This is a genomic window from Streptomyces sp. NPDC003300 (assembly GCF_040610915.1).
GTDB lineage: Bacteria > Actinomycetota > Actinomycetes > Streptomycetales > Streptomycetaceae > Actinacidiphila.
On record NZ_JBEXNE010000021.1, the window covers coordinates 101,422 to 148,943 of the forward strand.

General features: G+C 72.1%; 43 protein-coding genes and 1 pseudogene. 22 read left to right on the forward strand and 22 right to left on the reverse strand.

The window, feature by feature from the left end; translation table 11 throughout:
• Nucleotides 1-508 precede the first annotated feature (508 nt).
• Entirely contained in the window at nt 509-1,162 is a 654-nt protein-coding gene (locus ABZX65_RS27255; protein ID WP_355345326.1) for a TetR family transcriptional regulator, read from the reverse strand.
• Between the two features lie 157 nt (nt 1,163-1,319).
• Between ABZX65_RS27255 and ABZX65_RS27260 the strand changes: the two genes are divergently transcribed.
• A complete protein-coding gene (locus ABZX65_RS27260) occupies nt 1,320-2,789 on the forward strand; it encodes an MFS transporter (RefSeq protein ID WP_355345329.1) in 1,470 nt (489 codons plus the stop codon).
• Nucleotides 2,790-3,206: 417 nt separating this feature from the next.
• Here ABZX65_RS27260 and ABZX65_RS27265 read toward each other — a convergent pair whose 3' ends face one another.
• The 3 genes from ABZX65_RS27265 to ABZX65_RS27275 form a co-directional block, all read right to left on the reverse strand.
• The gene (locus tag ABZX65_RS27265) at nt 3,207-4,160 is read right to left on the reverse strand and encodes a 3-oxoacyl-ACP reductase (RefSeq protein WP_355345332.1); all 954 of its coding nucleotides are present in this window, start codon (nt 4,158-4,160) and stop codon (nt 3,207-3,209) included.
• Nucleotides 4,160-5,245 (reverse strand): Zn-dependent alcohol dehydrogenase, encoded by a 1,086-nt coding sequence (locus ABZX65_RS27270; protein WP_355345335.1) that lies wholly within the window; start codon nt 5,243-5,245, stop codon nt 4,160-4,162. The genes ABZX65_RS27265 and ABZX65_RS27270 overlap by 1 nt, the downstream gene beginning before the upstream one ends.
• A 120-nt stretch (nt 5,246-5,365) precedes the next feature.
• The gene (locus ABZX65_RS27275) at nt 5,366-6,241 is read right to left on the reverse strand and encodes a MaoC/PaaZ C-terminal domain-containing protein (RefSeq protein ID WP_355345338.1); all 876 of its coding nucleotides are present in this window, start codon (nt 6,239-6,241) and stop codon (nt 5,366-5,368) included.
• A 334-nt stretch (nt 6,242-6,575) separates the two neighbouring features.
• Between ABZX65_RS27275 and ABZX65_RS27280 the strand changes: the two genes are divergently transcribed.
• Genes ABZX65_RS27280 through ABZX65_RS27290 form a run of 3 tightly spaced genes read left to right on the forward strand, consistent with a single transcriptional unit; the run spans nt 6,576 to nt 9,720 of the window.
• Nucleotides 6,576-7,607 carry an ABC transporter ATP-binding protein gene (locus tag ABZX65_RS27280; RefSeq protein WP_355345341.1) on the forward strand — a complete coding sequence of 344 codons (1,032 nt, stop codon included), beginning with the start codon at nt 6,576-6,578 and terminating at the stop codon, nt 7,605-7,607.
• The gene (locus tag ABZX65_RS27285) at nt 7,604-8,335 is read left to right on the forward strand and encodes an ABC transporter permease (protein WP_355345344.1); all 732 of its coding nucleotides are present in this window, start codon (nt 7,604-7,606) and stop codon (nt 8,333-8,335) included. Before ABZX65_RS27280 ends, ABZX65_RS27285 begins: the two co-directional genes overlap by 4 nt.
• Entirely contained in the window at nt 8,332-9,720 is a 1,389-nt protein-coding gene (locus ABZX65_RS27290) for a sensor histidine kinase (RefSeq protein ID WP_355345347.1), read from the forward strand. Before ABZX65_RS27285 ends, ABZX65_RS27290 begins: the two co-directional genes overlap by 4 nt.
• A 26-nt stretch (nt 9,721-9,746) precedes the next feature.
• On the opposite strand, the gene ABZX65_RS27295 is transcribed toward ABZX65_RS27290, so the two are convergent.
• The 3 genes from ABZX65_RS27295 to ABZX65_RS27305 all read right to left on the reverse strand — a co-directional run bounded on the left by ABZX65_RS27295 (nt 9,747) and on the right by ABZX65_RS27305 (nt 15,422).
• A complete protein-coding gene (locus tag ABZX65_RS27295; RefSeq protein WP_355345350.1) occupies nt 9,747-13,436 on the reverse strand; it encodes a LamG-like jellyroll fold domain-containing protein in 3,690 nt (1,229 codons plus the stop codon).
• A gap of 361 nt (nt 13,437-13,797) precedes the next feature.
• Nucleotides 13,798-14,466 (reverse strand): hypothetical protein, encoded by a 669-nt coding sequence (locus ABZX65_RS27300; RefSeq protein WP_355345353.1) that lies wholly within the window; start codon nt 14,464-14,466, stop codon nt 13,798-13,800.
• Between the two features lie 590 nt (nt 14,467-15,056).
• Nucleotides 15,057-15,422 carry a nuclear transport factor 2 family protein gene (locus ABZX65_RS27305; protein WP_355345356.1) on the reverse strand — a complete coding sequence of 122 codons (366 nt, stop codon included), beginning with the start codon at nt 15,420-15,422 and terminating at the stop codon, nt 15,057-15,059.
• Nucleotides 15,423-15,556: 134 nt separating this feature from the next.
• Here ABZX65_RS27305 and ABZX65_RS27310 point away from each other — a divergent pair, with 134 nt between their 5' ends.
• On the forward strand, nt 15,557-16,231 hold the full coding sequence (locus tag ABZX65_RS27310) for a response regulator transcription factor (RefSeq protein ID WP_355345359.1): 675 nt from the start codon (nt 15,557-15,559) through the stop codon (nt 16,229-16,231).
• Nucleotides 16,232-16,235: 4 nt separating this feature from the next.
• Here ABZX65_RS27310 and ABZX65_RS27315 read toward each other — a convergent pair whose 3' ends face one another.
• A complete protein-coding gene (locus tag ABZX65_RS27315; protein WP_355345362.1) occupies nt 16,236-16,796 on the reverse strand; it encodes a TetR/AcrR family transcriptional regulator in 561 nt (186 codons plus the stop codon).
• A gap of 245 nt (nt 16,797-17,041) precedes the next feature.
• On the opposite strand from ABZX65_RS27315, the gene ABZX65_RS27320 reads away from it, so the two are divergent.
• From ABZX65_RS27320 to ABZX65_RS27330, 3 genes are all read left to right on the forward strand, one after another.
• A complete protein-coding gene (locus ABZX65_RS27320; protein ID WP_355345365.1) occupies nt 17,042-18,031 on the forward strand; it encodes an SDR family oxidoreductase in 990 nt (329 codons plus the stop codon).
• 184 nt (nt 18,032-18,215) lie between these two features.
• Nucleotides 18,216-18,599, forward strand: a complete 384-nt coding sequence (locus ABZX65_RS27325) for an SRPBCC family protein (protein ID WP_355345453.1) — start codon at nt 18,216-18,218, stop codon at nt 18,597-18,599.
• A gap of 86 nt (nt 18,600-18,685) precedes the next feature.
• Nucleotides 18,686-19,246: a hypothetical protein gene (locus ABZX65_RS27330; protein ID WP_355345368.1), complete on the forward strand. Its 561-nt coding sequence runs from the start codon at nt 18,686-18,688 to the stop codon at nt 19,244-19,246.
• A gap of 254 nt (nt 19,247-19,500) precedes the next feature.
• Here the strand turns inward: ABZX65_RS27330 and ABZX65_RS27335 are convergent, their stop codons facing one another.
• The 3 genes and pseudogenes from ABZX65_RS27335 to ABZX65_RS27345 all read right to left on the reverse strand — a co-directional run.
• Nucleotides 19,501-19,854, reverse strand: coding sequence for a hypothetical protein (locus ABZX65_RS27335; RefSeq protein ID WP_355345370.1), 354 nt, complete (start codon nt 19,852-19,854; stop codon nt 19,501-19,503).
• Between the two features lie 152 nt (nt 19,855-20,006).
• A complete protein-coding gene (locus tag ABZX65_RS27340; RefSeq protein ID WP_355345373.1) occupies nt 20,007-20,660 on the reverse strand; it encodes a hypothetical protein in 654 nt (217 codons plus the stop codon).
• A 582-nt stretch (nt 20,661-21,242) separates the two neighbouring features.
• Nucleotides 21,243-21,335: pseudogene (locus tag ABZX65_RS27345) on the reverse strand (dienelactone hydrolase family protein); the annotation flags it as partial.
• A gap of 127 nt (nt 21,336-21,462) precedes the next feature.
• Between ABZX65_RS27345 and ABZX65_RS27350 the strand changes: the two are divergent.
• The gene (locus ABZX65_RS27350) at nt 21,463-22,398 is read left to right on the forward strand and encodes a helix-turn-helix transcriptional regulator (RefSeq protein ID WP_355345376.1); all 936 of its coding nucleotides are present in this window, start codon (nt 21,463-21,465) and stop codon (nt 22,396-22,398) included.
• Here the strand turns inward: ABZX65_RS27350 and ABZX65_RS27355 are convergent.
• On the reverse strand, nt 22,349-23,803 hold the full coding sequence (locus ABZX65_RS27355; protein WP_355345379.1) for an MFS transporter: 1,455 nt from the start codon (nt 23,801-23,803) through the stop codon (nt 22,349-22,351). The genes ABZX65_RS27350 and ABZX65_RS27355 overlap by 50 nt on opposite strands.
• Nucleotides 23,804-23,941: 138 nt before the next feature.
• Here ABZX65_RS27355 and ABZX65_RS27360 point away from each other — a divergent pair, with 138 nt between their 5' ends.
• From ABZX65_RS27360 to ABZX65_RS27380, 5 genes are all read left to right on the forward strand, one after another.
• On the forward strand, nt 23,942-24,529 hold the full coding sequence (locus tag ABZX65_RS27360; RefSeq protein WP_355345382.1) for a hypothetical protein: 588 nt from the start codon (nt 23,942-23,944) through the stop codon (nt 24,527-24,529).
• A 76-nt stretch (nt 24,530-24,605) separates the two neighbouring features.
• Entirely contained in the window at nt 24,606-25,256 is a 651-nt protein-coding gene (locus ABZX65_RS27365) for a class I SAM-dependent methyltransferase (protein ID WP_355345385.1), read from the forward strand.
• 189 nt (nt 25,257-25,445) lie between these two features.
• Nucleotides 25,446-26,429 carry an N-acetylmuramoyl-L-alanine amidase gene (locus ABZX65_RS27370; protein WP_355345388.1) on the forward strand — a complete coding sequence of 328 codons (984 nt, stop codon included), beginning with the start codon at nt 25,446-25,448 and terminating at the stop codon, nt 26,427-26,429.
• A 138-nt stretch (nt 26,430-26,567) separates the two neighbouring features.
• Nucleotides 26,568-27,407, forward strand: coding sequence for a hypothetical protein (locus tag ABZX65_RS27375; protein WP_355345391.1), 840 nt, complete (start codon nt 26,568-26,570; stop codon nt 27,405-27,407).
• 248 nt (nt 27,408-27,655) lie between these two features.
• Nucleotides 27,656-28,666: an LLM class F420-dependent oxidoreductase gene (locus ABZX65_RS27380; RefSeq protein ID WP_355345394.1), complete on the forward strand. Its 1,011-nt coding sequence runs from the start codon at nt 27,656-27,658 to the stop codon at nt 28,664-28,666.
• 110 nt (nt 28,667-28,776) lie between these two features.
• On the opposite strand, the gene ABZX65_RS27385 is transcribed toward ABZX65_RS27380, so the two are convergent.
• Nucleotides 28,777-29,331 carry a hypothetical protein gene (locus ABZX65_RS27385; protein WP_355345397.1) on the reverse strand — a complete coding sequence of 185 codons (555 nt, stop codon included), beginning with the start codon at nt 29,329-29,331 and terminating at the stop codon, nt 28,777-28,779.
• A gap of 184 nt (nt 29,332-29,515) precedes the next feature.
• Here ABZX65_RS27385 and ABZX65_RS27390 point away from each other — a divergent pair, with 184 nt between their 5' ends.
• Complete coding sequence (locus tag ABZX65_RS27390) at nt 29,516-29,803, forward strand: hypothetical protein (RefSeq protein WP_188285062.1); 288 nt, start codon at nt 29,516-29,518, stop codon at nt 29,801-29,803.
• A 15-nt stretch (nt 29,804-29,818) separates the two neighbouring features.
• Here ABZX65_RS27390 and ABZX65_RS27395 read toward each other — a convergent pair whose 3' ends face one another.
• The 3 genes from ABZX65_RS27395 to ABZX65_RS27405 are packed head-to-tail and all read right to left on the reverse strand — an operon-like array spanning nt 29,819 to nt 33,203.
• Entirely contained in the window at nt 29,819-30,925 is a 1,107-nt protein-coding gene (locus tag ABZX65_RS27395) for a prenyltransferase (protein ID WP_355345400.1), read from the reverse strand.
• On the reverse strand, nt 30,922-31,704 hold the full coding sequence (locus ABZX65_RS27400) for a class I SAM-dependent methyltransferase (protein ID WP_355345403.1): 783 nt from the start codon (nt 31,702-31,704) through the stop codon (nt 30,922-30,924). The genes ABZX65_RS27395 and ABZX65_RS27400 overlap by 4 nt, the downstream gene beginning before the upstream one ends.
• Entirely contained in the window at nt 31,704-33,203 is a 1,500-nt protein-coding gene (locus ABZX65_RS27405) for a glycosyltransferase (RefSeq protein ID WP_355345406.1), read from the reverse strand. Before ABZX65_RS27405 ends, ABZX65_RS27400 begins: the two co-directional genes overlap by 1 nt.
• Nucleotides 33,204-33,485: 282 nt before the next feature.
• Here ABZX65_RS27405 and ABZX65_RS27410 point away from each other — a divergent pair, with 282 nt between their 5' ends.
• From ABZX65_RS27410 to ABZX65_RS27420, 3 genes are all read left to right on the forward strand, one after another.
• Nucleotides 33,486-34,136 carry a TetR family transcriptional regulator gene (locus tag ABZX65_RS27410; RefSeq protein ID WP_188285065.1) on the forward strand — a complete coding sequence of 217 codons (651 nt, stop codon included), beginning with the start codon at nt 33,486-33,488 and terminating at the stop codon, nt 34,134-34,136.
• 381 nt (nt 34,137-34,517) lie between these two features.
• A complete protein-coding gene (locus ABZX65_RS27415; protein ID WP_188285066.1) occupies nt 34,518-35,372 on the forward strand; it encodes a helix-turn-helix transcriptional regulator in 855 nt (284 codons plus the stop codon).
• 11 nt (nt 35,373-35,383) lie between these two features.
• Complete coding sequence (locus ABZX65_RS27420) at nt 35,384-35,569, forward strand: DUF397 domain-containing protein (protein ID WP_188285067.1); 186 nt, start codon at nt 35,384-35,386, stop codon at nt 35,567-35,569.
• Between the two features lie 139 nt (nt 35,570-35,708).
• On the opposite strand, the gene ABZX65_RS27425 is transcribed toward ABZX65_RS27420, so the two are convergent.
• A complete protein-coding gene (locus tag ABZX65_RS27425; protein ID WP_355345411.1) occupies nt 35,709-35,945 on the reverse strand; it encodes a ferredoxin in 237 nt (78 codons plus the stop codon).
• A complete protein-coding gene (locus ABZX65_RS27430; protein WP_355345414.1) occupies nt 35,945-37,474 on the reverse strand; it encodes an aldehyde dehydrogenase in 1,530 nt (509 codons plus the stop codon). The genes ABZX65_RS27425 and ABZX65_RS27430 overlap by 1 nt, the downstream gene beginning before the upstream one ends.
• Before the next feature lie 132 nt (nt 37,475-37,606).
• Between ABZX65_RS27430 and ABZX65_RS27435 the strand changes: the two genes are divergently transcribed.
• On the forward strand, nt 37,607-38,647 hold the full coding sequence (locus tag ABZX65_RS27435) for an MBL fold metallo-hydrolase (protein ID WP_355345417.1): 1,041 nt from the start codon (nt 37,607-37,609) through the stop codon (nt 38,645-38,647).
• Nucleotides 38,648-38,676: 29 nt separating this feature from the next.
• Nucleotides 38,677-38,952 carry a hypothetical protein gene (locus ABZX65_RS27440; protein WP_355345420.1) on the forward strand — a complete coding sequence of 92 codons (276 nt, stop codon included), beginning with the start codon at nt 38,677-38,679 and terminating at the stop codon, nt 38,950-38,952.
• A 30-nt stretch (nt 38,953-38,982) separates the two neighbouring features.
• On the opposite strand, the gene ABZX65_RS27445 is transcribed toward ABZX65_RS27440, so the two are convergent.
• Nucleotides 38,983-40,152, reverse strand: coding sequence for a steroid 3-ketoacyl-CoA thiolase (locus tag ABZX65_RS27445; protein WP_355345423.1), 1,170 nt, complete (start codon nt 40,150-40,152; stop codon nt 38,983-38,985).
• 222 nt (nt 40,153-40,374) lie between these two features.
• Here ABZX65_RS27445 and ABZX65_RS27450 point away from each other — a divergent pair, with 222 nt between their 5' ends.
• Nucleotides 40,375-41,622, forward strand: coding sequence for a cytochrome P450 (locus ABZX65_RS27450; protein ID WP_355345426.1), 1,248 nt, complete (start codon nt 40,375-40,377; stop codon nt 41,620-41,622).
• Between the two features lie 100 nt (nt 41,623-41,722).
• On the opposite strand, the gene ABZX65_RS27455 is transcribed toward ABZX65_RS27450, so the two are convergent.
• The 3 genes from ABZX65_RS27455 to ABZX65_RS27465 form a co-directional block, all read right to left on the reverse strand.
• Entirely contained in the window at nt 41,723-42,745 is a 1,023-nt protein-coding gene (locus tag ABZX65_RS27455) for a hypothetical protein (protein WP_355345429.1), read from the reverse strand.
• 99 nt (nt 42,746-42,844) lie between these two features.
• A complete protein-coding gene (locus ABZX65_RS27460; RefSeq protein ID WP_355345432.1) occupies nt 42,845-43,597 on the reverse strand; it encodes a hypothetical protein in 753 nt (250 codons plus the stop codon).
• Between the two features lie 110 nt (nt 43,598-43,707).
• Nucleotides 43,708-45,774: an MDR family MFS transporter gene (locus ABZX65_RS27465; RefSeq protein WP_355345435.1), complete on the reverse strand. Its 2,067-nt coding sequence runs from the start codon at nt 45,772-45,774 to the stop codon at nt 43,708-43,710.
• Nucleotides 45,775-45,957: 183 nt separating this feature from the next.
• Here ABZX65_RS27465 and ABZX65_RS27470 point away from each other — a divergent pair, with 183 nt between their 5' ends.
• The gene (locus ABZX65_RS27470; protein WP_355345438.1) at nt 45,958-47,124 is read left to right on the forward strand and encodes a peptidoglycan-binding protein; all 1,167 of its coding nucleotides are present in this window, start codon (nt 45,958-45,960) and stop codon (nt 47,122-47,124) included.
• Nucleotides 47,125-47,522: the final 398 nt, after the last annotated feature.

Genomic DNA, 47,522 nt, shown 5'->3' on the forward strand with positions numbered 1-47,522 from the left:
GTTTTTTCGTCTGCGGGTGCCGCTTGTGCCTGGTCGGTGCCGGTCCGGGGTACCTCCTCGAAATCCGTCTCACCTGGTCCTGGGGATTCGGTGCCGTTCCTGTCGACGTATTTCTGCGGGGGCACCCCGGCCCGTCCCCTCCGGGTACGTCGGCGTCCGCCTGTCCGGTGGGGGTTGCCGGGAGGGGGGTGGGTGGGCTGGGGTACGGGGGCGGCCGACGGTCCGCTGCGGTACCGGGGCGGGGGTGGGTGGGCTCCGGTACGTCGGCGTCCGCCTGTCCGGTGGGGGTTGCCGGGGAGGGGGTGGGTGGGCTCCGGTACGTCGGCGGCCTGCTGTCCGGTGGGGGTGCCGGGAGGGGGGTGGGCTCCGGTCCGCCTGTCCGCCGTCGACCCGCCCGCGTAGGCGGGAGGGGGGCTCGGGTGCGTCGGCGGCCGGGGGTGGGGGCGCCGCAGGCTTATGGGAGCCCCGTCCTCGGCGCGCGGGGGCGGGGCCGACTCAGGTCGCCGACTCAGGCTTTGGCTTTGGCTTGGAGGCGGAGGCCGGTCAGGGTGAGGTCTAGGGCGGCGCGGAATTGGTCGATATCGTCGTGGCCGTCGAATTCGTCGACGATTTCGTGGACGAAGGGGAAGTCGGCGGGGTCGAGTTCGCGCCAGGTCTTGGCGAAGCGGCCGAGGAATTCGTCGCGGTTGACGGCGCCGTTGAGGACTTCCGGCGGAGGTTCCTGGCCGAGGTCGACGGCGGAGCCGACGACGACGCCGACGATCGCGGAGACGGCGTGGAAGCGCTGCCGGGCCGTGAGGTCGAGGCGGAGGGTCTGTTCGCCGAGCTTCTCGTAGACGAGCAGGGAGTTGGCCTGCACGTCGGTGTTGCGCATGAAGTAGGCGCCGAGCCAGGGCCGGCGGACGATCGCGTCGAAGAGGCGCAGGGCCATGGCGCGAAGGTCGTCGATCGGGTCGTCGCTCCGCGGAAGGGCCTCGACGTCGGCGAGGATCGCGCCCATCGCGTGATCGGTGGCGCGGTCGAGTAGTTCGTCCTTGCTCTCGACGTACCAGTAGATGCTGGCGACGCCGCCGCCGAGGCGCTGCGCGAGGGCGCGGAAGGTCAGGCCGGGCGCCCCGGCCTCGTCCAGGAGGGCCACGGCCTCCGTGAGGACGGACTCCATCGAGTGAGAAGCCCGTCGGCGTCCCTGGGTCGAGCGGTCTTGCAGGCGTGCCATGGCTCACATCCCCATCGCGATCTTGCGTCGTATCGAACGTTGTTCTATCGTAGCGGATCGTACGTTGTTCGATAACCGAATGACGTTCGATTGGAGGACTGCCATGACCACTCCCACGCTTGAGAAAACGTCACACACCTACCCGTCCCTGAGCGCGGCGTGGATTCCGCTGGCCGCCCTCTGCCTGGCCTTCTTCGTCGAGATGGTCGACAACACGCTGCTGTCGATCGCGCTGCCGACGATCGGCCGCGACCTCGGCAGCGGGACGACCGCGCTTCAGTGGGTCACCGGGGCGTACTCGTTGACCTTCGGCGGCCTGCTGCTCACGGCGGGGTCGATGGCCGACCGGCTCGGGCGCCGCCGGGTGCTGCTGGTCGGACTCGCCGTGTTCGGCTCGCTGAGCCTGTGCGTCGTCCTCGTCACCACGGCGGGCCAACTCATCGCCCTGCGGGCCGCGCTCGGCGTCGCCGCCGCGGCGATGGCGCCGATCACGAACTCACTGGTCTTCCGGCTGTTCGACGACAAGGCCCTGCGCATGCGCGCGATGACGGTGATGATCGTCGTCGGCATGTCCGGCTTCGTCCTCGGACCGCTGCTCGGCGGCACCGCGCTGGCGCATGTGCGCTGGGAATGGCTGCTGGTCGTCAACGCCCCCATCGCCGTCATCGCGTGCGTCGGCGTCCGGCTCGGCGTCCCGGCCGACCGGCCGGAGGACCTGACCCACGACAAGCTCGACCTGCCGGGCGCCGTCCTGAGCGTCGCCGCCATCGGGCTCGCCTGCTACTCCCTGACCAGCGGTGTCGAGCACAGCTGGCTCTCCGCGATCACTCTCGCGTCGATCGCGGGCGCCGTCGTGGCCGCGATCGCCTTCGTCCGCCACGAGCGCGGCACCCCGGCGCCCATGCTGGACCTCAGCCTCTTCTCCAACGGCACTGTCCGCGGCGCCGCCATCGCCCAGATCGGCACGTCCATCGCAATGGCCAGCGTGATGTTCGGGCTGATCCTCCACTTCCAGTACGCCTACGGCTGGAGCCCGGTACGCGCCGGACTCGCCAACCTGCCGATCATCGTGACCATGCTCGCCGCGACCCCCTTGTCCGAATGGCTCGCCCGCCGCTTCGGCCACCGCATCGCCTGCCTCGTCGGCGCTGCCTGCCTGGCCGGCGCCCTCGCCGGTCTCTCCTGGGGCGTCGACCACGGCTACGCCGCCATCGCCGTCTGCATGGTGATCATGACCATCGGACTGCGCACCGTCATGACGATCTGCGCCGTCGCCCTCGTCGACGCCATGCCCAGCAACCGCACCTCCATCGGCGCCGCCCTCAACGACACCGCCCAAGAAGTCGGCTCCAGCGTCGGCACCGCCATGGTCGGCACCCTCATCGCCGCCCTCGTCACCACCCAACTCCCGCCCGGCACCTGGAGCAGCGACCTCGTCGCCTCCTTCTTCCACGGCGAACGCGTCACCTACGCCCTCCTCTCCCTCCTCGTCGGCCTCATCGCCGCCGGCGGCGCCCTCACCCTCACCAACTCCCACACCCTCGAAGACCCCCCCACCGATTCCCCCGCCTGACCCCCCCCAGTCCCCCAGCCCCCTACCGGTAGCAACCGGCGGCAACCAGCACCACAGCGGCCCGTCGAACGCCGACGCACCCGAGCCGACCCCCCACCCACCCCACCGGCGGCCGGACGCCGACGACCTCACCCCCACCCACCCCCGCCCCGGCACCACAGTGGACCGTCGGCCGCCCCCGCACCTCAGCCCACCCACCCCCCTCCGCAACCCCCACCGGACAGGCGGACGCCGACGTACCCGGAGGGGACGGGCCGGGGTGCCCCCGCAGAAATACGTCAACAGGAACGGCACCGAATCCCCAGGACCAGGTGAGACGGATTTCGAGGAGGTACCCCGGACCGGCACCGACCAGGCACAAGCGGCACCCGCAGACGAAAAAACACCCGCACGGGTGGGCGGGCGGGCAAAGAAAAACTACGAGCGGCGCAGCCCCAACACCTCAACGGCAGCGAAAGACCCCCGCTCCCCCCCTTCGAAATACGGCGTCAACACCCCATCAAGCTCCCCATACGAAAACACCGACTTCGCCGTCTCGAACCGCGCCGCCACCACCGGCCGTTGCAGAACGGCCACCATCCCCCCGTGCACAACGAAAACCTGCCCGGACACCCCCGCGGCAGCGGGCCCGGCAAGGTACCCGACCAGCGGAGCGACATGCTCGGGGGCCAGCGGATCGAGCCCCCCGGGCTCGGCAGAGCCGAACACATCAAGAGTCATCCGCGTCCGCGCCCGCGGACAAATGGCGTTGGCGGTGACCCCGTACCGCCGAAGCGCCTCCGCCGTGGACGTCGTGAGCCCGACGATGCCCCCCTTGGCGGCGGCGTAATTCGGCTGTCCGGCCGACCCGGCGAGAAACGCCTCGGACGCGGTGTTGACGATGCGCCCGAAGACCGGAGCCCCGGAGGACTTGGCGCGCGAGCGCCAATGCGCGGCGGCGAACCGAATGGTGTTGAAGTGGCCTTTGAGGTGCACCCGGATGACGGAGTCCCACTCGTCCTCGGTCATGGAGAAGACCATGCGGTCGCGGAGAATCCCGGCGTTGTTGACGAGGATGTCGAGCTGCCCGTTGTGCTCGACGGCCAACTGGACGAGTTCCGACGCCTGTTCGTGGTCGGCGACATCGCCGTGGTGGGCGACGGCGCTGCCGCCGGCGGCGGCGATCTCGGCGACGACCTCCTGCGCCGGGGTGGCGGAGGAGGCGCCGGAGCCGTCACGGCCGGGCTGGCCGAAGTCGTTGACGACGACGTGCGCCCCGAGCCGGGCGAGTTCGAGCGCTTCGGCGCGCCCGAGTCCGCGCCCGGCCCCGGTGACGACGGCGGTCCGTCCGGCGAGCGGGAGTTCACCGTTCGGCATTGGCTGATCCCCCATCAGATCGTGATGCTCGTACGCAGCGCGACGCCCGTCCGCATCTGGTCGATCGCCTCGTTGATGTCCTCAAGTCGCACGCGGTGCGTGATCAGCCCTTCGAGGTCGATGCGCCCGGCGCGCCAGAGCCGGATGACGCGGTCGTAGGAGCGCAGGACGTCGCCGCCGCCGTAGAGGGACGGCAGGATGCGCTTCTCGTCGAAGAACAGCTCGAACATGTTGATCTGGAGGTTGTCGTCCATGGCGCCCGCGCCGACGATGCACAGGGTGCCGCCGCGCCGGGTGGCGTCGTACGCGGCGCGCGCGGTCGCGGACTTGCCGACCACCTCGAAGACGTAGTCGAAGCCCTCGCCCGCGGTGAGCCGGTTCTTGGCGTCGGCGAGGCCGTCGGGGTCGACGGACTCGGTGGCGCCGAAGCGGACGGCGGCCTCGCGGCGGGACTCGACCGGGTCGACGGCGACGATCTCGGCGGCGCCCGAGGCCCGCGCGCCCTGGATGACGCTGATCCCGACGCCGCCGCAGCCGATCACGGCGACCGACGAACCCGCCTCCACCTGGGCGGTGTTGAGGGCGGCGCCGATGCCGGTGGTGACCCCGCAGCCGATCAGCGCGGCGATCTCGTACGGCACATCGTCGGGGATCGGCACCGCGCACCTGGCGTCGACCACGACCTCCTCGGCGAAGGTGCCGGTCCCGGCGAAACCGAAGACGTCGGGTGAAGCGGCGCCGGGGCGGCGGTAGTTGGCGGTGCCCGCGTTGAGGAATCCGGCGATGCACAGCTCGGTCTGGCCGCGCTTGCAGGACGCGCACTCGCCGCACGCGGGCAGCCAGCAGACCAGGACGCGGTCGCCCGCCGTGACGGACGTGACGCCCTCGCCGACCTCGGCGACCTCGCCCGCGCCCTCGTGGCCCGGCACGAAGGGCGCGGGCTGCGGCAGGACGCCGCTCATCGCGGACAGGTCGGAGTGGCACAGTCCGGTGGCCTTGACGCGGATACGTACCTTGCCGGGCCCGAAGCCCGCGGTCTCGATGTCGTCGACGACTTCGAGCTTGTCCTGGCCGGTCTCCTGCTGGATGGCTGCGCGCACGGTACGGCTCCCCTCGGATGGTGCGAAGACGGTGGTCGCTACGGAGGCCCGGCCGACGACCGGGCCGAAAGCTGCTGAGCCGAGAGCCGCCGGGCGCGCGGCCCGGTGTGCCCCACGGGCTCAGGTGTGCTCGATGACGGTGTCCGCCAGGACCGGCGCCTCGTCCCGCTCCACGGCCGACACCGCGGCCACGATCCGGCCGGAACCCGCGCCGCCGCCGTCCCCGTCCGCCCACATCCGTACCCGCAGCGTCTCGCCGGGGTAGACGACGCCCGCGAAGCGCGTCGCGTACGAACGAATCCGGGCGACGTCGCCGCCGAGCAGCGTGTCGGTGACGGCCTTGAGCGTGGCGCCGTACGAGCACAGTCCGTGCAGGATCGGGCGGTCGAATCCGGCGGTGGCGGCGAATTCGGGGTCGGCGTGCAGCGGGTTCCAGTCGCCCGACAGCCGGTAGAGCAGCGCCTGGTCCTCGCGGACGGGTACGTCAACGGCCTTGTCGGGCACGCGGGTTGGCGGTTCCGGACGGCGGGAGGGACCGCGTTCGCCGCCGAAGCCGCCTTCGCCGCGGACGAAGATCTCGTTGTCGGAGGACCACAATGGCCCGTCGTCGTCGGCCACTTCGGAGCGCAGCACGATGACGGCGGCCTTGCCCTTGTCGTAGACGGCGGCGACCGATCCGGTCCGTACGGCACGGCCGCTCACCGGCAACGGCCGGTGGAGTACGAGGCGTTGGCCGCCGTGCAGGACGGCGGCGAGGTCCACGTCGATGCCGGGGCCGATCGAGCCGTCCACCGAACCGGGCCCGCCGCCCGCGACGGTGGCGAAACTCGGCAGGACGTGCAGCCGGCTCTCCAGCGTGTAGCGCAGTTCGTCCGCGTCGGTGGCCGGGCGCCCGGCGCCGATCCCCAGGTGGTAGAGGAGAACGTCCTTGTGGTTCCAGGCGATTTCGGTGCGGCGCGGCTCGGCCGCGAGGGCCTTGGCGACGTCGATGGGCATGGTCCCTCCGGGGCACTTCCGGTGGCGGCTACTTCCGGTGACGGGTACTTCCGGTGACGGGTACTTCCGGTGGCGGCTACTTCCGGTGACGGGTACTTCCGGGGCACTGGCTAGAACATGTTCTAGAGATGGCCCCTGTATAACGCAAAGCCCAGGAAGTGAGAAGAGCTGACACCTCGTCAGCTGAAGGGATTCCCGGCCCTTCCCGCCCGCCGACGCGGCGGATTCCCGGCCGCCCCGCCCGCCGGGGCACCGCACCCGTGACATTTGTCCTGCCCCCCTGCGGACATTCCCCTCTGCCCGCCGCCCCTCCCCCCTCCGTAGCGTCGTGGCCATGGAGAAAACCCCGTCCACGCCCCGGCCCGACACCCCGCCCGACACCTCGCCCGGCGCCCGGCCCGACACCTCGCCCGCCGTCCGCTTCACCGCCGTCCACAAGAGCTTCGGCCCGGTCAGGGCCGTGGCCGGGATCGACCTGGAGATTGCGCGCGGCGGCACGATGGCACTGCTCGGCCGTAACGGAGCAGGGAAGTCGACCACCATCAGCCTGCTGCTCGGCCTGGACCGGCCGGACGCGGGCGAGGTGCGGCTGTTCGGCGGCCCGCCGCAGGAGGCGGTCAGGGCCGGGCGGGTCGGCGCGATGCTTCAGGACGGCCGGCCGATCCCGCGCGCCACCGTCAAGGAACTGGTGACGTTCGTGGCGGCCACGTATCCGCGGCCGATGCCCGTCGCCGAGGCGCTGTCGCTGGCCGGGATCACGGAGCTGGCGGGCCGCCGCGTGGACAAGCTGTCCGGCGGCCAGACGCAACGGCTCCGCTTCGCTCTGGCCGTCGCGGGCAACCCCGAGCTGATCGTGCTGGACGAGCCGACGGCCGCCCTCGACGTGGAGGCGCGGCGGGTGTTCTGGCGGTCGATGCGCGGTTACGCGGCGCGCGGCAACACCGTGCTGTTCTCCACGCACTACCTGGAGGAGGCCGACGAGCACGCCGACCGCATCCTGGTGATCGACCAGGGCCGTACCGTCGCCGACGGCACCGGCGAGCAGATCAAGCAGGCCGTCGGCGGCACGCTCGTCTCGTTCGACCTCGCCGGGTCCGGCTCCGCGGGCCTGCGCACGCTGCCCGGTGTGACCGCCGTCGAGATCCGCGGCGACCGGGCCCTGCTGCGTACCTCCGACTCCGACGCCACCGTCGTCGCCCTCGCGGCGAGCGACCGCGTCCGCCGTCTGGAGGTCGTCCCGGCCAGCCTGGAGGACGCCTTCCTGACCCTGACCGCACCTCACCCGGCGACCGGGACCCCGGCCGCCGAATCCCCGGCGCCGCGCTCCACCCCCGCCCATCCCCTCCAGAAGGAAGCCGTCCGATGACCGAGTACGTGAAGCTCGAAGTCCGGCGCGCCCTGCGCGACCCCGGCTTCATCGTCATGGGCTTCGCCATGCCCGTGCTGATGTACCTGCTCTTCACCAACCTCGGGGTCGGCGGCGACGGCCAGGACAAGATCGACTACGCGCGGTACTACATGGTCGGCATGGCGGCGTACGGCGCGCTCGGCGCGTCGATGGGCATCGGGACCGGCGTCGCCGAGGACAAGGGTCTGGGCTGGCTGCGGCAGCTCCGCGTCACCCCGCTCAGCCCGTTCCGTGTGGTGGTCGGCCGGGCGCTGACCGCCGGGGTGACCGTCCTGCCCGCGATCTGCGCCGTCCTGCTGGCCGGGGCGCTGGTGAACGGCGTGCACCTGGCCGCGTGGCAGTGGGTCGCCACCGCCCTGCTGCTGTGGGTAGGCACGATCCCCTTCACCCTGCTCGGCCTCGGCAACGGCTACGGGCTGACCGCGCAGACCACCGGCGTCACGAGCATGGCCTGCATGATGGGCCTGTCGATCGTCGGCGGCCTGTGGATTCCGGTCGACGCCTTCCCGCGCTGGCTCGCCCGGATCTCCCAGTGGACGCCCGCCCAGCGCTTCGGCCAGCTCGGCTGGAGCGTGCTTGACCGGCACGCGCCCGGCGCGGGTACGGTGGCCGTGCTCGGCGGATGGCTGGTCGTCTTCGCCGGTTACGCCGTCCTCTCCTACCGGCGGGGTGCGCGGACCGCATGACGACGACGCGGCAGGCGACCTCCCGCCGGGACACGTACAGCGCGTACCGAACGGGGACGGTGACCGCCATGACGGCGAACAGCGGCATGGCCGACGGCGTGACCGACCGCCCGGCAGGCGTGACCGACCGCCCGGCCGGCGGGGCGGACCACCCGGCCGAGAGCACGGACAAGCCGTGCGGCAGGGCCTGGTGGCGGCGCGGCACACCGCACGACTTCGCCCGCGAGATCGAGCACATCAAGTCCCCCGACGGCAACGCGCTCTACCCCTGGCTGCTGATGGTCATCGGCCCCGGCACCGACATCGCCCAGGGCCAGGTCCCCGCCCCCTGGCTCGCGGGCTGCGGCCTCGCGCTGTTCTGCCTCCTGTACGTGTTCACGGTCCGTTCGGCTTTCCACGAGCGGTGGCGCGGGGGGCCGGTCCCGTACCGTCTGCTGGGTGCGCTGGCCGTCTGTACGGCCACGCTCGCCATCGCCTACGGCGGGAATTTCCTGCTGCTGTACACGCTGGTCTCGCTGAGCGTCGGGGCCGTGGCCTCCACCCGCCGCGGCCTCGGCCTGATGCTGACGCCGCTGAGCGCGACCGCCGGAGTCACCGCGAGCACGCACGGCCAGGGCTTCTGGGGCACGGCGGGCCTGGCGTACGGCACCTTCCTGTCCGGCCTGGTCGTCTCGGTGATCATCACGCTCTCCTACGCCGTCGCCCAGCTCAGGGAGACCCGGCAGGAGCTGGCGCGCAGCGCGGTCGCCCAGGAGCGGATGCGGTTCTCACGCGACCTGCACGACCTGCTCGGGCACACCCTGTCGGTGGTCGTGGTGAAGTCCGAGGCCGCGCGCCGGATCGCGCCGCGCGACATCGACGCGGCGCTCGCCCAGGTCGCCGACATCGAGGCGGTCGGCCGCCAGGCGCTCACCGAGATCCGTGAGGCCGTCACCGGCTACCGCGAGGGCAGCCTGTCCACCGAACTCGACCGGGCCCGGTCCGTCCTGACCGCCTCCGACATCGAGGTCGTCGTCCAGGAGTCGGGCCCGCCCCTGCCCCCGCAGACCGAGGCGCTGCTCGGCTGGGTCGTCCGCGAGGGCGTCACCAACGTCGTCCGGCACAGCGGCGCGACGCTGACCCGTATCGAACTCGCCACCGGGCGCGGCCGGGCCCATCTGACCATCAGCGACAACGGCCGCGGGTCCTGCCCGTCGCCGTCCGGTCAGGACGGCGACATCAGGACCCGCACCGGTACCGGCCTGCGCGGCCTGACCGAACGCCTCGCCGCCGCCGGCGGCTCCCTCACCTCGGGCCCGGCCGCCGACGGCGGCTTCCGCCTGACGGCCGCCCTCCCGGTGGAGGAGGACGCGGCCCCGGCCGGTCACGCCGTGTCGGCGCGCTGACCGGCCGGGGCCGCCGTCCGCCGGGGTCAGCCGTCGATGACCGACGTGATCTGGTCGGAGTCGGTCATCGCGCCCGACCAGACGCGGATGTCCTCGATCTGGCCCGCCAGGTAGTGCCCCCACGTCGCGCCGACGTAGGCGCGGCCGCCGGTGAAGTCGCCCGCTCCCTGGACGGCGGTGAAGGGCTGGGTGTCCTGGAGGTTGTCGCCGAGGTAGAGGCTGACCGTGCCGGACTGGGCGTCGAGGACGCCGGTGACCTGGACGGTGCCGTCGGCGCTGCCGCCGCTGGGGTCGTCGTTGGGCGAGACGGCGCCGGTGAAGGTGCCGTCGGTGGCGACCCGGCCGAAGAGCCACTGGCCCTGGGGGACGGTGATGACGTTGCCGTCGTCGTCCAGTGTGGTGGTGGTGCCGGTGTACTTGAACCACACGCCCCACGAGGAGCCGTCGGCCGAGCGCTGCCCCGCGATCTGTTCGGTGTAGCCGACGGGGTGGGTGACCAGGGCCGCCGCGTCGAGCTGGGTGCGGGTGGTGACCGTGAAGGAGCCGGTGTCGTCCACGACGGAGCCGGGCGTGGAGACCGAACCGGTGGCGCCGTCGAGGGCGATGGTGTCGCCGTCGAGGGTGGCGCCGCCCGAGGTGGTCAGGGTGCGGCCGTAACCGGAGGCGGTGTCGGCGAGGGTGGTGCCGGAGGCGCCCGACGGGTCCCAGGCCGCGGTCAGTTCGACCTGGGCCTTGCCGTCGGTGCCGAGCAGCCGCGCCTCGTCGGAGGCTTCCTGCGAGGTCAGCGTCCGCTGCCAGACCTTCACCTCATCGATGCTGCCGGGGAAGTTGTACTGGTACGTCCCCCACTTGTACCGCCCGATCTGGAACGCGCCGGTCGCCGACCACGAGCCGGTGGTGGTCGCGGTGCCCTGGAGCACGCCGTTCACGTACAGCGCGCTCTGCGAGGTCGCCGGGTCGTAGCTGCCCAGCAGGTGGGTCCACACCCCGGTCCTGGGCGGGGACTTGGCCGCCACTCCGTAGTACGCGGTGCCGGTGTTGGCGTCCTGCTGCTTGACCCCGAAGAACCAGGTGCCCAGGCCGTGGTCGTAGGCGAGGATGAACGGGCTGTACGTCACCCCGTCCTGGGAGAGCACGATGCCGTTGGGTGTGGTGGTGTCCAGCTTCACCCACGCCGAGACGGTGTATGCCGAGCGGGTCTCCAGTACGGGCCCCGCCGTCGAGGCGTACCCCGACGTCCCGTCCAGGTGCAGGCCCTTGTCCGGGGTGCTGCCGCCGTTGCCGTCCGGCAGGTCGCCGCGGCGGCCGTTGGCGTCGCGGACCGCGCCGGTGCCGGACAGTGTCGCGTTGTGCTGCTGCGCCGCCACGGTGGTCGAGGTGTCGACGGCCTGGCCGCCGCTCTCGTCGAAGCTCCACTGCCCGACCGGGCCCGCACCGGCCGCGACCAGGAAGTCCTTCACCGTCTCCGCGCCCCACCGCCCGACGACGTCCTTGGCGCGGACGTCCAGGTGGTACGTGCCGGAGGCGGGCGGGGTGATCGTCGCACTGGTGACCCCGGCCGCGAGCGCGATCCACGCGTCGGACGAGGACAGCTTGTACTCGTAGGCGGTGTTGGTGTCACCGGACGCGGGCCCGAAGACGACCTTGCCCTCCACGCCGGGACCGCCCGCCGGAACACAGGTGTTGGGCAGGCACTCGCTGTAGGTTCGCGCGAAGGTGACCGTCGGCGCCTTGGGGGCGGTGGAGTCGACCTTGAAGTAACACCAGCCGGTGGTCGAGCCGTTGGACGGTCCCGCCAGATAGCTGCTCTGGTTGTCGTAGTACGAACGGGTCCATGTGCGGTAGCGGTACAGCGTGCCGTCGGTCAGGGTCGGTGCGGTGGCGACGCCGGGTGAGACGTTGTCGCCGACGAATCCGGTCGCGGGCCGCACGATGTCGCTGAACGCGCTCGACCAGGTGGCGCTGGAGGCCGTGTACTTGTCCATGCTGAAGACCGAACGCAGCCGCGCGCCCGACTCGCCGCCCGCCGCCGTCTGCGGCACCGACGACAGCGCGGGCGTCGGGTCGGAGATCACCGACGGGTCGGCGCTCTTGGTCGAGCACACCACGCCGCTGCCCGTGACCAGACCGATCTTCGTCGGGAGCGCGGGGTTGGCCACGTAGTTGACGGACAGCGCCGCGTTGTTCTTGAACCGCTTCCACGCGGAGGTGTCGGACTCGTCGTGCGCGCGCAGTTCGAGGGTGAGCTTGGCGAATTTGCCCGCGGCGAAGTCCGCGACCGTGGGCGTCAGATTCTCATTCGTCTCGTCCGGGTTGTCGGCGAATTCGATCGGCGCGTCAGGGGAGTTGGGGTCGCAGGTCGAGCCGCGGCCGGCCGAGAAGGAGCGGTCGACCATCAGGTCGAGCTCCTTGGGGCGTGACGACCAGGTCGTGGACGACGAGAAGTTGTTCGTGCGCTCCAGGTCCGTCCAGCGCGCGTCGCACTGGAACGCCCAGGGCGAGGTGACGCGGAAGGTCGCCTTCAGGACCTTCTTGCCCTTGAGGGCGCCGGGGGTGAACTGGAAGTAGAGCCGCTGGGTGTAGCCGGGACCGCAGTAGTAGCCGTTCCAGGAGCCGCAGTGGCCGTCGCCCTCGCCGTTGGTGCCGTTGCCCCAGCCGTAGCTGCTGTAGCCGTCGCTGCGCAGGAGGGTGCGCTGCGGGGCGCCCGAGGCGAGCGACACGTCGGGGTCGATGTACAGCGGGTACGCGGCGGTGTCCTTGGCCGCGAGGAGGTGGGGGTCGGGGACGACGGCGACGGAGGTGCCGGTGACGTCCAGCGGGGTGGTGGCGGTGGTGGCGCCGGGGGCCGGGCCGTCTTCGGGGGCGAGGGCCTCGGCGGCCTCGGCGCTGGGCGCGGCCTTGGTGGTGGGCGCGGTCTTGGCGCTGGGCGCGGCCTTTGTGGTGGGCGCCGTCTTCGCCGTGGGCGCGGCCGGGTTGTCGACCGGGGCGGACGCCGTACCGAGCGAGTCCCACATCTGGGCGGCCGAGGACGTGAACAGCTCCTGCCCGTCGGGGCCGACCGCGCTCAGGCCGCCGCTCGCGGTGTCGCTGACGTCCAGGCCGGAGGCGCGCATCCCGAACTCGATCCGCTTCAGCGCCGGATTGGCCGCCGCGGTCGGCGTCTTGACCACCAGCACCTCGCGGTAGCCCTGCGTGGTCGCCGTCATGCGCAGGTCCACGCCCGGCAGCACGTCGGCGTACACGGCGCTCTCGCCGTCCAGCGTCGGGGCGGGCAGCGTGCCGGGCCAACTGAAGGCCAGCGTGCGGCCGTTGCGCCCGATCGTCACCAACGGGGCGGTGCCGCCGCCGGAGAAGGCCAGATCCACCACGGCCGCCTTCGGAGCCAGGCTCCCGTCGGCCTTCCTGGCCAGGGTCGCGTCCGGCTCGGCCCAGGAGCCGTCCGCCCGCGCGACCCGTACCGGGGCCGTGAACTGGTCGAGCCGCATGGTGATTCCGTCGGGATTCGCGTACGTCGTCGTGTTCTCCGTACGCGCCCCCACCACCTCCACCGGCTGCCCGGACGCCTGCGCCTGGTCCAGGTCCCGCTGCGCCTCGGTCTGCGGCACGGGCGCGGGGTCCGCCGTCGCGTCCAGGGGCGTCAGCCCCGCCCACGCCACCGTGGCCGCCGCCCCCACCGCGACCCCCCGCCACGCCAGCTTCCGCGCTCTGCGCCGCATACGAATATTCACAGTCCGCCCCCACCCCGTTCCACCCGAACTCCCCTATGAGCGAAGTGGATTCTGTGTCCATCTAACGAAGCGCGTCAATCCTTTCAGGAAAAAATTAAGTGGAATCCCGCCTTCTGCACCTGCCGCCACCTGCTCCGATACGTACCTCGGGGTTCACGAACCCCGAGGTACGTACAGCCTTTTCCCGCCACCCTTTGCGCCGGCCGGATTCCGGGACGAATTCCCCCCGCAGCCCCTTTATCCGCTTTTCCTCCGGTCAGTCCGCCGCCACAACCCCCGCCCAGTCCAGCCCACCCCGCGCCCCGACCCCGGACTCGTAGCCGCCGCCGGTGAAGAACGGGGTCGATCTCTAGGACCTGTCGTCGGGGGCGGGAGGGGGCGGAGGGGTGGAGGGGGTCGCCTCGGGTGTCGGGGTGGGGGGCTCGGAGGAGGCGGCGGGCTCCGCAGGGGTGGGGGGCTCGGAGGAGACGGGGGGCTCCGCAGGGGTGGGGGGCTCGGAGGGGGTGGATGCGGGTGGGGTGGTTTCGGCGGGGGTGGCCTTGCGGAGACGGGAGCGGGTGGGGGCGGGGGCCGGGTCGTCGGAGAGTTCCTGGATGTCGTCCATGCCCTCGTCGTGGCCGGTGAGGGGGGCGGTGGGGCGGTCGGCGCCCACGCCCGGGGCGCCGGACGCCTGGCCCTCCGGCGGGAGGAGCCCGTAGTGGGCGTACAACTCCTGCTCCTGGTCGAGTCCGAGGTGCTGCTCGGCGTCCTCGCGCGGCGCGGCCTTGATCGTGTCGAGGTCGTACGCCACCCGCAGCACACCGCCGCCCGTGTCGCGCCCGATCTCGTGCTCGGCGCCGGCCAAGGGGACGAACGTCTCCTCGAAGCCGTGCATCCCGGTCCTCACCGTCACCCACTGCGGCCGACGGTCCCAGTCGTCCACGTACACATGGCTGACCCGGCCGATGAATTGCCCGTGCCGGTCGTGGATCGTCAGTTCCCTCAATGCCTCGGAACTCCCGAAGACGTCATCCGTCATACGAATTCACTCCTCTACGACGTGCCTGCGGCCCAACCGGAAAAGGTGCGGCACCGTCCTCCCGCGAACCGCGTGCCCGACGAGGCCACCTTCTCCCATCCCGACCGCTACCCCGTGGCGGGACACCTAGGGCTTTTCTTTCAGATCATCGGATCTGCGCGCGAGGTCGTCCCGCTCGCCCGGGTGCGGCTGCCGCGCATTGGCTCGATCAGGCGGGAACGCCTCGCGTACCGGTTCCGGCCCGAGGTGCGGCTGCCGAACGCGTACATCCTGTGGCAAGCCCTCACCGAGCGCCCGGACCGCACGGACCCCGAGGGCGGTGTGGCCGGCTTCATCGCCGTGCACGAGCTCGCCGGAGTGTTCTCGGCGGGCTCCTGGGAGCCGGTCCGCGCGTCCGAGGCGCGGTCGGGAGTACGGCTCGCGTCCGAGGCGCGGTCGGGAGTACGGCTCTGGTCCGGGCACCCCGCCAAGGCGGCTTCCGGCGAGGCGGCTTCTTCCGGCGAGGCGGCCGATCCCGGTGCCCTCCCCTGGCACGACGTCCTCGCCGAGGTCACGTCGTGGGGAACTCGGGGGCGGCGGGGGGAATCGGCCTACTTGATCTCTCCGGCGAAGACGATGACCTGGTCGATGAGGCTCCGCCGCAGATGGACGACGTCGGTTCCCGTCAGGCGGGGGCCTCCGTCGGGAGTGGTGAAGACCCACTCGTACCGGGCCCACTCGTCGGGCATGTCCACCGCCGAGCAGCGCTCCATCGTGCCGGCCCCCGCCGGATGGCGCCGGATGTCCAGCACGAAGCGCTCGACCGCCTCGATCCCCTCGCTGCGTCCCAACGGCCCCCAGAAGAGGACATCCGAGGTCAGGGCCTGGGAGAGCAGCCCGGTCACATAAGTGTCGTCCGACGCGTTGAACGCGGAGATGAACGTGTCGATCGCGGACTGCGCGGTCTCTTCATGCATGTACCAGTAGTACCAGCCCACTCGCGGCAATAGTCGCCGTGCGAGCCATGTCCCGGACACGGCGGGCGGACCGCACGGGCGGGGGCTGCCTAGGGTGGCGGCTGCCTAGGGCTAGGGCTGTCTAGGGTGGGGGGATGACCGACGGGGAGACAGGGCAGGGCGGGGAGCGGGGCGGCGAGCACGGCGACCGGCGGGACGGGGCGCTCACGCGGGTGCTGCTCGCGGAGGACCAGGGGATGATGCGGGGCGCGCTCGCGTTGTTGCTGAATCTGGAGGACGACCTGGAGGTCGTCGCGCAGGTGGCGGCCGGGGACCGGATCGTGGCGGAGGCGCTGGAGGCGCGGCCGGACATCGCGCTGCTGGACATCGAACTGCCGGGGCGCAGCGGGCTCGACGCGGCGGCGGAGCTGCGCGAGCGGCTGCCGTCGTGCCAGGTGCTCATCCTCACCACGTTCGGACGGCCGGGGTATCTGCGGCGCGCCATGGAAGCGGGCGCGGCCGGATTCCTGGTCAAGGACGGGCCCGTCGAGGAACTGGCCCACGCCATCCGCCGTGTCCTGCGCGGCGAGCGCGTCATCGACCCGGCGCTGGCCGCGGCAGCGCTCAGCGCGGGGCCCAGCCCGCTCACCCCGCGTGAGCGCGACGTGCTCAACGCCGCCGCGGACGGCTCCACCGTCGCCGACATCGCGGCCCGCGTCTTCCTCTCCGAGTCCACCGTGCGCAATTACCTCTCCGCGGCCATCGGCAAGACCGGCACCCGTAACCGCATCGAAGCCGTACGCCACGCGCGCCAGAACGGCTGGCTCTGACCCCTCACGCCAGCGAGGCGAGGAACGCTTCGGCCGCGTCGTCGACGCGGGCGCGGTCGCCGGCGGCGAGGAGGTCGAGGAGCAGGCCGCGAACGGTGGCGATGACGAGGGTGGCCGTACGCACTGCCGACTCGGGTGATACGTCGGGCCCTTGGGCGGCACACAGGGCGTTCATCCAGTCGGTGACGACGTGGTCGAGGAAGTCGGAGAACTGCTCGGGCGCCTGGAGCGCCCGCCCGTAGACGGCGAAGAAGAGCCGGAACTCGGCGCCTTGGCGCGGGTCCGAGGCGCGTCGCCAGACGGCGCGTACGGACGTCGCCAGATCGGGCTGGTGTCCGGCCGTCTCGTTGGTGGCCTGGAAGATGCGCTCGCGCAGGCGCCCGAGGACGGCCTGGAGCATCTGCTCCTTGGTGCCGAAGCGGTGGACGAGGGTCGTGGGCGACACCCCGAGGGCGGCGGCGACCGGCCGCCACGACACCTCGGAGAAGCCGTGCTCGACCGTGTAGTCGACCACCGCGTCGAGCAGTTCCGCGCGCCGCTGGTGGTCGACGGGGCGCCCCGCCATCGCTGCCTCCGGTTGATCGTCACGGTCGTTCGTGATCGTCGCGGTCCGTCGCGACCGTCACGGTCCGTCCTGTTCGTCGCGGTCCGTCCTGTTCGTCGGGGTCCGCCGTCGTCCATCCTCCCTCGCGTACCGGCCGCCGTCACCGCTTGACTTTTCTTGCACGACCGTACAAAGAATAGAGGGTGACCGCAAGGCCGCCCGCTACGGATCCGCCGGACGGGCGCGCCCCTTTCTGGAGGTTCCCCATGCGCGTTTTCGTCACAGGAGCGTCGGGCTGGGTCGGCCGCGGGCTCGTACCCGAGCTGATCACCGCAGGTCACTCGGTCGTCGGGCTCGCCCGCTCCGATGCCGCGGCCCGGACCCTGCGGTCCGCGGGCGCCGAGGTCCTGCCGGGGTCGCTCGACGACCTCGGCACGCTGCGGGAGGCCGCCGCGTCGTCCGACGGGGTCGTCCACCTGGCGTTCAAGCACGACATCGCCTTCGCGGGCGACTTCGCCGGTGCCACCGAAGCCGACCGCGCGGCGATCGAGACCTTCGGCGAGGCCCTGACCGGTACGGACAAGCCTTTCGTCATCGCCTCCGGCATCCTCGGCGTGCTCGGGCTGGCGCCCGGCGTCGTCGCCACCGAACGCGACGGTCTCGCGCGGGCCGCGAGCACGGAGGGCGACACCGATAGCACCGACGGCGGTGACGGCACCACCGCCACTGACAGCACCGACGCCCCGATCAGCGGCTCCGGCGGCCGGATCGGCAACGCCCACTACGTCCAGGCCCTCGCCAGCCACGGCGTCCGCTCCTGCGTCGTACGCCTCCCGCCCGCCACGCACGGCACCGGCGACAACGGGTTCATGCCGGTCGCGATCGGCTTCGCGCGCGAGAAGGGCGCCGCGGCCTACGTCGGCGACGGCGCCAACCGCTGGCCGTCCGTCCACCGCGACGACGCCGCCCGGCTGTTCCGCCTCGCGCTCGAATCCGCGCCCGCCGGTTCCGTGCTGCACGCGGTCGCCGACGAGGGCGTACCGATCCGCGAGGTCGCCGAGATCTTCGCCGCGCATCTCGGCGTCCCCGCCGTCTCCGTCACGGCCGAGCAGGCCGGGGAGTACGTCGGCTGGCTCGGCCGCTTCTGGGCCGTCGACGGCCCCGCCTCCGCGCGGATCACGCGCGATCTGCTCGACTGGCGGCCGACCCGCCCCGGCCTGCTCGCGGACCTGAAGGACGGCCACTACTTCGGCTGAGCGCCGCGGGATTCCCGCGATGTCCGATTCGTTCAAGAAAACGGCGCCGGTCGGCCGTAGCGTCGCGGTCATGGACAACAGCAATGGCACGGACAGCACAGGCAGGGACGGCGCAGGCAGGGACGGCGCAGGCAGGGACGGCTCAAGCAGGAAGGGCGCAGGCGGGGAATCCCGGCACCTCGGCATCCGTATCGACCGTCCCGTCAAGGACGTCTACGACTACGCCTCGGACCCGGCGAATCTGCCGGAGTGGGCGCACGGGCTGGGCGGCTCGATCGAGGAGATCGACGGTCAATGGGTCGCGCGATCCGCCCCCTTGGGGCGGGTGACCGTCGCCTTCTCGCCCGCCAACGAGTGGGGCGTGCTCGACCACGACGTCACGTTGCCCTCCGGGCGGACCGTCTCCAACCCGGTCCGGGTGATCGCGGACGGCCCGGCCAGCGAGGTCGTCTTCACGCTTCGGCGACAGCCGGAGACGAGCGACGACGACTTCCGGCGCGACGCCGAGTCCGTCACCGCCGACCTGGCCCGGCTCAAGAGCCTGCTCGAAGCGGCCGGACGGCCGTAAGGCGCCCCCGCGGGTGTCAGTGCCGTGCGATAGACAACTCCTCACAGACTCCGGCGATAGCGGGAACGAGCGATGAGGGGGCCACCATGGCGGTCGAGGACGCGGCGGCGGATACGGAGGCCGGGCTGGCCGGGCGTACCGAGGTGGTCGGCGGGATCGAATCGCTGGTCCTCGACGGCCGCCGCCTCTGGTTCGGCTTCGACTTCACCTCCGACCAGGTGCTCTCCCCGCTGATCGACGACGCGGGAGCCATGGCGCGGTTCGCCGCGCGGCACATGCGGCAGCGCACCGGCGCCCACGACGAGGCGTACTGGGCGGAGCTGGTCGCGTCCGCCGTCGACAGCTCGGACCTGGTGTGGCGCGACGAACAGCGCGCCTTCACCACGAGCGCCTTGGAGGCCGGGGACGCGGGCCCGGCGGCCGGACACCTGCTGTACCTGCTCGACGCGGCCACCGAATGGGACGGCCACGCGCCCGCGGACCTCCCAGCAGCCGGCCTCCCGGCCGATGTCCCCGCCGACCTCCCCGCCGACGCGGAAGAGGCCGAACAGACACTGCGCGCCCACCACGCCGTGGGCAACTGGTCCCTGCTCTTCGCCCCCTACATCCGCGGCCTCCCGCACAAGACGTCCGCCCGCGGGCGGTAGCCGGGGTAGGCATCTCGCGTACACGAACGACGCCGTCGCCCGTTGCGTCAGGGCAGACAACGTCAGGGTCGAGTACGTCGTGCCGAGCCGCCGCGGGGTGGTGTCTTTGGGCCGCGGTTCGGGTTCGGGACGTGACCGTGCCCACCGGAAAGGTGAATCCGGCGGGCACGGTGACGCATATGCAGGGGCGCAAGAAGATGCTCTCCGGTGCCTCCGAACTGTGACGATCGACGGTGGCCGGGCGGGGCGCGGGTCTAGCTCTGGTCGAGCTGAGCCGGATGCGGGTCCCACCCGGCGGAGTACGACCAGGCCAGGTCGGACATGGGTGACAGCGTGAACGTGATCTGTGCCTGCTTGCTGGTGGAGGCGAACCGTATTTCGTTCACGGTCGGCGTCACCTGCGTTGGGATGCAGCGCAGGGGGAAGCTGAGCCCGGAAGGTTCGATGGCGACGGTGAGTGTCCCGGTGTCTTTGCAGTTCACGGCGATGGCCAGGGTCTTGCTCGCCCGAATGCCGCCTATGAGAGGGAACTCGGTGTCCTTGCTCAGGGAGGCCGCCGACGCCAGGGTGGGGACGTTCACCTCGCTCAGGTTGGGGGCCTTGGCCACCGACGGTGCGTGTGGGTCGACAGCGACCGGCACGGTCGGGGAGCCCGTGCGCGTCGGTGTCGGGTCAGGGGCGGAGTGGCCGGTCGTGCACCCTGCGAGCACGGCGGCAAGGGCTGCGGCCAGTGCGGCGGCGCTGATCCGGTGGGCGGGCACTAGTTCTTCGATTCGGAGATGTACCAGCCCACATGGTGCGGGGTGTAGCTGGTGACGGTGACGTGAGCCGTGGTGGCGCAGTTGGTGTAGTAGTGGTAGCTCACGCCCTGGTTGCGCAGGCGGTAGACGCCGTACGTCGCGAAGGTGGTGTAGTGCGCCGGTGTGGTGATGGACGAGGAGTTGGAGAATCCCACCGACAGTGAACTGCTGAGCGACACGTCGTACTTCGTCTCGATCTTGGCGATCAGCACACTGACGCTGGTGCTCAGTGTCCCCGACAGGGACACTCCGACCGTACCGGTCGTCGACGAGCTGAACGTCGATGTCATCGACCTGCTGGTCGCGTTCGTGTTGGCCTGCGTGGGCCCGACGGCGCGCATGTGGTAGCCGCCCTTATACGTCGGGGTATACACCGAGACCGGGTCGCAGTACTGGCCGCCGGGGTGATTGCCTCCCCCCGGAGGCGTGCTCGGGATGTCCGGCTCGGTGCCGAGCTGGCTTGCCGGAACGTCCACCGCGTCGGATTCGTCGACGTCGTCGACCGGCGTCTCGTGCACGGTCGACGAGTCGCCGACCGTGTCGCTGTCGTCAGCGAAGGCCGCCTGCATGCCGACCCCGCTAAACAGGACGAGCGCGGTTGACGTGCCCGCCACCGCTCTGACGGCACGACGGCGCAACGAGTGATCACGCATGACGATGTACCCCACCCTTTCTGGCCCGAGCCAGATTTCTGCTGGTCAAAGGCTCCCTGTGGGAGAGCTGAGCAGACCTTGCGGCATCCGCCACAAGATCGTCAAGGAACTCGGAGGCCACTTGAGCCTCCCCTGAGAAACACCAAAAGGGACATCCGGTCGGCCTGCGGCTCCCCCAACCACCCGCTCGCGCCCCGCAGTGGCCCACGCCCCGCGCGGTCGGACCGGAGAACGTCGCCGCCCACAAAGAGAATTGACGAACCGCCAGCCGGAGCGCCGCCATGGACGTCGGCGGCGGGTGGCAGTTCCGCCTCACTGGCGCCACCGCCGCGAGCATGCCAAACATTTACCTCCCGCATATGCGAGGCATACCGACGTGCGACCGCGGCTCGGGCCCGGCCTGCCACCGGTTGACGGTCGGCCAGGGCGCGGCCGGTCAGGAAGATCCGTGTGCCGCAGTTGCCGCAGGCACGGCGCGGAGCCTCTCGGCCTGCCGTGCGTGGTCAACGACGATGCCCGGAAAGGCGGTTGCTGACCGGATCGTTCCGTTACGGGTAGGCACTCGGCGAGCAGGTCGATGACGTCCCGCCAGGCGCGCTGTGCGTGGTGTGGGTGGTGGCCGACCCCGGGGACCGTGGAAGTCGACGCGGCCACCGAGTGGGCCGGCCGGGGTGCCCGCGGACCTCGGCGCAGTCGCCCGCGAGCGGTAGCCAGGGACAGGTTCTCCCTGGCTAAAAGGGCGGCGGGCTCGGAGGATGGGAGGGTGATCGACAGGACAGGGCTGGCCGACTTCCTCCGCCGGAGGCGGGAGGCGCTGCGGCCCGCGGACGTCGGCCTGGCCGAGGGGGTGCGGCGGCGGACGCCGGGGCTGCGGCGCGAGGAGGTGGCGCAGTTGGCGGGGGTGTCGACGGACCACTACACGCGGCTGGAGCAGGCGCGCGGCTCGGCGCCGTCCGAGTCCGTCGTGGCGGCGCTCGCGCGTGCGCTGCGCTGCGACCCGGACGAGCGGGACCACCTGTTCCACCTCGTCGGGCTGTCGGCGCCGCCGCGCCTGGCCGGGAACCGGATCCGTCCGGGGCTGATCAGCCTCGCGAGCCGTCTGGTGGACGTGCCGGTGTGCATCTACACCGACCTCGGCGAGGTGGTGTGGACGAACGCGCTCCAGGACGCGCTCACCGGCCGGGACATCACGGGCCCCGGCCGCGAGAACAACATCTTCTGGCAGTGGTTCACCGATCCGGCCTGGCGCGCGCGGGTGCCGGAGGAGGACTGGCCGCGGATGTCGGCGGCGCACGTCGGCGACCTCCGCTCGACGTACTCCCGCCGCGCCGGGCACCGGGGCCTCGCCGACCTGGTGCGGGATCTGCTCGACAGCAGCGCCGAATTCCGCGCGCTGTGGGAGCGGCACGAGGTCGCGGTGCGCCGCGCGGACCGCAAGAACGTGCTGCACCCGCGGGTCGGGCTGGTCCGGCTGCGCTGCGAGGTGCTGCTCACACCCGAGGACGACGTACGGATGCTGGCGTCGTTCCCGGTCGAGGGCACCGACGCCGCGGAGAAGCTCGCGCTGCTCCGCGACGACGCGACGGCGGCCCCGACCGCGACCACAGGCCCGGCACCGGCACCGGCACCGGCTACGGCTACGGCTACGGCTACGACACCGGAACGATCTTCGGAGTCGGCTTCGGCAACAGCGCCGTGAGCGCGGTGCCCACGACCAGGAAGGCCGCGCTGATCAGGAAGGCCAGGGAGTAACCCGAGGTCAGCGCGCGGGCCGCCGACGCTCCCGCGTGACCGCGGGAGGAGATACGGCTGGCGGCGGCGGTCGCGAGGATCGTGAGCCCGAGTGCCCCGCCGAGCTGGCGGGAGGTGTTGAGGAGGCCGGAGACGAGCCCCTGTTCGCTCATGCCGACACCGGAGGTGGCCGCCGCCGCGATGGGGGTCATCATCAGGCCCGCGCCGAACATGGTGAGGACGCCGGGCCCGAGGATCGAGGTGAGGAAGGCCCCGTCCACGGTGAGCCGGCTCTGCCAGGCCAGGCCCGCCGCCGAGATGAGCCCGCCCGCCGCGCCGACGATCCGGCTGTCCACGTAACTCATCAGCCGGGGCGCCAGCTTGGAGCCGACGATGATGCTGACGGTGTGCGGCAGGAAGGACAGACCGGCCCGCACCGGGCTGTAGTGCAGCACATTCTGCATGTACAGCGACAGGAAGTACCAGGTGGCGAAGGTCGCGGCCCCGGCCGCGAGCAGGACGGTGTTGGCCGCGGACACCGAACGGATACGGAACAGGCGCAGCGGCATCAGCGGCTGGGCGGTCCTGGCCTCGACGGCGACGAAGCCGCCGAGCAGGACGGCGCCCCCGACGATCGGCAGCAGCGTGGTGGCGGACGTCCAGCCGTGCGACTCGCTCTCGGCGATGCCGTACGCGAGGGCGGCGACACCGCCGGTGACCAGGACGGCGCCGGGTACGTCGAGACGGCGGCTCGTACCGCCGCGGCTCTCGGTGAGCCACAGCGCGGCGCCGACGATCACCAGCGCGCCGATCGGCACGTTGACCAGCAGCACCCAGCGCCACGACAGGTAGTCGGTCAGCAGGCCGCCGACCAGGCCGCCCGCCGCGCCGCCGCCCGCGCCGACCGCCGTCCAGGTGCCGATCGCCCTCGTCCGCTCGGGGCCCTCGGGGAAGGACGTGGTGAGAATGGCGAGTGTGGTGGGCGCCAGTACGGCGGCGCCGATGCCCTGGAGGGTGCGGGCGGCGATCAGCAGCCCCGAGGACTGCGCGAGGCCGCCCGCGAGGCTCGCGGCCGTGAACAGGCCGAGGCCGACGAGGAAGACGCGCTTGCGGCCGAAGAGGTCGGCGGCCCGGCCGCCGAGCATCAGCAGGCCGGCGAACGTGATCGCGTACGCGTTCACCACCCACTGCTGACCGGCCTGGCTCAGCGCCAGGTCCGTACGCATCGACGGCAGCGCCACGTTCACGACGGACACGTCGAGCACCACGAGGAACTGGCCCGCGCACACCGCGACCAGCACCGCCCATGCGGGCGGCGCCGGGCGCCCGGTACGGCGGGGGGTTCGTTCGCGCTGTCCGAGGAGATCGCTCATGGGGACCATGCTGCCGTCCCGACTGTCACGAAAGCATCGGGATTTTGGCCTACGTCCACCCCCGCCGGGGCCTAGGACATCTTCCGGGGGGCACGTGCTTCGGGACCGGTCCCGGGACAGGTGGGTTTGGCTGTACGCATGAACCATCAGCCTTCCGCGGGCCCGGCCCGTTTCCGTCCGCTCGTCCGTGCCGTGGTGTTCGCGGCCGTGGCCGCCGTCCTCGTATCGTGCGGCGACGGCGGCGCGGGCGGCTCCGGCCGCTCCGACGGCGCGGGCCGTGCCGTACCGGCGTCCCGCACACCGACGACCGCCACGACATCCCCGAGTCCCACGACCGCCAGCCCGTCGCCCGCCCCGACGCTGCCCGTGCCGTCGGACGGCACGGACACGGAGCTGTGCAGGGACGGGCGCTGCGAGGTCCGGGTGACCGAGGGCGACACGATTCCGGTGCCCGCGCGGTCCGGTGTCGGACGGCTCACGGTGACCTCGGTCGGGGGTCACACGGTCATGCTGACCGCACCGCTGATCCAGTCGCAGTTCGACTCCGACGGCGGCTGCCAGATGAGCGTCACCGGCCCGTCGGACGAGGACTCCGGCTCCACCGACCTGACCTGCGAGGCGGGCACCAAGGGGAGGGTGAACAAGCTGAGTCTCCAGCTGCTCGGCGTCGTGGGCAGGGCCGCCGTGCTGCGCATCGGCCTCGCGGCCTCGGGCACCGGCGCATAAGGCCCCGGCCCGGCCCCCATCCCCGCGTCCCGGCCCAGGTCCCGGCCCGCGTCCGGGCGGAAATAAGGTGAACCCCATGACGGATGTGGTGGCGGCGTTCGAGGCCGCGAAGGGGTTCATGCCACGGGACGAGGGCCTGGCCCTGTACGCGGCGGCGAAGGAGGCCGCGGCCGGACTCGGGCTGCCGCTGCTGGAGGTGGGCACGTACTGCGGGCGGTCGACGATCCTGCTGGCGGACGCGGCCCGGGGCGCGGGCACGGTGGCGGTGACCGTCGACCACCACCGGGGCAGCGAGGAGCAGCAGCGGAACTGGGGCAACGGCGAGTACCACGACCCGGAACTGGTGGTGGAGGAGGCGACGGGGCTGATGGACACGCTCCCGGCCTTCCGCAGGACGCTGTACGAGGCGGGCCTCGAAGAGCACGTGATCGCGGTGGTCGGGAGGTCACCGCAGGTCGCGAAGGTGTGGCGGCAGCCGCTCGGGCTGGTGTTCATCGACGGTGGGCACACCGACGAGCACGCGGGCGGCGACTACGAGGGGTGGGGGCCGCTGGTCGCCGAGGGCGGGCTGCTGGTGATCCACGACGTGTTCGCGGACCCGGCCGACGGCGGGCAGGCGCCGTACCGGGTGTACCGGCGCGCGCTGGACTCCGGCGCCTTCGCCGAGGTCTCGGCGACGGGGTCACTGCATGTGCTGCGCAGGCTGCCGGGCCCGTTCGAACCGTAGCCCGCGCGTCCTACGGCCGGGCAGCCGCACGAACCGCGGCCCCGCCCCGCCCCGCACGCCCCGCGCGGCATACGGCCGAGCGGCCCACGCCACCCGTCGCCGTCACGACCACCTCGCCCTCCGTAGCTCCCCGGCCGCGCCGCGCGACCGCCCTTCAGGGATGTCCGCGAGGCCGATAGAGTCGCTGGCGTGTTCAGGAACGAGTCGTACGGGGGCGGCAAGCGCCGCTCTCTGATCATCGCCGTCGCCGTGGTCGTACCGGCGTGCCTGGCAGGTGGTCTGGTGTACCACGCGGTGGGCGATTCCGGGGGCTCGGAGCAGGACAGCGCGGTCCGGGCCGCGCCGACGTCCTCGCCGTCGGCCTCACCGACCTCGGCGGGTACCGGCGACGACGGACAGAAGGGCTCGGCGCCGCAGGCGGACCTGGCGGGCACGGCCCCGACCGCGCAGGCGACGGCCTCCCCCCGACCGCTCAACACCGCGGGCGCGATGAGGCCGTTGGCGGGAAAGGTCGTCGTCCTCGACCCCGGCCACAATCTCAACAACGCCAAGCACACGGCGGAGATCAACAAGCTGGTGAACATCGGCACCGCCCGCAAGGAGTGCGACACCACGGGGACGGAGACCAACTCCGGTTACGCGGAGGCGACGTACACCCTGGACGTCGCGCACCGGGTGCGGGCGATCCTGCTGGCGCGCGGCGCGCAGGTGAAGCTGACGTACGACGGCGACCGGGCGTTCGGCCCGTGCGTGGACGAGCGGGCCCGGATCGGGAACGCGGCGCACGCGGACGCGGCCCTGTCGATCCACGCGGACGGCGCGCCCGCGTCGGCGTCCGGCTTCCATGTGATCGCGCCCACGTCGGTGCACGTGGGCATCGCGGACACCCGTAAGATCGCGGCGCCCTCGTATCTGCTGGCCACGACGCTGCGTTCGCGTTTCGCCGCGGCGACCGGCGAGCACTTCGCCGACTACCTGGGCGGCGGTACGGGGATGACGGTCCGCGACGACCTCGGCGGGCTCAACCTGTCCACCGTTCCGAAGGTGTTCATCGAGTGCGGGAACATGCGCAACGCTCATGACGCCAAGTCGTTGACGGACTCCGCGTGGCGGCAGCACGCTGCCCAGGGGATCGCCGACGGCCTCACCGCCTTCCTCGAAGGGAAGAGGTGACAGGGCTGTAGCAGTCCGGTATGGATCGTGCACCAATGGTCATACCTGGCTGTCCGGACATGATCACACCCGTACGATGGGGCACCGCCCGATTGAGTACGGCCGAGTTAACCGAACTGACAAAGGACAGGACCTGACGTGAACATCCGCTCCCTGACCCGAGGAGACGGCGCGGTGATCGGAGCAGCGGTGCTGCTGCTGATCGCCTCGTTCCTGCCGTTCTTCAGCTTCAAGTCGCCGTTCAACGGCGCGGAAAGTTCGCGGAACCTGTGGCACTCGGACTACTTCCCGATCCTGCCTTCGGTGACGCTGGCCGCGCTGATCGCCGCCGCCGCGGTGGTGCTGGCGCGTACCGGTCCGCTCGTCGGGCGGCAGATCCTCGGGCTCTCGCTTGAGCAGTGGGCCGTCGCGATCTCCCTGTTCGTGGGCTGGACCGCCCTGTGGGCGACGCTGTTCGACAACCCGGACGGCGTCGACAAGGGCGCGGGCAACTGGCTGACGCTGCTGTTCGGCGTCGTCATCGCGGTGGCGGCCCCGCTGTCCAACCGTCTTCCCGCGCTCAAGGCCCCGCTGCTCGGCGCCCCGCGGCCCGCGGCCCAGCCGTACGGTGTCGGCCCCGGCCAGCAGCCGTACGCGGCGGGTCCGCCGCAGGCCGGTTACGGGTACCCGGGCGGCGCGCAGTCCGTCGAGACGCCGTACGGTCAGCCGCAGCAGGCCCAGCAGCCGTACGGTGCGCAGCAGTCGGCGCCGCAGCCGGCCGCCGCGCAGGGTCCGTCGTCGGACTTCACCGCTTTCTGGTTCGCGGTGCCGGTCCCGCGCCCGTTGTTCGCGGAGGACAACCCGGGTGCGCAGATCGCCGAACTGACGCCGGGTACCTGGTACTTGGCCGTGGACCAGCGCGGCTCCGCGCTGATCGCGCAGACCCAGGACGGGCGGCGCGGTGTGCTCCAGGACAGCAGCGGCATCCAGCGCGGCTGATCGTTTCTCCTTCCGGTACGCGACAGCGGCCGGTCCCGCTCCGGACCTCCGGACGCCGGGACCGGCCGCTGTTCTTTTCCGCCCGCCCGCCTGCCCGCCCCCCCCCCAGCCCGTCACCCGGCCCCCAGCCGCCCGCTGCCTGTGTACGGCCCCGCGCCCGGCCGCCGGTCTTCCGGCCCGCGGCGGGCGCGCGTACCCTCCCACTATTCCTGACGCACCGTCAGATCACTTGCCCCCAGGAGGCGTTCATGCGGCTCGGACTCGCGCTCGGTTACTGGGGCCGCGGCCCGGACCCCGGCCATGTGGGGCTGGCACAGGAGGCGGAACGGCTGGGCTACGACTCGGTGTGGACCGCGGAGGCGTGGGGCTCGGACGCCTTCACCCCGCTCACCTGGATCGCCGCGCACACCAGCCGGATCAGGCTGGGCACGGGTATCGCGCAGATGGCGGCCCGCTCCCCCGCCGCCACCGCGATGCAGGCGCTCACCCTTGACCACCTCTCCGGCGGGCGGATGCTGCTCGGCCTCGGCCTGTCGGGACCGCAGGTGGTGGAGGGCTGGTACGGCCGCCCGTTCCCGAGCAGCCCGCTGACCGCGACCCGCGAGTACGTGGACGTGATCCGCCAGGTGCTGCGCCGCGAGGCGCCGGTACGGCTGGACGGCCGTTTCCACGCGCTGCCGTACGCCGGTCCCGACGGCACCGGGCTCGGCCGCCCGCTGAAGCCCATCACCCACCCGCTGCGCGCCGCCCTGCCGGTGCTGCTGGGCGCCGAGGGTCCCAGGAACATCGCCCAGACGGTACGGATCGCCGACGGCTGGCTGCCGCTGTACTGGTCGCCGTTCCGTACCGACGCCTACGACGCGCCGCTCGGCGAGGCGTCGAAGGACTTCATGGTCGCCCCGTTGGTCCGCGCGCAGGTCTGCGCGGACCCGGCCGACGGGCTGCTCCCGGTCAAGGCGATGCTCGGCTTCTATATCGGCGGCATGGGCGCGCGCGGCCGTAATTTCCACGCCGAGCTGATGGGCCGGATGGGGTACGAGGAGGAGGCCGGGCGGATTCAGCGGCTCTTCGCCGAGGGCCGCCGCGAGGAGGCGGTGCACGCCGTGCCGGACGCCTTCGCCGACGAGATCTCGCTGGTCGGGCCGCGTGAACGGATCGCCGACCGGCTCGCGGCCTGGCGGTCGGGCCCGGTCACCGACCTGCTGGTGACCGCGCCCGACCGGGAGACGCTGCGGGTGCTGGCGGAGCTGAACGCCTAGCGGGCGGCCCGGCGGTGGGCTCCGAGCGCGTCAGCCGACGATGTCCTCAGCCGACGATGTCCTGAGCCGCCGCCGCCCTCAGCCGACGATGTCCTGAGCCGCCCCTGCCCTCAGCCGCCGATGTCCTTGAGCGACGGCACGTTGTCGGTGACGTCCGCCCCCGCGCTCTTGCCCGCTTCCTTGACCTTGTTGATCACGTCGTCGAAGCTGTTCGCCGCCTGGTCGGCGGAGTCGCCCTTGCGGAGCTTGGACGGCAGGTCCTTGAGCGCGTCGATGCCCGCCGTCAGCGGTGCCACCGCCTTGCTCAGCGTGGGGTCGGCCTTGGCGTTCCCGGCCGCCGCCTTCAGCCTGTTGTAGGCGAAGGTGCCCGCGAGACCGGCCTTGACCAGCGCGAAGGTCCGGCCGCTCGCGCCCTTCTTGAACTTGCCCGCCTTGTACGGCTTCACGATCCACTGGTACGTGGCCCCGGCCGCGAGGCCCGCGTTGGCGACGAAGCGCGTCTTGGCCAGCTTCTGCTTCTCGACGGTGCTGGTCGGCGACGCGCTCGGGTCCGAACTGCCGGTCGACATGGAGTCCGTGGACTTGCCGCAGGCGGTCGCCGTGAAGAAGGTGACGGCGAGCAGGAGCGCGACGATCGTCCGGCGCAACGGGATGCGTGTCGGCACGGGGACCTCCGGGGTGGCATACGGGCTACGGGTGCGGGGCGTGCGTGATCTTTGGCAGCATCACCCGGCCCCGGTCCGCCCGCCACTCGGGAGTTCTGGCCAGATCCTCACGCTTCGCGAGGGCGCGCCGTCACCGCGGAATCGAAAGGAGTTTCAATCGCCGGAGCCGGGCAATGCGGTTGTCATGGCCAGACGGTATGGCGGTAACCCCGCCGCGGCGATCATCCTCATCGTCGCAGACATCGCTGCACTGATCCTGATCCTGTGGATCTTCTTCTTCGTGTTCGACGCCAACCGGGCGAACGACCTGGTCAACTGGGTCCATCACTCGGCGAATTGGCTCGCGGGATGGTCGAAGGACCTGTTCACGGTGGACAACGCCAAGTGGCGCACCGTGCTCAACTACGGTCTGCCCGCAGCCGTCTACCTGCTGGTCGCGCACGCGGTGGCAGGCCGGGTCAACCGCGCCTGACGTACGGCACGCGTCTCAGCAGCAGCCCGTCCTGCCGGACGCCTCGGGTTCCAGCCCGACCGGCAGCCGTTCCCCGCTGAATACGGCGGTGGTCGCCTCGTCCCCCCCGAGCGCGGCCACCGCCAGCAGCACGGCGGCGGCGGTCCACGCGGTGCGCTCCACCGGCCAGACGGCGTCGTCGTCGTAGACGTACCCTGTCCAGTACAGGCCGTCGTCCGCGCGCAGGTGCCGCATGTCGGCCAGCAACTGTACGGCGCGGTCGGACTCGCCCACCGCCCAGAGCGCCAGGGCCAGTTCGGCGGTCTCGCCGCCGGTCACCCACGGGTTGGGCACCACGCAGCGGACGCCGAGGCCCGGCACCACGAAGCGGGACCAGCCCTCCTCGATCCGCTCCAGCGCGCGCGGCCCGCGCAGCGCGCCGGACAGCACCGGGTAGTACCAGTCCATGGAGTAGCGGCTCTTGTCCAGGAACCGCTCCGGGTGGCTGCGGATCGCGTGCCCCAGCGCGCCGGTCGCCAACTCCCAGTCCGGCTGCGGCTCTTCGCGGTGCTCGGCGATGGCCAGCGCGCAGCGCAGCGCCTGGTGGATCGATGAACTCCCGGTCAGCAGCGCGTCGGTGACGACTCCCCCGCCGTGCTCGGCCGCCTCCCGCTTCCAGCCGATCTGGCCGCCGGGCTGCTGGAGCCCCAGCACGAACTCCACCGCCGCGTAGACCGTCGGCCACAGCCGGTCCACGAACGCGTCGTCCCCGGTGGACAGATAGTGGTGCCACACGCCGACGGCCACGTACGCGCAGAAGTTGGACTCCTGGCCGCGGTCGGTCGGCCGCTGCGGGTCGCCGTCCTGGTAGGCGGCGTACCAGGACCCGTCCTCGTTCTGGTGCCTGGCCAGCCAGTCGTACGCGGCCCGCGCGCGCTCGTGCTCGCCCGCCGCGTCCAGCGCCATCGCCGCCTCGACGTGGTCCCAGGGGTCGAGGTGGTGGCCGCGGAACCAGGGGATCGCGCCGTCCTCGCGCTGGACCGCCGCGACGGCGTCCACCGTCTCCGCGGCCTGCTCGGCGGTGAGCACACCGGGCAGCGCCAGCCGCTCCGTGCGGTCCGGCCTCCGGCTGGGATACGTCACTTGGCGGCGCCCGGGGCGGCTGTGACGTCGGTGTCGTCCGCGGACGGCGAGACGGCGTCCACCGGCAGGTGCGGCTTGGTCGCGTAGGCCACGAAGCTCTTGCCGATCAGCGGGTTGAGCGCCTGTTCGGCGACCCTTGTGGCCAGCGGTTTCTTCATGATGTCCCAGACCAGCAGCTTGTGGTACAGCTTCACCGGCAGCGCCTTGTCGTTGTCCACGCCGACCGCGCACTTGATCCACCAGTACGGCGCGTGCAGCCCGTGCGCGTGGTGCGTGCCGTACGGGCGCAGGCCCGCCTCCCGCATCCTGCCGAGCAGTTCGTCGGCCTTGTAGATGCGGATGTGGCCGCCCTCGACCTCGTGGTAGGCGTCCGACAGCGCCCAGCAGACCTTCTCCGGGCCGTAGCGCGGCACCGTGACCGCGATCCGGCCGCCGGGGCGCAGCACCCGCACCATTTCGGCGAGGACGCCCTTGTCGTCGGGGATGTGCTCCATCACCTCGGAGATGATGACGACGTCGAAGCTCTCGTCGGGGAAGGGGAGTTGGAGGGCGTCGCCCTCCATCGCCACCGCCGACGCGCCCTCCGGCGCCTCGCCCTCCTCCTTCATCGCCGCGAACCAGCGGGCGACTTCGCGGATCTCCTCGCCGTTCCTGTCCAGCGCCACCACGTGCGCTCCGCGCCGGTAGCACTCGAAGGCGTGGCGCCCGGCCCCGCATCCGAGGTCCAGCACGCGGTCGCCTGCGGCGAGCGGGAAACGGGTGAAGTCGACGGTCAGCATCAGCGGTTGCTCCCTACCGGGCCGGACTCGGTCTCGGGGGGCACGTCCCCCATACGTTCACCTTGCGCGAGCGGGCGCCCTTCAGGGGCGCTGGGCACCGCGCGCTCGGCCGGTGCGGCGCCGCGGCTCACCGACCGCCCCAGCGGGGCGGACGCGGTCGGTTCCGCGACCACCGGCCCGGTGGCGGCTTGCTCGCGCCCACGCGGCGGCAGCCGCACATCGGACACGGGCCCGCGAGCCCGCGGGGCGGAGGCGATCGCTTCGCGGTACAGGGCCACCGTCGCCTCGGCGGCCCGCTCCCACGTGAAGTGGGCCAGGACGCGGGCGCGGCCGGCGGCGGCGAGCCGTTTGCGAAGGCCGGCGTCGTCGAGAACACGTTCAAGCCCAGCGGCAAGCGCACCGGCGTCGCCCGGGGGCACGGCGAGGCAGGTCTCGCCGTCGGGCCCTGCGACCTCGGGGATGGCGCCGCCGGTGGTGGCGACCAGCGCGGTGCCGGTGGCCATCGCCTCGGCGGCGGGCAGGGAGAAGCCCTCGTAGAGCGACGGCACGCAGGCGACCTCGGCGCCGCGCAGCAGGTCGACCAGCTCGGCGTCGCTGATGCCCTTGACGAATTCGACGGCGTCCGCGAGGCCGAAGTCGGCGATGGCCTCGGCCACGGGCCCCTTCTCCGGCCGTTTGCCGACGAGGACGAGATGGGCGTACGGCCGCTGCGCCCGTACCTTGGCGAGCGCCTCGATCAGGAAGACCAGGCCCTTGAGAGGCACGTCGGCGCTCGATGTGGTGACGATCCGGCCGGGCACCTCGGCCACGGAGGGGTCGGGCGAGAAGAGCCGGGCGTCGGCGCCGATCGGGACGGCGCGGATGCGGTCCGGCCGTACGCCCAGGTCCTCGATGATCTCGTCGCGCGAGGAACCGGAGACGGTCACCACGGACGGCAGGCGGCGGGCCACCCGCTTCTGCATCTGCGTGAAGCCGTACCAGCGGCGTACCGACAGCCGTCGCTTCCAGCCCTGCGCCGCGGCCAGGTCCAGGCGGCGGTCCACGGTGATGGGGTGGTGGATCGTGGTGACCAGCGGCAGGCCGAGGCCGAGCAGCCCGTAGCCGAGCGTCTGATTGTCGTGGACGACGTCGAACTCGGCGCGGCGGGCGGCGAGATGGCGCCGGGCACGCAGGCTGAAAGTGAGCGGTTCAGGGAAGCCGCCGGTCCACATGGTGGCGACCTCGAGGGCGTCGACCCAGTCGCGGTACTCGCCGCGCTTGGGGGTGCGGAACGGGTCCGGCTGCCGGTACAGGTCGAGGCTGGGCAGCTCGGTGAGGGTGACGCCCTCGCCGACCGCGTCCAGCACGGGGTAGGGCTGCGCGCCGATCACCTCGACGCTGTGGCCGAGCGCGGCCAGCTCGCGGGACAGGTGCCGGACGTACACGCCCTGGCCGCCGCAGAAGGGATTTCCCTTGTAGCTGAGCAGGGCAATCCGCAGCGGCCTGGCCTGTGAGGTCACTCCGGCCCCCTTCTCGGTCGCGATTGAGCCGGAGCGTAACCGCTGTCGCGCTAATCTAGAACAAGTTTCAGACTTGATGGTACAGAAAGCCAGTCCACCGGCCGCCGGACGGTCGGATCACGCCGCCGGGGGCGGGGCCCGGCGCGGGCCGAGGGTGACTCGCACCACGTCACCCGCCCTGCCATCATGCACGCAGCGCGGGACACCGGCGGCACGGGCCGACCGGCCCGCGGACCGGCACGCAAACGGGTACGGGAACGGGAACGGCACGGGATGGGACACATGAGCACTGACTCCAAGCCGTCCAGCCCGCCGCTCCCGCGCGTACCGTCGCACTCCCCCGCGCCGCACTCGCCGCCGCTGACAGAGCGGCAGGAGGCCCGGCGCCGCCGCATCCTGCACACCAGCGCGCAGCTCGCCTGCCGGGGCGGTTTCGACGCCGTGCAGATGCGGGAGGTCGCCGAGACCTCGGGCGTCGCGCTCGGCACGCTCTACCGCTACTTCCCCTCCAAGATCCATCTGCTGGTCGCGACCATGCAGGACCAGCTCGGGCAGTTGCACGGGACGCTGCGCAAGCGGCCCCCGGTGGCGGCCGAGCCGGCCGACCGGGTCGCGGAGACCTTGATGCGGGCCTTCCGCGCGATGCAGCGCGAGCCGCATCTGGCCGACGCGATGGTGCGGGCCCTCACCTTCGCCGACCGTTCGGTCAGCGCCGAGGTCGACACCGTCTCGCGGCTGACCACGGCGATCATCCTGGACGCGATGGGCCTGGACGCGCCCCCCACGGCCGAGCAGCTCTCGGCCGTCCGGGTCATCGAGCACACCTGGCACTCCGCGCTGGTCACCTGGCTCTCCGGCCGGGCCTCGATCGCCCAGGTGAAGATCGACATCCAGACGGTCTGCCGTCTGATCGACCTGACGTCCCCCGAGTAGCGCCCGCGCGGGCGCGGCCCGGCGCGCTCCCGGCCGAGGGTCACGGGCGAAGATCGCGGGTGAAGATCACGGGCGAAGATCACGACCGTGGCTGGCCGCCACCGCCCGGCGACCGGGGCCCCACGACCCCTTCACGGGAACTTCACCGGGCCCTCGCCGACCCGTCGCCCGTCGTACCGTCGGAGCGGGATCGCCGGTAACCGGATACCCGGTCAACACACTTACACCTCAAGGGAGTTGACTGTCCGCGTGCGCGTAAGCGCGCGCAGCATATGGGGCAATAATGCCCCACTGCAACCTTGTCTCCGAAATTTCCAGAAACGATCTGGACCCCGCGTGAGCGGAACGGCAGACTCGGAACCACCATTCAGAAGGGACACCATGCCGCTCAGAAGCACCGCAACCGCCCGCCAGGAGCGCCTCGGTGCGGAGCTACGGAAAATGCGGGAAGCCGCAGCGATCACCGCGCGGGACACCGCGCGGCTGCTCGGCACCGACCCGGCGAAGGTGAGCCACATCGAGGCCGGGCGGCTCGGCGTGAGCGAGGAGCGGTTACGCAGACTCGCGGCGTTCTACGAGTGCGGCGACACCGCGCTGATCGACGCGCTCGTGGTCATGGCCAACAGCCAGGGCCGCAAGGGCTGGTGGGAGACCTACCGCGGCGTCGTACCGGCCGGGCTGCTGGACATCGCCGAGCTCGAACACCACGCCACCCGGCTCCGTACCATCCAGATCACCCACATTCCGGGTGTGTTCCAGACCGAGGACTACACCCGTACGGTCTTCGGCTACGCCATCCCGCCGTTGCCGGACAACGAGCTGGAGGCGCGGGTGGCCCAGCGCATGGAGCGTTCGGGAGTGCTCTACCGGGAGACGGCGCCGCCGTACGAGGCGCTGATCCACGAGGCCGCGCTGCGTATGCGGTTCGGCGGCGGGAAGGTGGCGCGCGCCCAGCTCGAACACATCCAGGAGCTGAGCCATCTGCCGCACATCAGCGTGCGGGTGATCCCCTTCGCGGTGGACGGTCACATAGGTTCCGGCCACGCGATGCTCTACGCGAGCGGTCCGGTACGGCCGCTCGACACCGTTCAGATCGACTCCGCACACGGCATCAGCTTTCTGCACGCGGCACCGCATCTGTCCAATTACCGCGTGCTCTACAACACTCTCGCGGAGGTTGCGCTGGATCAGTCCCGGTCACGGGACTTCATCCGCGACATCTCCCAAGACCTCTGAAAGGCCCGCCGATGATCGCGCCCGCGCCGCTCGTTTGGCAGAAGTCCACGTACTCGCAGGAACAGGGCGAGTGCGTCGAGCTGGCCGAGGACGGCGGCGCGGTCCTGCTCCGCGAGAGCGACGACCCAGGGGTCGTGCTGTGTACGACGCCGACCGCGCTGGCCCGCTTTCTGCGGGCCATCAAACGCGGCGGGTGAGGCGGGGACGGTTCCGGGCCGCCGCGCCCGGTCCGGGCCAGTCCGGCCCGGCGGCCCGGCGGCCCCGCCCGCAAGGGTGACGACGGGTAGCCCGGCCGGGTGATTCCGGCCGGGCGGGCTGTTCACACCGTCCGTCCGGTCACTCCTCCGGCGGGAAGACCGGCTCTCCCGACCCCTGCACGGTCAGGGTGATGGCCTCCACCGGGCAGCTCTCGGCCGCCGCGAGGAGGCCCTCCGAGGCGTCCGCCTCCGCCTCCACCGCGCGGGACTGGCGGGGCACGCCGCCCAGCACGAAGGCGCCGGGGGCGCCGATCGCGCACAGTCCCGAGCCGATGCACACGGAGCGGTCCACGTCCACGTGCCAGCGGTCGCCCATCAGTCGGTGCCGCCCGCCGTGCCCGCTGCCCCGGCGGCCTCCCGCGCCGGGGCGGCCGGGTAGTCGGCCGGGAGGTGGATCATCTTGTGCTCCAGGTACTCGCTGAACCCCTCGGGCCCGAACTCCCGCCCGAGACCTGAGTCCTTGTAGCCGCCGAAGGGGCCGAGCATGTCGAGGCTGAAGGTGTTGACGGAGTACGTGCCGGTACGCACCTGGCGCGCGATGTCGATGCCGTGCTCGGTGTCGGAGGTCCACACGCTGCCGGACAGGCCGTAGTCGGAGTCGTTGGCGATGCGTACGGCGTCGGCCTCGTCGTCGTACGGCAGCAGGCAGATCACCGGGCCGAAGATCTCCTCGCGGGCGATCCGCATCCCCGGCGCGACGTCGCCGAACAGCGTCGGCTCGACGTACCAGCCGGTGTCCAGGCCGCTCGGCCGGCCGCCGCCGGTCAGCACCTTGGCGCCCTCGCGCTGGCCGATCGCGATGTAGTCCAGGGAGCGCTGCCGCTGGCGTTCCGCGACCAGCGGGCCGACCTCGGTGGCCGGGTCCAGCGGGTCGCCGACCACCAGCGCGGAGGCCGCCGCCGCCAGCCGCTCGGCGATCTCGTCGTAGTGGGTACGGGGGGCCAGGACGCGGGTCTGGGCCACGCACGCCTGGCCGTTGTTCATCCACGCGTTGGGCACGATCCCGGCGACGGCCGCCGTCAGGTCCGCGTCCGGCAGGATCACGGCCGCCGACTTGCCGCCCAACTCCAGTGTCACGCGCGTGAGATGGCGCGCGGCCACCTCCATCACCCGCTTGCCCGCCGCGACCGAGCCGGTGAACGACACCTTGTCCACGCCGGGGTGGCCGACCAGGTACTCGCTGACCTCGCGTCCGGCGGGCACGATGTTCAGCACCCCGTCAGGCAGCCCGGCCTCCCGCGCGATCTCCGCCAGCAGATAGGCGTCGAGCGGCGACTCCGGCGACGGCTTGAGCACCGCCGTGCACCCGGCGAGCAGCGCGGGCCCGAGCTTCGCCGCCGCCGTGAACTGCGGTACGTTCCACGGCACCACGGCCGCGACGACGCCGACCGGCTCGCGCCGTACCAGGATCGGCCCGAGCGCTCCGGCCCGCCGCTCCTCGTAACGGAAGTCGCGCGCCACGGTGATCGCGGCGTCCCAGACCATCATCGCGCCGAGCGCCTGGGCCAGGACGCTCCAGGAGACCGGTGAGCCGTTCTCCCGGCTGATCAGCCGGGCTATCTCCTCGTGCCTGACCAGGACGGCGTCCTTGATCCGGCCGACGACCTCGATCCGTTCCGCCAACGTCGAGCGGGGCCAGGGCCCTTCGTCGAACGCGGTGCGGGCCGCCGCCACCGCCCGGTCCACATCCGCCCGCGACGCGTGCGGCACCCGTCCGAACACCCGCTCCGTGTGCGGCGACACGACCTCGATCGTCCCCCCGTCCCCCGCCGGATCGACGAACGCCCCTCCGATGAACAGCTTTCCGTGCTCGATGAAGTCGGAACCAGGACCGGGATCGTTCATCGCTGTCGCCTCCGCCGCTCTCGCTGTCTCCGCTCGAACCATTTCTGACGCTCAGTCAGAACTGATACCAGTTCTCGTTATAGTGGGCAATGGACGCGGCACGCCCGGCGGCGGCCGGAGAGGAGCCATCCCATGGCGGACCACGGCACGGCCGGCCGGCGGGAGGACCGGGGTCGGGTGGTCGACCACGGCGGCGGGGTGTGGAGCGTGCCGGTGCCGATTCCCGACAACCCGCTCGGGTACACGCTGGTGCACCTGCTCGACACCGACGACGGGCCGGTGCTGGTGGACAGCGGGTGGGACCATCCGGACTCGTTCGCGGCGCTGGAGCGCGGGCTGCGGGAGGCGGGCACGTCGGTGGGTGACGTCCTGGGGGTGCTGGTGACGCACCACCATCCGGACCACCACGGCCTGAGCGCGCGGGTGCGGGAGGCGTCGGGGGCGTGGATCGCGATGCACGCGGCCGACATCGACGTGGTGCGGCGCACGCGGGAGGCCGAGCCGGGTGTGTGGGTGGAGTACCTGCTGGCGCGGCTGGCGGCGGCGGGCGCGCCCGAGGAGCACCTGGCGCCGCTGCGCGAGTACGGCGGGCAGGCGCTGCCGGGACGGCCGCCCGCGCTGCCGGACCGCGAGATCGTCCCCGGCGAGCGGCTGCCGCTGGCGGGCCGCCGGCTGCGCGCGGTGTGGACGCCAGGACACACGCCGGGGCACGTCTGCCTGTATCTGGAGGAGAGCCGCCGGCTGTTCTCCGGTGACCACCTCCTGCCGGAGATCTCGCCGCACATCGGCCTGTACGAGGACCCGGACGCCGTCGTCGAGACCGACCCGCTCGGCGACTACCTCGACTCGCTCGAACGCATCGCCCGCCTGGCCCCCGCCCAGGTGCTCCCGGCGCACCAGTACGCCTTCGCGGGCGCCGCCGGCCGGGTCGGCGAGCTCCTGGAGCACCACGCCGCGCGCCTGGCCGAGCTCCTCGCCCTCATCACCCCCGGCCCCCGCACCCCCTGGCAGCTCGCCGAGGCGCTGCCCTGGAACCGTCCCTGGTCGCGCATCCCCGCGTCCTCGCGGACCATCGCCGTCTCCGAGACCGAGGCGCATCTGCGGCGGCTGACCAAGGCGGGGCGCGCCGAGCCCGTGCCGGGGTCCGACCCGGTGACGTACCGGGCCGTATAGCGCGGCACCGGGACGTTAGGGTGTTCCTCATGCTCCTGCGCCGCCGCGCCACCACCGTGGCCACCGTCGCCGTCCTGGCACTGGCCGCCCTGACGGCGGCGCCGTCCGCCGTCGCCGCGTCGCACGACACGCGGTCGCGCGTGACGGCGGCGAGCGCGACGGCCTCGCCCAGCCCGACCGGTGACACGAAGAAGGACGGCGGATCGGCGGGCACCAGTACGTGGCTGATCGTCAGCATCTTCTTCGTCGCGAGCGTCGGCGTGGGCTTCCTGCTCAGCGGCCGCAAGGGCCGCAGGCAGCGCTGACCCCCGCGCGGGGCTCGTCCGGGCGGTGCTTCACAGCCGCTGGATGATCGTGCCCGTGGCGAGCGCGCCGCCCGCGCACATCGTGATCAGGGCGAACTCCTTGTCGGCGCGCTCCAGTTCGTGCAGCGCGGTGGTGATCAGCCGGGCGCCGGTGGCGCCGACGGGGTGGCCGAGCGCGATGGCGCCGCCGTTGACGTTGACCTTTTCGAGGTCCTGGTCGAAGACCTGGGCCCAGGACAGGACGACGGAGGCGAAGGCTTCGTTGATCTCGACGACGTCGATGTCCCGCAGCGTCATCCCGGCCTTGCCGAGGACGGCGCGGGTGGCGTCGACGGGTCCGTCGAGGTGGAAGTGCGGGTCGGAGCCGACCAGGGCCTGGGCGACGATCCGGGCGCGGGGGCGCAGGTGCAGGGCGCGGGCCATCTTCTTGGAGGCCCACATCACGGCGGAGGCGCCGTCGGAGATCTGCGAGGAGTTCCCCGCGGTGTGGACGGCGGTGGGCATGACAGGCTTGAGCCCGGCGAGCCCGTCCATGGTGGTGTCGCGCGGGCCCTGGTCGCGGTCGACCAGCCGCCACATGCCGAGCCCGGCGTGCTGCTCGTCCTCGGTGGTGGGCACCTGGACGGCGAAGGTCTCGCGCTTGAAGCGCTCCTCGGCCCAGGCGCGGGCGGCGCGTTCCTGCGAGATGAGGCCGAGCCGGTCGACGTGCTCGCGGGTGAGTCCGCGGCGGCGGGCGATCCGTTCGGCGGCCTCGAACTGGTTGGGCAGGTCGACGTTCCACTCGTCGGGGAACGGCTTGCCGGGCCCGTGCTTGGAGCCGCTGCCCAGCGGCACCCGCGACATGGCCTCGACTCCGCAGCCGATGCCGATGTCGATGACGCCCGCGGCGACCATGTTGGCCACCATGTGGTTGGCCTGCTGCGAGGACCCGCACTGACAGTCGACGGTGGTCGCGGCGGTCTCGTAGGGCAGGCCGACGGCGAGCCAGGCGTTGCGCGCGGGGTTCATGGACTGTTCCCCGGCGTGGGTGACGGTGCCGCCGACGATCTGCTCGACGGCGTCGGCCTGGATGCCGGTGCGGCCGAGCAGTTCGCGGTAGGTCTCGCCGAGCAGGTAGGCGGGGTGGAGGTTGGCGAGCGCGCCGCCGCGCTTGCCGATCGGGGTGCGTACGGCTTCGACGATGACGGGTTCAGCGGCCATGAAGCTCGTCCTCTTCTCAACTAAACTAGTACGCGTTCTAGTTCTTCCCGCAGTCTTATTACCCGCGGTACGGCGCGCGCAAGAGTCGCGCACGGCCCACGTCGTTCCCGTACGTGATCCACACGCCCGCGGCCCTTGCGACTTGTGGAACTCGTTACTACCTTCGGTCGTATATCTGATGGACCGTCAGACAACTTATGACACGTCAGACCTGGAGTGCCGATGCCCTGTCCCGCGCTTCCCGAAGGCTTCGACTTCACCGATCCGGACGTCTACCAGGACCGCGTCCCCCTCCCGGAACTGGCCGAACTCCGGCGGACCGCCCCGGTGTGGTGGAACGCCCAGCCGCACAACACCGCGGGTTTCGGAGACGACGGCTACTGGGTGGTGACCCGGCACGCGGACGTCAAGGCGGTGTCGACCAACCCGGAGGTCTTCTCCTCGTACACCAACACCGCGATCATCCGCTTCAACGACCGGATCAGCCGCGACCAGATCGACGTGCAGCGCTTCATCATGCTCAACATGGACCCGCCCGAGCACACCCGGCTGCGGCAGATCGTCCAGCGCGGCTTCACCCCGCGGGCGATACGGGCCCTGGAGGACGCGCTGCGGGCCCGCGCCCAGCGGATCGTGACCGGCGCGGCGGAGGCGGGCCGGGGGAACTTCGTCACCGACGTCGCGTGCGAACTCCCGCTCCAGGCCATCGCCGAACTCATCGGCGTGCCGCAGGACGACCGGCTCAAGCTCTTCGACTGGTCGAACAAGATGGCCGCGTACGACGACCCGGAACTCGCCATCACCGAGGAGATCGGCGCCGAGTCGGCGATGGAGCTGATCTCCTACGCGATGAACATGGCCGCCGCCCGCAAGCAGTGCCCGGCCGCCGACATCGTCAGCAAACTCGTCGCCGCGTCCGACGAAGGCAGCCTGACCTCCGACGAGTTCGGCTTCTTCGTGCTCGTGCTGACCGTCGCGGGCAACGAGACGACGCGCAACGCCATCACCCACGGCATGCACGCGTTCCTGACCCACCCCGAGCAGTGGGAACTGTTCAAGGAGCGGCGCCCGGACACGACATCGGACGAGATCGTCCGCTGGGCCACCCCGATCGTCTCCTTCCAGCGCACCGCCACCCGGGACACCGAACTCGGCGGCGCGAAGATCAAGGCGGGCGACCGGGTGGGGATGTTCTACTCCTCCGCCAACAACGACCCCGAAGTCTTCGACGGCCCGGGCACGTTCGACATCCTGCGCGATCCCAACCCGCACCTCGGGTACGGCGGCGGGGGCCCGCACTACTGCCTCGGCGCGAATCTCGCCAAGCTGGAGATCAACCTGATGTTCAACGCCATCGCCGACAATCTGCCGGACATCCGGCTGCTCGGCGACCCGCGGCGGCTGCGCTCGGCGTGGATCAACGGCGTCAAGGAACTGCGAGTCGACTACGGGGGCCCTCACCGTAGGTGAGAGCCCCCGTCCGTCCGCTGTCGTCAGCCGTCGGCCGCGCGCCTGCGCCCGCGCGCGGTCCGGTCCGGCTCCGGCTCCGGCTCCGGCTCCGGCTCCGGCGTCAGATGCCGGTCGTCAGCAACTGCCGTGTCATGTCGCGGTACTTGGTGAGCGCGATCCGCAACTCCTCGGTCCCGGTGCCGTCGCTTCCGTCGTCACCGTGCCACGACCCGCGCAGCGCGGTGCGCCGCTCCTCCAGCAACCGGGTCAGCCGCGCCGCGGCCTCGTCCAGTACGGCGTCCGCCTCGCGCACGGCGCGCTTCGGGTCGTCCACGAAGCCGCCGACCGCGCGGTCCATCCGCCGGCTCAGCCGGTCCACTTCCTCGGCCCCGCCGTCGGCCGCACCGGACGTGCCGTCCGTCGCGGTCGTGGACGTGTCCGTGTCCGTACGTATGGACGCGGGCGTGGACGTGTCCGTACGCGTGGCCGTGGTCTCCGTCTCGGAGGCGGTGCCGGGCTTGGTGGCGAACGCCGAGGTCCCGGTGCCGGGACCGGACGTGCGCTCGGCCTCCGGCTCGGTCGCGGTGGTCCCGGTCGTCGACTCGGCGGGCGTACGCGGCACCGGTACGGACGTGCTCGCGCTGGTACCCGTACCCGTGCCGGTCGTCGCCCGCCCGGTGTCGGAGCCGGAGGTCCCGGCAGCCTCAGCGGTTTCGGCGGCCTCAGCGGTCTCGGAGGACTTGGAGGCCCCCGAGGTCCAACGGGCCGACGTGCCCGAGCCGGTGGAGGAAGCCGCTTCGGGCTCCTTCTCCCGCTGTTCGGAGAACTCGGACCTGTCCAGTCTGCCGGGCCTGTCGGTCCCGGACGACGCCTTGGAGGCGGCCCGGCTCCCGGTGCCGGTCTCGGCCTTGTCGGCCTCGGACTCGGACCCGGTCCCAGTGCCGGTCCCGCTCCCGCTCCCGTACGTGGTCGTCCGGGTCTTGCCGGACCCGATCCTGTCCGTGCCGTTGCGCTCCGTGCCGGTCCGGTCCGCGCTGCTGCGGTCCGTGCCGGTCCTGTCGGTGCCGGTCGCGGCCTTCTCCGCCTCGGTCTTCTCGGCCTCGGCCCGGTCGGTACCGGTCTTCTCGGTGTCGCGGTCACTCATCGCTTCATCTCCCTGTCCGTGGTCCTGCTGAGCCGACTCGTCCGGCCGGCGCAGGGTGGTGCACCCCGCTTGGGGGGTCGAGCGGCGCCCAGCCGAACGTCACAGACGTTCGTCCGCGTCGTCGTGCTCCCGCCGCCCGCCGCTAAGGGCCGCGAACCGGCCGCCGAGCGCACCGCGCCGACCGCCCGCCTTCGCGTCCTCGTCGGCCGCGGCGTCGTGCTCCACGACGGGCTCGTCGGCCTCGTCCGCCCGCTCCGTGGTGTTCTTCGTTCCGCGCGCGCTCTCGGTCATCAGCTCGTCGAAGAGCCCTCGCGCGCCCAGCAGCGCCTTGCGCAGGTCTTCCGTGGACTGCCGCTTCTGCGGCGCCGCGGAACCGGGGGCCCCTACGGAGTCGACCAGCGTGTGGGCCTGGCGGTAACCGTGCACCGCGTGCGGGTGGTGGACGGACAGCGCGTCGAAGTGCTCCGGCTCCCGCGCGGCCGGGAAGCCCCGGTCGGCGGCGATCTCGCCGATCAGCGCGTCGGCCTGGCCGACCGCCGCGACGGGCTCGTCCACGAACCGCGCCTGGAGGGCGGTCCAAGCGGCGGTGTACCGCTCCCGCTCCTGCTCGGAGACGGGTCGCAGTTCGAGGTCGCCGTGGCGCTTGACCCGCTCGGCGAGTTCCGCCCGGGTGGCCTTCACATCGCCGTCGTGCCGTTCGAGCACGCGGTCGTACTCGGGTCCGAAGCGATGCTTCAGCCGCGCTCCCGAACCCACACCTCCCGTACCGTCGCCCCTCATCACCAGGGTCGCGATCAGCGCCAGGACAATCAGCGCCACTACGACGATGGCTACAGTCGCTCCGGTGGACATGGCGTGCCTCCCGTTCCTACGGGTCGTCAGACAGTGACGTTCTCTCCCTGCTCGGCTTGCCACTGCCAGGCACCGCAAACGGACGGCTTCAGGACGACAGGCTCGAACCCTCAGGCCGGAGGCGTACCACCGGGCGCCGGCTGGTGCCGCGTACGGCCCTCGGGGCGGTCACCGTCGCCGCCGCACAGTTCGCCGCTCAGCTTCGTGACCAGGGCGGCCAGGTCGGCGTGGGCGGCCGGGTCCCAGTCGCCGAGCAGATCGGCGAGGACCGTGCGCCGCGCCTCGGTCAGGCGTCCGGCCAGCGCGTGTCCGGACGCGGTGAGGACCAGCGGACCGCCGTCGCGTACGGCGAAGCCGCGGGACAGCGACTCGTCGGCCGCCGCCTCGATGACCTCGGCGGGCACAGTGGTACGGGCGGCCAGCTCGACCGGGTCGCCCTCGCCGTCGTGGGCCAGCCGCAACAGCAGCCAGCTCGTGGCGGGGTGGATGTCGAGCCCGGCCAGACCGGTGATCCGGGTGTAGAGGTCGCGGCGGGCTTCCCGGCTGCCGAGCAGCGAAAGGCAGCGGGCGATCTCGTCGAGCGAGGACCGCTCCACCGGGTTGGTGCCGAGCGTCTCGCTGGCGTCCGGCACGGTCACCGTGCCCCGCAGCGGCTGCTCCTTGAGCAGCCACGCCAGCAGGAAGCCGACCAGCACGATCGGCACCGCCCACAGGAAGACGGTGGTGATCGAGTTCGAATACGCGTGCAGCACGGGCCCCTTGACGGCCGCGGGCAGCTTGCCGACCGCCGTCGGGTCGGCCTGGAACTGCGCCGGATTGACCCCGGCGGGCAGCGACTTGCCCGCGAAGGCCGATGTCAGCTCGTCGGAAAGGCGGTTGGCGAAGATCGTGCCGAACAGCGAGACGCCGAAGGACGCGCCGATGGAGCGGAAGAAGGTGGCGCCCGAGGTGGCCGAGCCCAGGTCCTCGTACCCGACGGCGTTCTGCACGGCCAGCACCAGCACCTGCATCACCAGGCCGAGACCGAGGCCGAAGACCAGGAAGTACAGGCTCATCACCCAGGTGCTGGTCGTCTCGTCCAGGGTGTGCAGCAGGACGAGTCCGACGGCGATGACGCCGGTGCCGGCGATGGGGAAGACCTTGTAGTGGCCGGTGCGGCTGACGATCTGCCCCGACACCGTGGACGACAGCAGCATGCCGATCACCATCGGGATCATGTGCACGCCGGACAGCGTGGGCGAGAAGCCGTGCACGACCTGGAGGAAGGTCGGCAGGAACGTCATCGCGCCGAACATCGCGAAGCCGATGATGAAGGAGATCACCGAGCAGAGCAGGAACGTACGGTTGCGGAACAGCTTCGGCGGCAGCACCGGCTCCTGCGCGCGGCGCTCGATCGCCACGAACAGCGCGATGAGGACGACTCCGGCGACCGCGAGGCCGATGATCCCGGCCGAACTCCACGCCCATGTGGTGCCGCCGAGCGAGGTCATCAGCACCAGGCAGGTCGCCGCTGCGGCGATCACCGCCATGCCGAGGTAGTCGATCCGGTGCGCCGTACGGCGGACCGGGATGTGCAGCACCGCGGCGATCACGGCGAGCGCGATGATCCCGATGGGGAGGTTGATGTAGAACACCCAGCGCCAGGAGAGCTGCTCGGTGAACACCCCGCCCAGCAGCGGCCCGAGGACGCTCGCCGCGCCGAACACCCCGCCGAACACGCCCTGGTAGCGACCGCGGTCGCGCGGCGGCACAATGTCGCCGACGATGGCCATCGACAGCACGATCAACCCGCCGCCGCCCAGGCCCTGGAGGGCCCGGAAGGCGATCAACTCGCCCATGTTCTGGGCGATTCCGCAGAGCACGGAGCCGATCAGGAAGATCACGATGACGGTCTGGAAGAGCCGCTTCCTGCCGTACATGTCGCCGAGCTTGCCCCACAGCGGGGTGGCCGCGGTCGACGCCAGCAGATAGGCCGTCACCACCCACGACAAGTGGTCGATGCCGCCCAGTTCGCTGACGATCGTGGGCAGCGCGGTGGACACGATGGTCTGGTCGAGAGCGGCCAGCAGCATGCCGAGCGCCAGGGCGCTGATCGCGATCCGCACCGCTCGCTTGTCCTGGTGCTGCCCCGGCTCTGCCGCCGCCGGGCCCGCGGCGGTCGTGGTGTCCTGGGCCATGGAACGGCTCCTCGCGTCATCCCCCGACGGTCGGAACCTTATATTCCCACCATTTGTACGACTTTGGCCTCCGATACTCGCCCACTTGTGCGGTCAGCGGGCTGCGCTCGCCGCCGGAGGTCGGCATAATCGGCACGTCTTTGCGAATATGCGAAATGCGAACGACGGCCGGGAGGGGAACCAGTGGCGCCGCAGCCGGACGCTGCCCGCGAGGTGGACGCCGAGGCGTCCTCGGCGGGGATACCGGTCGTGCCCGGGGTGCCGCACGCTTCGCCCGAGGTGACCGCCCCGCGGCCGCCGACGCCGCCGCCGAGCGAGCTGGTGCCGCCGGGGGCCCTGGTCACCTGGGACGACTCGGCCGAGCCGGGCCCGCCCGGCCTCCCCGGCGAGCAGGACGAGGGCGGGGAGACGCGGGCGGCGGAGCGTTCCGCCGCGCGGGCCGCCGCGCTCGCCGCCACCGAGGGCTTCCACCCGCTGCGGATGCGCCCCTACGTCGCCGAGCCGGACGGCGAGGCGGGCGAGACGACCGTACGGCCGCTGCTGGCGCCCGGCGACGGCGGTCCCGAGACCGCCGATGTCGGGCTGTTCGCCGCGCTGTACTCCGGCGTGGAGTACGCGCCGCGGGGGGACGCCGAGGCCGGGACCCCGGCCGCGTTCGCCGGGGCGGCGGCCGGGACGGGGCTGTACCAGGACCGGGGCAGGCACCGGCGCCGCAGACGGGGCCTGGTGGTGGCCGCGGCCGCGGTCGCCGCCTCCGCGCTGGCCGCGGGCGCCGTCGCCGTCACCGGACAGGTCATGGGCGACGAGCCGCGCACCGACCGGGCGCTGCCGCCGGACCGGACGTCCTCGATGCCGGACGTCGAGCTGCCGACGGAGTCCACCGCCGTCGTGGGCACCGTGGCCGTCGGCGCCCCGCGCCACACGCCCGCGCCGACCACGACCTCCGCCGCGCCGGTGGTGCCCGAGACCGCCACGGCGCCGCCGTCCCCATCCACGACGGCTCCCGCCGCCACCGGCTCCACCCCGTCGGCCCCCGCCGCGCCCGCCACGACCGGCTCCACGCCGTCCGCGCCCACCGCACCGGCCGACCCGGCCCCCACCACGCCCCCCGTCACCCCGACCTCCCCCGCCTCCAAGATCCTCCAGCTCGGCGACACCGGCGCCGCCGTCTCCGATCTCCAGCAGCGGCTCCGCGACGTGTGGGTCTACCACGGCCACGTCAACGGCTCCTACGACCAAGGGGTTCGCGAGGCCGTCGCCATGTTCCAGATCTGGTACGGCGTCCGCGGCGACCCCATCGGCGTCTACGGCCCCCAAACCCGCACCACCCTCGAACACCAAACCAGCTAGCGCCGCTTTCCGAAGCGTGGGCGCCCCCGCACGACACCACCCGCCCCAGCGGGTGCGCCGCCCTGGCGCAGGGCCTGCTTTTCAGGGGCGCGGGACTGTGTTTAATCTGCGGCTGCCGCCGCGTGGGCGCGCCCAGCCACGACGCTCCCGCACGACACCACCCGCCCCAGCGGGGCAGACCGGTTGTCCCCGGACCACCGGCCGGTGGGGGCTGGCCGCGCCGTTCCCCGCGCCCCTGACGGGGCGCACCGCCTTTCGTCCGGACGGCAAGCCGATCTTTTGGGGGCGCGGGGAACTGCGCCACCAGCCACGACGCTCCCGCACGACACCACCCGCCCCAGCGGGGCAGACCGGTTGTCCCCGGACCACCGGCCGGTGGGGGCTGGCCGCGCCGTTCC

Coding starts and splice junctions, on each gene's coding strand:
- ABZX65_RS27255 (WP_355345326.1), bottom strand. CDS start 1,162: ATGGAGTCCGTCCTCACGGAGGCCGTGGCCCTCCTGGACGAGGCCGGG.
- ABZX65_RS27260 (WP_355345329.1), top strand. CDS start 1,320: ATGACCACTCCCACGCTTGAGAAAACGTCACACACCTACCCGTCCCTG.
- ABZX65_RS27265 (WP_355345332.1), bottom strand. CDS start 4,160: ATGGGGGATCAGCCAATGCCGAACGGTGAACTCCCGCTCGCCGGACGG.
- ABZX65_RS27275 (WP_355345338.1), bottom strand. CDS start 6,241: ATGCCCATCGACGTCGCCAAGGCCCTCGCGGCCGAGCCGCGCCGCACC.
- ABZX65_RS27280 (WP_355345341.1), top strand. CDS start 6,576: ATGGAGAAAACCCCGTCCACGCCCCGGCCCGACACCCCGCCCGACACC.
- ABZX65_RS27285 (WP_355345344.1), top strand. CDS start 7,604: ATGACCGAGTACGTGAAGCTCGAAGTCCGGCGCGCCCTGCGCGACCCC.
- ABZX65_RS27290 (WP_355345347.1), top strand. CDS start 8,332: ATGACGACGACGCGGCAGGCGACCTCCCGCCGGGACACGTACAGCGCG.
- ABZX65_RS27295 (WP_355345350.1), bottom strand. CDS start 13,436: ATGCGGCGCAGAGCGCGGAAGCTGGCGTGGCGGGGGGTCGCGGTGGGG.
- ABZX65_RS27300 (WP_355345353.1), bottom strand. CDS start 14,466: ATGACGGATGACGTCTTCGGGAGTTCCGAGGCATTGAGGGAACTGACG.
- ABZX65_RS27305 (WP_355345356.1), bottom strand. CDS start 15,422: ATGCATGAAGAGACCGCGCAGTCCGCGATCGACACGTTCATCTCCGCG.
- ABZX65_RS27310 (WP_355345359.1), top strand. CDS start 15,557: ATGACCGACGGGGAGACAGGGCAGGGCGGGGAGCGGGGCGGCGAGCAC.
- ABZX65_RS27315 (WP_355345362.1), bottom strand. CDS start 16,796: ATGGCGGGGCGCCCCGTCGACCACCAGCGGCGCGCGGAACTGCTCGAC.
- ABZX65_RS27320 (WP_355345365.1), top strand. CDS start 17,042: ATGCGCGTTTTCGTCACAGGAGCGTCGGGCTGGGTCGGCCGCGGGCTC.
- ABZX65_RS27330 (WP_355345368.1), top strand. CDS start 18,686: ATGGCGGTCGAGGACGCGGCGGCGGATACGGAGGCCGGGCTGGCCGGG.
- ABZX65_RS27355 (WP_355345379.1), bottom strand. CDS start 23,803: ATGAGCGATCTCCTCGGACAGCGCGAACGAACCCCCCGCCGTACCGGG.
- ABZX65_RS27360 (WP_355345382.1), top strand. CDS start 23,942: ATGAACCATCAGCCTTCCGCGGGCCCGGCCCGTTTCCGTCCGCTCGTC.
- ABZX65_RS27365 (WP_355345385.1), top strand. CDS start 24,606: ATGACGGATGTGGTGGCGGCGTTCGAGGCCGCGAAGGGGTTCATGCCA.
- ABZX65_RS27380 (WP_355345394.1), top strand. CDS start 27,656: ATGCGGCTCGGACTCGCGCTCGGTTACTGGGGCCGCGGCCCGGACCCC.
- ABZX65_RS27390 (WP_188285062.1), top strand. CDS start 29,516: ATGGCCAGACGGTATGGCGGTAACCCCGCCGCGGCGATCATCCTCATC.
- ABZX65_RS27400 (WP_355345403.1), bottom strand. CDS start 31,704: ATGCTGACCGTCGACTTCACCCGTTTCCCGCTCGCCGCAGGCGACCGC.
- ABZX65_RS27410 (WP_188285065.1), top strand. CDS start 33,486: ATGAGCACTGACTCCAAGCCGTCCAGCCCGCCGCTCCCGCGCGTACCG.
- ABZX65_RS27415 (WP_188285066.1), top strand. CDS start 34,518: ATGCCGCTCAGAAGCACCGCAACCGCCCGCCAGGAGCGCCTCGGTGCG.
- ABZX65_RS27420 (WP_188285067.1), top strand. CDS start 35,384: ATGATCGCGCCCGCGCCGCTCGTTTGGCAGAAGTCCACGTACTCGCAG.
- ABZX65_RS27425 (WP_355345411.1), bottom strand. CDS start 35,945: ATGGGCGACCGCTGGCACGTGGACGTGGACCGCTCCGTGTGCATCGGC.
- ABZX65_RS27430 (WP_355345414.1), bottom strand. CDS start 37,474: ATGAACGATCCCGGTCCTGGTTCCGACTTCATCGAGCACGGAAAGCTG.
- ABZX65_RS27435 (WP_355345417.1), top strand. CDS start 37,607: ATGGCGGACCACGGCACGGCCGGCCGGCGGGAGGACCGGGGTCGGGTG.
- ABZX65_RS27440 (WP_355345420.1), top strand. CDS start 38,677: ATGCTCCTGCGCCGCCGCGCCACCACCGTGGCCACCGTCGCCGTCCTG.
- ABZX65_RS27445 (WP_355345423.1), bottom strand. CDS start 40,152: ATGGCCGCTGAACCCGTCATCGTCGAAGCCGTACGCACCCCGATCGGC.
- ABZX65_RS27450 (WP_355345426.1), top strand. CDS start 40,375: ATGCCCTGTCCCGCGCTTCCCGAAGGCTTCGACTTCACCGATCCGGAC.
- ABZX65_RS27455 (WP_355345429.1), bottom strand. CDS start 42,745: ATGAGTGACCGCGACACCGAGAAGACCGGTACCGACCGGGCCGAGGCC.
- ABZX65_RS27460 (WP_355345432.1), bottom strand. CDS start 43,597: ATGTCCACCGGAGCGACTGTAGCCATCGTCGTAGTGGCGCTGATTGTC.
- ABZX65_RS27465 (WP_355345435.1), bottom strand. CDS start 45,774: ATGGCCCAGGACACCACGACCGCCGCGGGCCCGGCGGCGGCAGAGCCG.